The 57671-nt window shown below is 65.1% G+C and carries 51 protein-coding genes and 3 pseudogenes (1 of these 54 running past the window's edge); 20 read left to right on the plus strand and 34 right to left on the minus strand.

Translation table 11 applies throughout. The features are described 5' to 3' along the window. Positions 1 to 776 (plus strand): annotated as a pseudogene (gene kgd, locus DMC64_RS38755) (multifunctional oxoglutarate decarboxylase/oxoglutarate dehydrogenase thiamine pyrophosphate-binding subunit/dihydrolipoyllysine-residue succinyltransferase subunit); the annotation flags it as partial. Positions 777 to 814: 38 nt separating this feature from the next. On the opposite strand, the gene DMC64_RS38760 reads toward kgd, so the two are convergent. From DMC64_RS38760 to DMC64_RS38795, 8 genes are read right to left on the minus strand one after another with little or no spacing between them, the layout of a single operon-like run. Further along, entirely contained in the window at positions 815 to 1588 is a 774-nt protein-coding gene (locus tag DMC64_RS38760; protein WP_125737567.1) for an SDR family NAD(P)-dependent oxidoreductase, read from the minus strand. 30 nt (positions 1589 to 1618) lie between these two features. Beyond that, positions 1619 to 2377 (minus strand): SDR family NAD(P)-dependent oxidoreductase, encoded by a 759-nt coding sequence (locus tag DMC64_RS38765; protein ID WP_125737568.1) that lies wholly within the window; start codon positions 2375 to 2377, stop codon positions 1619 to 1621. A 21-nt stretch (positions 2378 to 2398) separates the two neighbouring features. Then, on the minus strand, positions 2399 to 3433 hold the full coding sequence (locus DMC64_RS38770; protein WP_125737569.1) for an amidohydrolase family protein: 1035 nt from the start codon (positions 3431 to 3433) through the stop codon (positions 2399 to 2401). Beyond that, positions 3430 to 4503, minus strand: coding sequence for an amidohydrolase family protein (locus DMC64_RS38775; protein WP_125737570.1), 1074 nt, complete (start codon positions 4501 to 4503; stop codon positions 3430 to 3432). The genes DMC64_RS38770 and DMC64_RS38775 overlap by 4 nt, the downstream gene beginning before the upstream one ends. After that, positions 4500 to 4946: a Rieske (2Fe-2S) protein gene (locus tag DMC64_RS38780; protein ID WP_125737571.1), complete on the minus strand. Its 447-nt coding sequence runs from the start codon at positions 4944 to 4946 to the stop codon at positions 4500 to 4502. The genes DMC64_RS38775 and DMC64_RS38780 overlap by 4 nt, the downstream gene beginning before the upstream one ends. Next, positions 4946 to 6736 (minus strand): biotin carboxylase N-terminal domain-containing protein, encoded by a 1791-nt coding sequence (locus DMC64_RS38785; protein ID WP_125737572.1) that lies wholly within the window; start codon positions 6734 to 6736, stop codon positions 4946 to 4948. Before DMC64_RS38785 ends, DMC64_RS38780 begins: the two co-directional genes overlap by 1 nt. 26 nt (positions 6737 to 6762) lie before the next feature. Continuing rightward, a complete protein-coding gene (locus tag DMC64_RS38790) occupies positions 6763 to 6960 on the minus strand; it encodes an acyl-CoA carboxylase subunit epsilon (RefSeq protein WP_125737573.1) in 198 nt (65 codons plus the stop codon). Next, positions 6957 to 8543, minus strand: coding sequence for an acyl-CoA carboxylase subunit beta (locus tag DMC64_RS38795; RefSeq protein ID WP_370325744.1), 1587 nt, complete (start codon positions 8541 to 8543; stop codon positions 6957 to 6959). The genes DMC64_RS38790 and DMC64_RS38795 overlap by 4 nt, the downstream gene beginning before the upstream one ends. A gap of 174 nt (positions 8544 to 8717) precedes the next feature. Between DMC64_RS38795 and DMC64_RS38800 the strand changes: the two genes are divergently transcribed. After that, positions 8718 to 9230 (plus strand): flavin reductase family protein, encoded by a 513-nt coding sequence (locus DMC64_RS38800; protein ID WP_125737575.1) that lies wholly within the window; start codon positions 8718 to 8720, stop codon positions 9228 to 9230. A 1-nt stretch (position 9231) separates the two neighbouring features. On the opposite strand, the gene DMC64_RS38805 is transcribed toward DMC64_RS38800, so the two are convergent. Genes DMC64_RS38805 through DMC64_RS38815 form a run of 3 tightly spaced genes read right to left on the minus strand, consistent with a single transcriptional unit; the run spans position 9232 to position 12877 of the window. Then, the gene (locus DMC64_RS38805) at positions 9232 to 10140 is read right to left on the minus strand and encodes an MBL fold metallo-hydrolase (RefSeq protein WP_125737576.1); all 909 of its coding nucleotides are present in this window, start codon (positions 10138 to 10140) and stop codon (positions 9232 to 9234) included. 10 nt (positions 10141 to 10150) lie between these two features. Continuing rightward, positions 10151 to 12064 (minus strand): NAD(P)/FAD-dependent oxidoreductase, encoded by a 1914-nt coding sequence (locus tag DMC64_RS38810; protein WP_199755234.1) that lies wholly within the window; start codon positions 12062 to 12064, stop codon positions 10151 to 10153. Between the two features lie 27 nt (positions 12065 to 12091). Beyond that, entirely contained in the window at positions 12092 to 12877 is a 786-nt protein-coding gene (locus tag DMC64_RS38815) for an SDR family NAD(P)-dependent oxidoreductase (RefSeq protein WP_125737577.1), read from the minus strand. Between the two features lie 176 nt (positions 12878 to 13053). Here DMC64_RS38815 and DMC64_RS38820 point away from each other — a divergent pair, with 176 nt between their 5' ends. After that, a complete protein-coding gene (locus DMC64_RS38820) occupies positions 13054 to 13512 on the plus strand; it encodes a nuclear transport factor 2 family protein (RefSeq protein WP_125737578.1) in 459 nt (152 codons plus the stop codon). 45 nt (positions 13513 to 13557) lie between these two features. On the opposite strand, the gene DMC64_RS38825 is transcribed toward DMC64_RS38820, so the two are convergent. Together DMC64_RS38825 and DMC64_RS38830 are read right to left on the minus strand one after the other, a co-directional pair. Next, positions 13558 to 14367, minus strand: a complete 810-nt coding sequence (locus DMC64_RS38825; RefSeq protein WP_125737579.1) for an SDR family NAD(P)-dependent oxidoreductase — start codon at positions 14365 to 14367, stop codon at positions 13558 to 13560. Beyond that, on the minus strand, positions 14345 to 15646 hold the full coding sequence (locus DMC64_RS38830; RefSeq protein ID WP_125737580.1) for a glycosyltransferase: 1302 nt from the start codon (positions 15644 to 15646) through the stop codon (positions 14345 to 14347). The genes DMC64_RS38825 and DMC64_RS38830 overlap by 23 nt, the downstream gene beginning before the upstream one ends. Positions 15647 to 15825: 179 nt before the next feature. On the opposite strand from DMC64_RS38830, the gene DMC64_RS38835 reads away from it, so the two are divergent. From DMC64_RS38835 to DMC64_RS38850, 4 genes are read left to right on the plus strand one after another with little or no spacing between them, the layout of a single operon-like run. Further along, positions 15826 to 17091: a beta-ketoacyl synthase gene (locus DMC64_RS38835; RefSeq protein ID WP_125737581.1), complete on the plus strand. Its 1266-nt coding sequence runs from the start codon at positions 15826 to 15828 to the stop codon at positions 17089 to 17091. Continuing rightward, the gene (locus DMC64_RS38840) at positions 17088 to 18311 is read left to right on the plus strand and encodes a ketosynthase chain-length factor (RefSeq protein ID WP_125737582.1); all 1224 of its coding nucleotides are present in this window, start codon (positions 17088 to 17090) and stop codon (positions 18309 to 18311) included. Before DMC64_RS38835 ends, DMC64_RS38840 begins: the two co-directional genes overlap by 4 nt. A gap of 28 nt (positions 18312 to 18339) precedes the next feature. Further along, a complete protein-coding gene (locus DMC64_RS38845; RefSeq protein ID WP_125737583.1) occupies positions 18340 to 18585 on the plus strand; it encodes an acyl carrier protein in 246 nt (81 codons plus the stop codon). Positions 18586 to 18612: 27 nt separating this feature from the next. Beyond that, complete coding sequence (locus DMC64_RS38850) at positions 18613 to 19557, plus strand: aromatase/cyclase (RefSeq protein WP_125737584.1); 945 nt, start codon at positions 18613 to 18615, stop codon at positions 19555 to 19557. A 49-nt stretch (positions 19558 to 19606) separates the two neighbouring features. On the opposite strand, the gene DMC64_RS38855 is transcribed toward DMC64_RS38850, so the two are convergent. From DMC64_RS38855 to DMC64_RS38885, 7 genes are all read right to left on the minus strand, one after another. Continuing rightward, entirely contained in the window at positions 19607 to 20032 is a 426-nt protein-coding gene (locus DMC64_RS38855) for a lipocalin-like domain-containing protein (RefSeq protein WP_125737585.1), read from the minus strand. 3 nt (positions 20033 to 20035) lie between these two features. Beyond that, positions 20036 to 20371 (minus strand): antibiotic biosynthesis monooxygenase, encoded by a 336-nt coding sequence (locus tag DMC64_RS38860; protein WP_158634314.1) that lies wholly within the window; start codon positions 20369 to 20371, stop codon positions 20036 to 20038. A 28-nt stretch (positions 20372 to 20399) separates the two neighbouring features. Further along, positions 20400 to 21158 carry an AfsR/SARP family transcriptional regulator gene (locus DMC64_RS38865; RefSeq protein ID WP_158634315.1) on the minus strand — a complete coding sequence of 253 codons (759 nt, stop codon included), beginning with the start codon at positions 21156 to 21158 and terminating at the stop codon, positions 20400 to 20402. Positions 21159 to 21508: 350 nt separating this feature from the next. Continuing rightward, positions 21509 to 22639, minus strand: coding sequence for an acyl-CoA dehydrogenase family protein (locus tag DMC64_RS38870; protein WP_158634316.1), 1131 nt, complete (start codon positions 22637 to 22639; stop codon positions 21509 to 21511). A gap of 29 nt (positions 22640 to 22668) precedes the next feature. Beyond that, the gene (locus DMC64_RS38875; protein ID WP_125737589.1) at positions 22669 to 23691 is read right to left on the minus strand and encodes an LLM class flavin-dependent oxidoreductase; all 1023 of its coding nucleotides are present in this window, start codon (positions 23689 to 23691) and stop codon (positions 22669 to 22671) included. A gap of 22 nt (positions 23692 to 23713) precedes the next feature. Next, positions 23714 to 24439 (minus strand): SDR family NAD(P)-dependent oxidoreductase, encoded by a 726-nt coding sequence (locus DMC64_RS38880; RefSeq protein ID WP_125737590.1) that lies wholly within the window; start codon positions 24437 to 24439, stop codon positions 23714 to 23716. A gap of 118 nt (positions 24440 to 24557) precedes the next feature. Then, positions 24558 to 25517, minus strand: coding sequence for an alpha/beta hydrolase (locus DMC64_RS38885; RefSeq protein WP_125737591.1), 960 nt, complete (start codon positions 25515 to 25517; stop codon positions 24558 to 24560). A gap of 191 nt (positions 25518 to 25708) precedes the next feature. On the opposite strand from DMC64_RS38885, the gene DMC64_RS38890 reads away from it, so the two are divergent. Further along, positions 25709 to 26935 (plus strand): multidrug effflux MFS transporter, encoded by a 1227-nt coding sequence (locus DMC64_RS38890; RefSeq protein WP_125737592.1) that lies wholly within the window; start codon positions 25709 to 25711, stop codon positions 26933 to 26935. Positions 26936 to 26978: 43 nt separating this feature from the next. Here DMC64_RS38890 and DMC64_RS43440 read toward each other — a convergent pair whose 3' ends face one another. Both DMC64_RS43440 and DMC64_RS38895 read right to left on the minus strand, forming a co-directional pair. Further along, the gene (locus tag DMC64_RS43440) at positions 26979 to 27149 is read right to left on the minus strand and encodes a hypothetical protein (protein ID WP_233629978.1); all 171 of its coding nucleotides are present in this window, start codon (positions 27147 to 27149) and stop codon (positions 26979 to 26981) included. Further along, positions 27149 to 28285, minus strand: coding sequence for an MFS transporter (locus DMC64_RS38895; protein ID WP_233629979.1), 1137 nt, complete (start codon positions 28283 to 28285; stop codon positions 27149 to 27151). The genes DMC64_RS43440 and DMC64_RS38895 overlap by 1 nt, the downstream gene beginning before the upstream one ends. Positions 28286 to 28408: 123 nt before the next feature. On the opposite strand from DMC64_RS38895, the gene DMC64_RS38900 reads away from it, so the two are divergent. Continuing rightward, positions 28409 to 29023, plus strand: a complete 615-nt coding sequence (locus DMC64_RS38900; protein WP_125737593.1) for a TetR/AcrR family transcriptional regulator — start codon at positions 28409 to 28411, stop codon at positions 29021 to 29023. Here DMC64_RS38900 and DMC64_RS38905 read toward each other — a convergent pair. Further along, complete coding sequence (locus tag DMC64_RS38905; protein ID WP_233629980.1) at positions 29017 to 30450, minus strand: SulP family inorganic anion transporter; 1434 nt, start codon at positions 30448 to 30450, stop codon at positions 29017 to 29019. The two genes, DMC64_RS38900 and DMC64_RS38905, sit on opposite strands and share 7 nt — an antisense overlap. Positions 30451 to 30904: 454 nt before the next feature. Here DMC64_RS38905 and DMC64_RS43730 point away from each other — a divergent pair. The 6 genes and pseudogenes from DMC64_RS43730 (at position 30905) to DMC64_RS38930 (ending at position 39254) form a co-directional block, all read left to right on the plus strand. Then, positions 30905 to 31579: pseudogene (locus tag DMC64_RS43730) on the plus strand (DUF3644 domain-containing protein). After that, positions 31510 to 32052 carry a hypothetical protein gene (locus DMC64_RS43110; protein ID WP_199755237.1) on the plus strand — a complete coding sequence of 181 codons (543 nt, stop codon included), beginning with the start codon at positions 31510 to 31512 and terminating at the stop codon, positions 32050 to 32052. The pseudogene DMC64_RS43730 and the gene DMC64_RS43110 overlap by 70 nt, the downstream one beginning before the upstream one ends. An 850-nt stretch (positions 32053 to 32902) precedes the next feature. Beyond that, positions 32903 to 34282 (plus strand): hypothetical protein, encoded by a 1380-nt coding sequence (locus tag DMC64_RS38915; protein ID WP_125737595.1) that lies wholly within the window; start codon positions 32903 to 32905, stop codon positions 34280 to 34282. Positions 34283 to 35630: 1348 nt separating this feature from the next. Next, positions 35631 to 36074: a hypothetical protein gene (locus DMC64_RS38920; RefSeq protein ID WP_125737596.1), complete on the plus strand. Its 444-nt coding sequence runs from the start codon at positions 35631 to 35633 to the stop codon at positions 36072 to 36074. Continuing rightward, entirely contained in the window at positions 36064 to 37077 is a 1014-nt protein-coding gene (locus DMC64_RS38925) for a site-specific integrase (RefSeq protein WP_125737597.1), read from the plus strand. Before DMC64_RS38920 ends, DMC64_RS38925 begins: the two co-directional genes overlap by 11 nt. Before the next feature lie 293 nt (positions 37078 to 37370). Continuing rightward, positions 37371 to 39254: a zinc-ribbon domain-containing protein gene (locus tag DMC64_RS38930; RefSeq protein WP_199755238.1), complete on the plus strand. Its 1884-nt coding sequence runs from the start codon at positions 37371 to 37373 to the stop codon at positions 39252 to 39254. Positions 39255 to 40085: 831 nt separating this feature from the next. Here DMC64_RS38930 and DMC64_RS43445 read toward each other — a convergent pair. The 4 genes and pseudogenes from DMC64_RS43445 to DMC64_RS38945 form a co-directional block, all read right to left on the minus strand. Then, the gene (locus DMC64_RS43445; protein WP_233629994.1) at positions 40086 to 40619 is read right to left on the minus strand and encodes a hypothetical protein; all 534 of its coding nucleotides are present in this window, start codon (positions 40617 to 40619) and stop codon (positions 40086 to 40088) included. A 165-nt stretch (positions 40620 to 40784) separates the two neighbouring features. Continuing rightward, positions 40785 to 41291: pseudogene (locus DMC64_RS43735) on the minus strand (hypothetical protein); the annotation flags it as partial. Then, positions 41284 to 41658 (minus strand): hypothetical protein, encoded by a 375-nt coding sequence (locus DMC64_RS38940; protein WP_125737598.1) that lies wholly within the window; start codon positions 41656 to 41658, stop codon positions 41284 to 41286. The gene DMC64_RS38940 and the pseudogene DMC64_RS43735, both read right to left, overlap by 8 nt. Positions 41659 to 42530: 872 nt before the next feature. Further along, on the minus strand, positions 42531 to 42806 hold the full coding sequence (locus tag DMC64_RS38945; protein ID WP_125737599.1) for a DUF397 domain-containing protein: 276 nt from the start codon (positions 42804 to 42806) through the stop codon (positions 42531 to 42533). A gap of 419 nt (positions 42807 to 43225) precedes the next feature. On the opposite strand from DMC64_RS38945, the gene DMC64_RS38950 reads away from it, so the two are divergent. Genes DMC64_RS38950 through DMC64_RS38955 form a run of 3 tightly spaced genes read left to right on the plus strand, consistent with a single transcriptional unit; the run spans position 43226 to position 47731 of the window. Continuing rightward, a complete protein-coding gene (locus DMC64_RS38950) occupies positions 43226 to 43840 on the plus strand; it encodes a hypothetical protein (protein ID WP_199755240.1) in 615 nt (204 codons plus the stop codon). Positions 43841 to 43851: 11 nt separating this feature from the next. Then, positions 43852 to 44088: a hypothetical protein gene (locus DMC64_RS43120; protein ID WP_199755241.1), complete on the plus strand. Its 237-nt coding sequence runs from the start codon at positions 43852 to 43854 to the stop codon at positions 44086 to 44088. Further along, the gene (locus DMC64_RS38955; protein ID WP_125737600.1) at positions 44078 to 47731 is read left to right on the plus strand and encodes a caspase family protein; all 3654 of its coding nucleotides are present in this window, start codon (positions 44078 to 44080) and stop codon (positions 47729 to 47731) included. The genes DMC64_RS43120 and DMC64_RS38955 overlap by 11 nt, the downstream gene beginning before the upstream one ends. 187 nt (positions 47732 to 47918) lie before the next feature. Here DMC64_RS38955 and DMC64_RS38960 read toward each other — a convergent pair whose 3' ends face one another. After that, positions 47919 to 49100, minus strand: a complete 1182-nt coding sequence (locus tag DMC64_RS38960; RefSeq protein WP_199755242.1) for a hypothetical protein — start codon at positions 49098 to 49100, stop codon at positions 47919 to 47921. 127 nt (positions 49101 to 49227) lie between these two features. Further along, positions 49228 to 49953, minus strand: coding sequence for a hypothetical protein (locus tag DMC64_RS38965; RefSeq protein WP_125737601.1), 726 nt, complete (start codon positions 49951 to 49953; stop codon positions 49228 to 49230). A 259-nt stretch (positions 49954 to 50212) separates the two neighbouring features. Here DMC64_RS38965 and DMC64_RS38970 point away from each other — a divergent pair, with 259 nt between their 5' ends. Beyond that, positions 50213 to 50839, plus strand: a complete 627-nt coding sequence (locus tag DMC64_RS38970; RefSeq protein WP_125737602.1) for a DUF4145 domain-containing protein — start codon at positions 50213 to 50215, stop codon at positions 50837 to 50839. A gap of 456 nt (positions 50840 to 51295) precedes the next feature. On the opposite strand, the gene DMC64_RS38975 is transcribed toward DMC64_RS38970, so the two are convergent. From DMC64_RS38975 to DMC64_RS38985, 3 genes are all read right to left on the minus strand, one after another. Then, complete coding sequence (locus DMC64_RS38975) at positions 51296 to 51505, minus strand: hypothetical protein (protein WP_125737603.1); 210 nt, start codon at positions 51503 to 51505, stop codon at positions 51296 to 51298. 273 nt (positions 51506 to 51778) lie between these two features. After that, complete coding sequence (locus DMC64_RS38980) at positions 51779 to 52846, minus strand: helix-turn-helix domain-containing protein (protein ID WP_158634318.1); 1068 nt, start codon at positions 52844 to 52846, stop codon at positions 51779 to 51781. Positions 52847 to 53040: 194 nt separating this feature from the next. Continuing rightward, positions 53041 to 53430 (minus strand): hypothetical protein, encoded by a 390-nt coding sequence (locus DMC64_RS38985; protein WP_125737605.1) that lies wholly within the window; start codon positions 53428 to 53430, stop codon positions 53041 to 53043. A gap of 291 nt (positions 53431 to 53721) precedes the next feature. Between DMC64_RS38985 and DMC64_RS38990 the strand changes: the two genes are divergently transcribed. Continuing rightward, entirely contained in the window at positions 53722 to 54936 is a 1215-nt protein-coding gene (locus DMC64_RS38990; protein ID WP_158634319.1) for an SEFIR domain-containing protein, read from the plus strand. 28 nt (positions 54937 to 54964) lie between these two features. Here DMC64_RS38990 and DMC64_RS38995 read toward each other — a convergent pair whose 3' ends face one another. Both DMC64_RS38995 and DMC64_RS39000 read right to left on the minus strand, forming a co-directional pair. Continuing rightward, on the minus strand, positions 54965 to 57457 hold the full coding sequence (locus DMC64_RS38995; protein WP_125737607.1) for an RNaseH domain-containing protein: 2493 nt from the start codon (positions 57455 to 57457) through the stop codon (positions 54965 to 54967). Further along, positions 57451 to 57671, minus strand: partial view of a hypothetical protein gene (locus DMC64_RS39000; RefSeq protein ID WP_199755243.1) — the end only. It continues 3055 nt past the right edge of the window; only the last 221 of its 3276 coding nucleotides appear in the window; the start codon falls outside the window, past its right edge; the stop codon is at positions 57451 to 57453. Before DMC64_RS39000 ends, DMC64_RS38995 begins: the two co-directional genes overlap by 7 nt.

The following is a 57671-nucleotide window of genomic DNA, read 5'->3' on the forward strand; positions in this document are numbered from 1 at the left end:
ACTCCGAAGCACTCGTCATGTGGGAAGCGCAGTTCGGTGACTTCGTCAACGGCGCGCAGACCGTCATCGACGAGTACATCTCCTCCGGCGAGGCCAAGTGGGGCCAGCTCTCCGACGTCGTGCTGCTCCTGCCGCACGGCCACGAAGGCCAGGGCCCCGACCACACCTCCGGCCGCATCGAGCGCTTCCTCTCGCTGTGCGCCGAGGGCTCGATGACCGTCGCGGTCCCGTCGACCCCGGCGAACTACTTCCACCTGCTCCGCCGCCACGCCCTCGACGGGGTGAACCGGCCGCTGATCGTCTTCACGCCGAAGCGACTGCTGAGGGACAAGAAGGTCAAGTCCGCACTGGACGAGTTCACCGGCACCTCGAAGTTCATGTCGGTCATCGACGACCCCGACATCGACCCCGCGAACATCCGCAAGGTAGTGCTCAGTTCCGGGAAGATGTACTGGGAGCTGGTGGCCGAGCGTGCCAAACGCGAGCAGAACGACGTCGCACTGGTCCGAATCGAGCAGTACTACCCCTTGCCGGTCAGGAAGCTTCGGGCTGCCTTGGAACGGTACTCACGGTCCGCCGAAGTCGTTTGGGTGCAGGAGGAGCCCGAGAATCAGGGTGCTTGGCCGTTCTTCGGCCTCCATCTCCCGCGGCGTTTCCCCGATCTGCTCAAGAGGGTGGACGTGGTGGCCCGCCGACCTATGGCGGCCCCCTCGGCCGGTTCCAACGCGGTCCACGACATCGAGCAGAAAGCGCTCATAATCCAGGCACTCGGCTGAGGGACAGGGGCGCTTCCGCGAGGAAGCGCCCCTGCTCCTCAGGAACCTCCGTCGACGTGGACGTTTTCCCCGCAGATGTTCCCGTTCGCCGCGGACACGAGGAACGTGATCGTCTTCGCGAGTTCGTCCGGTGTGCTGAACCGGCCGGTGCAGATCCGGGCCTGGAGCCGTTCGAGACGTTCGGGGGTCAGCCAAGCGGTGAGTTCCTCGTTCATCACCCCTCCCGGGGTGACGACGTTCGTGAGGACACCACGCCTGCCGAATTCGACGCCGAGGCTGCGGGCCGCACCGGTCAGGGCGGCCTTCGCGGAAGCGGCGGCGACCTCGAACGGGAAGTCACCCGCCCAGCCACGCTCCGCGCCCAGGGAGGACACGAACACGATCCTCCCCCAGGATCGCTCCACCATGGACGGAATCACCCGCTGCACGGTGAGCAGGACGGCTTCCAGGTCGGTGGTGAGCCGACGCTGTATCTCCTCGCGCGGGACGGCTTCGAAAGCGGTCTTCGACATCGGCGCGGGCGCGGACATCGCGTTGGCCACGAAGATGTCGATGGCTCCCCACTGAGCCAGGACCGCCGCGATACCGCGGTCGATCGTTTCGGGTTGCCCCAGGTCGTACTCGACGGCGATCGCCTCGCCTCCCTCGGCCCGGATCTGCTCGGCCAGAGCGGCGCCCTTCTCTTCGTTGGTCCGGTAGGTCAAAGCCACCTTCGCGCCGTTACGCGCGAGTTCACGGCAGGTGGAGGCACCGATGCCGACACCCGAACCGCCGGTCACGAAAGCGACCTTGCCACTGATACCCAGTTCCATCGGGACTCCTTGCTTCGGGGTTTGTTCGGGTTACCAGGTGACTCCGCCGCTCAGATCGACCTCTTGGCCGGTCACGACCCGGTTCTGGGCCGAGGCGAGCATCACCACCATCCGGGCGACATCAGCGGCGTCGACGAGATCACCGAACGGTGACAGCGCGGCGAATTCCTCGCGGTACTCCGGATACCAGGGTTCGCGCACGTTGCGCGCCGTGCGGGTGAGACCGAGCACGACGACATTGGACAGGATTTCGCCCATCGCTCCGGCGCTGAACGCGAGCGACCTGCTGAAACCGTGCAGCGCCGCCTTCGCGGTCGTGTAGAACTCGAATCCGCGTTTTCCTTGGGCGACCAGGCTGCTGGAGACGTGGACGAATCGCCCCCACTTCGCCTCGCCCATGTGTTCCAGGACCGCACCACTGAGCTCGACAGCGCTTTCGATGTTGTCCCGCAAGGATTCCCGCCAAGGGAATCGTTCTAGCTTGCCGATGTCGGCGTCCGGTGGCGACATCGGCGACAGCGCGTTGTTGATCAGCACTTGAACCGGGCCACCCCAGTTCAGTACGTCTCCGACGAGGCGGACGCCCGCTCCCGGCTCGTTCATCGCGTAGCGGAAGGACCGCACCGCACCGTCGGTCTCCTCTTCGACCGTTCGAGCCGAACGGTCGTCCGCGTGGTAGGTGAAGGCCACCTGCGCGCCTTCGGCGGCGAAAGCACGCACCAGCTCGCGTCCGATCCCGCCACTTCCTCCGGTGATCAAGACCGTCCGGTCTCGCAGGCCAAGGTCCACTGGTCGGCTTCCTTTCCGCGGTCAGCGCCGGGCGAGGCGCGGATAGTGTTCGAGCGCGTTCTCCCGGAGGACGCGCCCCCGGTCTCCGTCCGCGAGCAGGTCCAGCATGCGCCGGGAACGACTGCCCGGGACGTGGGGGAAGTCGCTGCTGTACATCACATAGTTCGAGACGGCGGCAAGATCGGCGACCTCGCGGATCTCCTCGTCTCCGGGTGGAAGATGACCCGGTTCGAGGGTGAACCGGATCCGCTCCGTCACCACGTCCGATGGCGGCCGATCGAGCCACGGGACCTCGCGCCATAAGCTCTTCCAGTCCTTGTCCAGTCGCCACAGCAAGGGATGCAGCCAGGAGAATCCGCACTCGGCCATGGTCACCCGTAGCGTCGGTGTCCGGGCGAACACACCACCGGCCAGCAGGCTCACCAGCTGGTTCTGAGTAGCCAGATGCTGGTCGCCTAATAGTTGCTCCACATAACCGGCTGTGTATCCGGTCCCCGCGGCGCTCAACCCGGTCCTGCCGCCGGCGTGGAAGCACACGACCAGGCCGGCTTCGGCCGCGACATCGAACAGGCGGTGATAGCGCCGGTCTCCCCACCGGTTCTCGATCCGGACCGGAAGGATCACCTGTACGAAACGATCGTCCTCCGCGACCCGGGTCAGTTCCGCGACCGCGGCGTCGACGTCCAGAAGCGGAAGGACGATCCCGCCGAGGAGCCGGTCGTCCCGGTCGAGGAACCGGTCGCGCTGCCAGTCGTTGACCGCGCGAGCGCACGCGGTCTCGAAATCCGGGTTGCGTGAGAGGTCGAACAACACTGTGCAGGACAGCAGGGCGGCCGCGACCGCGCCCCCGGTCCAGTGCGTGGAAAGCTCGCCAAGAGTGGCCGGCACTCTTGGCGGCGGTTCTCCGTCGTCGGGTGCGGGCCGTTCGGCTCGATGTTCCGGCCGGAGCCGGACCGAGCCCTCATCGACGTACTGGCGCCAGTAGCCCGAAAGGCGCTCCCGGATCTCCGAGATGTCACGAGGTGCGACGTGGACGTCGGTGTCGATGGGGTTCACGCCGGCACCGCCTTCTCGCGAGAGCGGTACAGCCCTGCGGCGTTCCGATGGAAGATCTTCTCCCTCAGAGCCTTGGGGAGGCCTCGGAGAGAGTGTTCAGGTGAGTCGAAGTCCCAGTGCGGATAGTCGGAGGCGAACAGGATCCGATCGGCCATCCCGGTGTGCCGGACTGCCGTCACCAGGTCCGCCGTGCGCGTCGGCTCTTCGATCGGTTGGGTGGTGAGCCAGAAGTGCTCGCGGAAGTATTCGGAGGGCGCCCTGGACAGGATCGGAAGATCGCGGTGCCAGGTCCGGTGTAGCTCGTCCATGGACCACATCAGTGGCCCCGCCCAGCTGACGCCGCCCTCGACGAGGACGACCTTCAGATCCGGGAAGCGATCGAACACCCCGCCGAGGATCAGGCTGATGACGACCGCCTGCATCGCCCCGCTGAACTCGACGTGTTCTTCGAGGTAGTAATTCGGCGGACCCGTCAGCGGATAGGTCGCCACGCCGCCACTGTGGACACTCACCGGCAGGCCCGCCGCGCAGGCTGCTTCGTAGATCGGCCAGTAGCGCGATGATCCGAGCTGCAGCTCCGTGCTCGCGGGCGCCAGAACCTGCTGGAAGGCGGGATCGCCCGACCTCGCCTCGATCTCACCCACCGCCAACGACGGTGTTTCGAACGGCACGCAGACTGAGCCGACGAACCGGGAATCCCTGGCGAGGAACTTCTCCTCCTGCCAGTCGTTGAGGATCTCGCTCAATGCCGCGGCGAGCTCGGGATACTCGGCGCCGAAGGCGTGGGCGTGCAGCGGAATGAGCACGGCCGAGGTGATCCCGTACCGATCCAGGAGCTGCTCGATCATCAGGTCGACGTCGTTTCCCGGAAAGGAGCCTTCCGGCCAGGAGTCGGCGCGGTAGCCGCCGTTGCGCATCCGCGGGTAGATCGCTCCGGGAACGGGTGGTCGCATCCCGTATCGTTCGAGCCTGATCCGCCAGGTCTCCGGCAGCCTCGCCGCCACCTCGTGCGGCAGGATGAACGGATGCACGTCGGCGTCCACGATTCCGTCAGGCGATGCCTTTTTCACGAGGTTCCCTCCTGCTCGCGGTCGTTCGCATCGGCCCGCCGTGAGGTATCGACGACGACGTCGCCGTCCTCGACGGTCACGACGTAGGAGTCAGCCGTGTAGGGGCCCGGGCGGCGACCGGTTTCGGTGTGCACGCGGTAGGTACGGGCGGGCGCGTGCCCCGCGCCGAAGTACGACTGTCCGGTCCGGATGTCGTATTCCCAACCGTGCCACGGGCAGGCGATGTACAGCGTCGACTCGTCGACGCTCGCCGGCTTATCATGGGCTCGCAGTCCCGCGAGGACGTGCCCTTCGCACAGCGGAGCTCCCTGGTGCGGGCAATAGTTCCGGATGGCGAAGAATCGTCCGTCTACTCTGAACACTCCGATCGACTTGCCGTCGACCTCGACGATCTTGCCGTCCCGCTCGCGGAACTCCGAGACCTTACCGACAACGTGCAGCATCAGCCATCCCCCGTTCCGGCCGGACCGTCGAAGATCTCGCACAGCGTGGTGCCCGCCTGCACGGTCTGGCCGACCTGGGCGTTCAAACCCCTGACGGTGCCGTCACGGTGCGCGTGCAGTGGTTGTTCCATCTTCATCGCCTCGAGGACGAGGACGAGATCTCCCTCCGCGACCATTTGCCCTTCCGCCACGGCGACCTTCACCACGGTTCCTTGCATGGGAGAAGCCACCGCCATGCCGCCTCCGGCGGCTACCGCCCGGCTCGCCGGCACGGCGCGGCGCGGCGATCGTCGTGTGCCGGCAGGTCCGCCGACGGCGATCGCGACCGCGGGCAGCGACACTTCGATCCGTTGCCCCGCGACCTCGACCACGACCGTTTCCCGCATCTCGGCCGGTGCGGGTTCCTCCTGCCGGGCCGGGTCGGGCGGGATCCGGTTGTCGAACTCTGTCTCGATCCACCTGGTGTGCACCGTGAACGGGCCTTCGGTGTCGCGGACCTCAGGGGCGAAGGCGATGTCTCGGACAACACTGCGGTGGAACGGCAATGTGGTCGGAAGGCCTTCCACTACGAATTCGTCGAGCGCGCGTGCGGCGCGGCGGAGGGCCTGTTCCCGATCGGCTCCGGTGACGATCAGTTTGGCCAGCAGGGAATCCCAGGCAGGCCCGACCACCGTGCCCGCCTCCACTCCCGCGTCGACACGGATTCCAGGCCCGTCGGCGGGCACCCAGCGCTCGACCGTTCCAGGCGCGGGAAGGAATCCGCGGCCCGCGTCTTCACAGGTGATCCGAAACTCGAAACTGTGCCCTCTTGCGGGCGGGTCGTCGAAGGAAAGCCGCTTCCCCTCGGCGATCCGGAACATTTCGAGCACCAGATCGATACCTGTCACCTCTTCGCTGACGGGGTGTTCGACCTGAAGTCGAGTGTTGACCTCCAGGAAGGACACTGTTCCGTCCGCGCCGATGAGGAATTCACAGGTACCCGCCCCGACGTAGCCGGCCTCACGCAGGATGCGTTTCGATGCGGTGTACAGGAGTTCTGTCTGTTCGGTGGTGAGATACGGCGCGGGGGCCTCCTCGACCAGTTTCTGGTGCCGCCGCTGGAGCGAACAGTCCCTGGTGGACACGACGACGACGTTGCCGTGAGTGTCGGCGAGGCATTGGGTCTCCACGTGACGGGGCCGGTCCAGGTACCGCTCCACGAAGCATTCGCCACGCCCGAAGGCACCGACTGCCTCACGGACCGCGGACTCGTACAGCTCCGGGATCTCCTCGATCGTCCACGCGACCTTCAGTCCCCGACCTCCACCTCCGTACGCAGCCTTGATCGCGATCGGAAGCCCGTGTGCCGCGGCGAAGGCGACGACCTCGTCCGGGCCTCCGGCCGGTTCGTCGGTCCCGGCCGCCATGGGCGCACCGGCGAGCCGGGCGATCCGCCGGGCGGACACCTTGTCACCGAGGGCGCGGATGGCCGAGGGAGGCGGGCCGATCCAGATCAGGCCCGCGTCCAGGACCGCCTGCGCGAAGTCGGCGTTCTCGGAAAGAAAACCGTATCCCGGGTGGACGGCGTCCGCACCGGCCGTCACCGCGGCGTCGATCACCTTCCGGATGCTCAGGTAACTCTCCGCCGGAGTGTCACCCCCCAACGCGTAAGCGGTGTCCGCGGCGCGGACATGTGGCGAGTCCCGATCCGGCTCGGCGTAGACGGCGACGCTCTCCAACGCCGCGTCACGGCACGCACGGGCGACACGGACGGCGATCTCACCGCGGTTGGCGATGAGGACCTTGCGCATGCCCTCTCCTTTTCGTCGATACGCCTTCATCCGGTCGTCCGCCAACCAGGCAGGGGCCACGAGGACCAAGAACCAGGGCCGCCTCCGTCGAAGGGGCCGACCCGGCGCTCGCCCATCACGGCGACCGTCTGCCGCCGGGTGGCCAGGACCGCGACGACCGCTGCCAGCTCGCCCGGCTGGGGCCTGCCACGGACGATCTCGAAGGTCGTGGCTTCGCGGCTCATTGCGGCTGGTTCCCGTGTTTGCGACTGGGCAGGTGTACCTGTTTCCGCCGCAGCATGGCCAGTGCGTCGATGAGGCGTGGTCTCGTTTCGGCCGGATCGATGACGTCGTCGACCAATCCGCGTTCGGCGGCGTAGAAGGGGTGCATCAACTGGTCGCGGTACTCCTCGATCAATTCCTTCCTCACCGTGTCCGGATCGTCGGCCGCCGCGATCTGCCGCCGGAACACCACGTTCACCGCGCCTTCCGCGCCCATGACGGCGATCTCGTTGCCCGGCCAAGCCAGGGAAAGGTCCGCGCCGATCGAACGCGAATCCATCACGATGTAGGCACCGCCGTAGGCCTTCCTCAGGATCACCTGGATCCGCGGCACTGTCGCGTTGCAGTAGGCGTAGAGCAGCTTCGCGCCGTGGCGGATGATGCCACCGTGTTCCTGGCCTACGCCAGGCAGGAACCCCGGTACGTCCACCAGACTGATCAGCGGGATGTTGAAGGCGTCGCACATCGCCACGAACCGGGCGGCCTTCTCGGACGCCTCGATGTCGAGCACACCGGCCAGCGTGCTCGGCTGATTGGCCACGATGCCGGCCACCTCACCGCCGAGCCGGGTCAGCGCGCAGACGACGTTGACCGCCCAGCGTTCGTGTACCTCGAAGAACTCTCCGTGGTCGACGATCTCGGCGATCACGTCGCGGACGTCGTAGGCCCGGTTGCCGTCGGACGGCACGATGTCGAGCAGGCGGTCCGAACGCCGGGCATGCGGGTCGTCGGCGGGTGCCGACGGTGGTAGTTCTCGGTTGTTCGAAGGCAAAAGGGATAACAGGTAGCGGACTTCCTCGAGCGCGCTGTGCTCGTCGTCGTACACGAAACCGGCGACTCCGGTGATCCCGGCGTGGGTGTCCGCACCGCCGAGGGCGTCGTGGGTGATGACCTCGCCGGTCACCGCCTGCACGACATCGGGCCCGGTGATGAACATCTGCGAAGTACCGCGGACCATGAAGACGAAGTCGGTCAACGCCGGCGAGTACGAGGCGCCACCGGCGCAGGGGCCGAGAATGACGCTGATCTGTGGCAGCACGCCCGAGTTGCGCACGTTCCGGCGGAAGATCCCTCCGTAACCCGCCAGCGCGGTGACACCCTCCTGGATCCGGGCACCACTCCCGTCGCAGAGACCGACGATCGGAGCACCCGCTGATTCGGCGAGATCCATCAGCTTGTGGATCTTGTCCGCGTGCGCGGCGCCGAGCGCGCCCCCGAAGATCCGGAAGTCGTGCGCGTAGGCGAAGACGGTACGCCCGTGCACCTTGCCCCAGCCGGTGAGGACACCGTCGGTGTGCGGCCGTCGGTCCTCCAGCCCGAAGCCGGTCGCCTGATGCCGGCGCAACGACTCGATCTCCGTGAAGGTTCCTTCGTCGAACAGCAGCTCCATCCGATCGCGGGCCAACAGCTTTCCCTTGCCCAGCTGGGCTTCGGTCGCCGCCGGCGCACCCTCCCTGACCTGACGGCGCAAGCGGTGCAACTGTGCGCTGCGGTCCTTCAGGGAGGGGGCCGCGGCGGTTCCCACCGGCGGCCTGTTGTCCACCATGCTCATTTCGCGTCTCCCAGCTTCCGGAGTCGACCGACCTGACCGAGCCTGGCCCGCGTCGCCAAAGCGTCGCTTGAGCCGCTCAATATCTTCCGGTTTGGCTTGTCTCCGGTATTTCTCAACCGGGCGCCCACAGGCTGAAGGTCCAGGCGTGCCAACGGCGGATGAGGAAACATGACGATCTGCTCGGAATCGTTCCGCGATTTCTTCGGTGCCTTCCCGACCGCGGTGTCCATCGTGACCACTTTGGACGCCCGGGGCGAACCTCGCGGCCTGACCTGCAACTCGGTCGCGGCCGTGTCGCTCGACCCTCCACTGCTCTCGATCTGCGTGGCGAACCGGTCGAAGACGCTGGAGGCCTTCACCTCCACGGGCTCCTTCGTGGTCAACGTCCTCGCCGAAGGCGGCGAGGAACTGTCCACGGCCTTCGCCGGGAACTCGCGAGACAAGTTCGCCGGCGTGGAGTGGGTACCGTCGGCAATCACGGGCGGCGTTCCGGTACTCGCCACGGGAACACTCGCATACGCCGAATGTTCGGTGGTGCAGAGTGTCAGGGCTGGAGACCATCGGATCCTGATCGGGCGGATCGACGGCTCGGCCGTCTTTCCCTCTCGCCCCCTCCTGTATCAGCGCAGCACCTACTCGGTGTGGCGTCCTGCCCCGCCGGTTTCAGCGGGGCAGGACTGACTCAGGCGTGACAGACGGGGAGACCACCGTGATGGCGGACCATTTCCGCGAACAACGCGCCCACATCGAGCGGGATGCCGGGTTCGGCCCCGTCGTACTCGATGTAGGCGCGATGAAGGTTCGGCACCAGCCTCTCGGCGTCGAGCAGGTCCTGGAACTCCCCGAGATCGGCCTCGGCCGCCAGTTCAAGCGGTGACAGACCGGCCGCGATCCCTTCTCTCGCGAGTCGCTGCAACCAGCCGAAGTAGCGCTCGGTTTCGTCCAGGAGTTCCGGGCCTCCGATGCGGCCATGACCCGGAACGATCACCTTCGGCTCCAGCGCCCGTAGCCTCGACACTGCGGCGAGGGAGCCCGCGACCGAACCCATCAGGCAGAACGGGGTCGCGCCGGACAACACGACGTCACCGGTGAACAGGACACGCTCGGCGGGCAGCCACACGACCGTGTCGTCGGTGGTGTGGGCGGGGCCCATGTGCAGCAACTCCGCCACAACGTCACCCACGTGAACCACCATCTTGTTCGTATACGTGAGCTCGGGCAGGACGAGGTCGACGCCGCCCCAGCTGACATCGGGCCAGAGGCCGGTCAGATGCAATCCCGCGGCCGCCATCTCCTCGCGGGTGCGCTCGTGCGCGACCACCACCGCCTCGGGGAAGAGGAAGTTGCCGAAGGTGTGATCGCCGTGGAAATGCGTATTGACGATCACTCCCGGCATGACCGACGAGACCTTGGACACCGCCGACCGCAACGCACGGGCGCGGGCTTCGGTCGCGACGGTGTCGACCAGAGCGGTCCGCGCGCCCGAGGTGATGATGCCGGCGTTGTTGAGGCACCAGCCGCCATCGGGTTGGACGTAGCCGAAGACCCCGTCGCCGATCTCTTCGCAACGGGCCGTGACGGACACTGTCATTTCGTCCTCTTCAAGAGTAGGTGCAGGCGTCCGGATCGAAGCGCCTTGTCCGGTTCCAGTACTCGAAGGCCGAGAACGGCCAGTTCTGCACGGACCTGCCGTGCTCGTTCTTGAACCACGAGGAGACCGACGACCAGCCCCACGCCCGGAGTGGCTGTGTCGCGTCCACCCAGGCCTGATACTCCGCGCAGACGTCGGAGCGGACACTCAGGCTCCGCCGCCCGGACGCGAGCAGATACCGGATGGCGCCGAGTAGATAGGTCATCGCGCATTCGGAGAAGTAGAGGACGCTGCCTCCTTGTCCGACCAGATTCGTATTGGGGCCGTAGATGCTGAACAGATTCGGGAAACCGGGTACGAGCATGCCGAGATAGGCCGCCGGCGCGTCGCCCCAGTGCTCGTGCAGGTCCCTGTTCCCCGGGCCGGTGACCTTCATGGGGGTCAGGAACTCAGATGCGCGGAAGCCGGTGGCGAAGATGAGGACGTCCGCGTCGTACTCCGTCCCGTCCGCCGTACGGATACCGCGCGTCGTGACTTCACCGATCGGGTCGGTGACCAAGGTGACGTCGTCACGTTTGAGGGTCTGCAACCAGGTCCCGTCGTCCCTCAGCACTCGCTTGGCCCCGATCGGATACCTCGGGATGACCTTTTCGCGCAGGTCCGGCGCATCGGCCAGCTGCGCCTCCATCGCGGCCGTCAACACTGCTCGGACGTCGTCGTTGGCGGCGGAAACCGCGCGTTCGGTCGGCGGATAGCCGGGATCCACCACCCACGGCGCGCCCTGCAGCCCAGGGGCGAACAAGCCGAATCGGTACCAGGCCGCGTAATACGGGACGTGCTCCTGCAACCAGCGTTCCTCGTCCGGTAACTGGTCCCGATAGTGCGGTGTGGCGCGCAACCACGGCGGAGTGCGCTGGAAGACCACGAGCTCCTCACACTCGGGGGCGATCTCCGGGACGAACTGAAAGGCGCTCGCGCCGGTCCCGATCACAGCCACCCGCCGACCGGACAGGTCGACCGTGTGATCCCACGCGGCCGAGTGGAAGGCGGGCCCGTCGAACCGGTCCGCTCCGGGGATGTCGGGCATCTTGGGGCGGTTGAGCTGACCGACGGCGGTGATCACCACGTTCGCCGTGCTCAGCTCCTCGCCGTTGTCCGTGTGGGTTCGGATCCGCCATTCGCCCTTCTTTCCGTCCCACTCGAGTGAGCGCACCTCCGAGCCGAACCGGATGTGCTCGTGAAGCCCGTTCTCCTTGGCGAAGGCTCGTAGGTAGGAGAGAAACTCATCCTGTGTGCAGAATTGCTCCGGCCAGTCCGACCTCGTGGCGAAGGTGTAGCTGTACAGATGGCTTGGCACATCGACCCGGCAGCCTGGGTAGCTGTTCTCCAGCCAGGTGCCGCCGAGCTCGTCGTTCTTCTCGTGGATCACGAAGGGAATGCCCGCCTGCGCCAGCCGATGGCCCGCGAGCAGGCCACTGGGACCGGCGCCTACGACGACCACGCGGAACTCGCGACCCGGCGCGAGTTCCGCGAGTGTCCAGTCCGGCGCCTTCGGGTCCGCGCCGGACGGCACGATCTCCTCCGCCAAGAGGGGAAGCTGGCCGACGGTGTCCCAGCCCATGGCCCAGGTCGTGATCCGGCGCAGCGTCTCCGGGGACGGTGGCACGGGTGGCGGCAGTGAACCGTCCCGCAGGGCCCTCAGGAGCCGGAACCCCAGTTCCCTGGCCTTGTCCTGTTCTGCCGCGCTCAGACCGCCGGCAGGGTCCGGGAGCCACCGGCTCGGGTTGTAGTCCTCCGGCAAGACGTCGACGTCGCCGGTGAGGTGCGCCACGGTCATCAGCAACGTCGGCAAATCCGCTCGGCTCAGAATCCGCCTGAGCTCCGCGTCGCCGGCCCGGACCGGTGATAGGGGTGGATTGATCACGATGCGGCCGCTCCTCCGATCGAGCACTCAGTAGTTGCCCAGCCCGCCGCAGACGTTGAGCGCTTGAGCCGTCACCGCCGCCGCCCTGTCGCCGATCAGGTATTCGACCATCGCTGCCACCTCGTCGGGATCGACGTAACGGCCGATCGGTACGCGCGCGGTGATCCGATCGAACGTCTCCTGGGTGGAGACACCCCAGATCTCCGAATAGTGCTCGCGGACGCGTTCGGCCATCGGGGTCTCCACGAAGCCGGGGCAGACGGCGTTGACCGTGACTCCCGACTTGGCCAATTCCAGCCCCAGGGCTTTGGTCAGCCCGACGACACCGTGTTTGGACGCGCTGTACGGCGCGGCGTGGACGACACCCTGCTTGCCTCCGGTGGAGGCGATGTTGACGATCCGGCCCGAGCCGCGCCCGAGCATTCCGCCGGTGGTCAGCACCTGCTTGGTCATCAGGAAAGTACCGTTGAGATTCGTGTCGATGACGTCGAGCCACAACGCGTCGTCCAGTTCCGCGGTCGCGCCGCCTCCGCTGCGCCCGGCGTTGTTGACAAGGATGTCCACCGGGCCGAACTGCTCCACCGCCGCGGCGACGAACTCCTTGACCTCATCAGGACGCCGTACGTCGCACGACTTCCCTTCGACTGTGAAGTCTTTCTCCTGCAGCGACTTCACCGTCTGTGCCAGTCGTTCACCGTCCCTGCCGCAGAGATACACCCGGTGCCCGAGTTCAGCGAGCCTGGTGGCGATCGTCAGCCCGATACCACTGGTCGCTCCGGTCACCAAAGCCGTCCGCTGCTCGCCTTGCGTCATTTCTCCTCCATCGGTGACGGGTGCGGGTACGGTCCGAGCCTGACCGGCCGCTCTTGAAGCACACCCGAATCGTTCTGAACCCGGCGGTTTCCTCGTTCTTTCTGGCGTCGTTCAAGAACCCCGTAACAGAGTGGACGGAGAGACCGAGCCGGAGCAGTGAATCGGAGGAAGACCAGATGACCGAACCCAACCAGTCCGGCCAGTTGTACGCCGAGGTGCAGCATTTCTACGCTCGGCAGACACATCTGCTGGACGGCCGGGAATTCGAGGGCTATGCCGCGACATTCACCGAGGACGGCGAGTTCCTCCATTCACCCGGCAGGCCCGCCGCCAAAACCCGGCAAGGCATCGTCCGGGAACTCCGCGACTTCCACCGGAAGTTCGACGAGGACCCGGTCGTACGCCGGCATTGGTTCAACATGATCGTGCTCGATCCCGCGCCGGACGGCGTGCTCAACGCGACGTTCTACGCTTTGGTGGCCACGACCCGGCCGGGTGGGCGGATCGACGTCTCACCCAGCTGCGTGGTGCATGACGTGCTGGTCCGCGAGAACGGCGAGCTGCGTACCAAGTCCCGTCGCGTGGTACAGGATCGTCTGTTGTTCGAGGAGTCCGCGGTCGGCGCAGCGAGCTGACCCGATCCACAGGGGACGTCCGAACCGGACGTCCCCTGTGGACGCTCAGAGGGTCTTGATCAATCCCCCGTCGAGTACGACGTCACTTCCGGTCATGAAGGACGCCTCCGGCGAGGCCAGGAACACAGCGACCCGCGCGATCTCCTCAGGAGTGCCGAACCTGCCGAGGGATATCCCGCCCATGCCGTCGGCGACGGCCGTCATAGCTTCCTCTCGGCCGATTCCCAGCTGGGCACCGATCTGATCACCGATTCCGCCTTCCCGGGTCCAGACGGACGTCCGGACAGGTCCTGGTGACAAGGTGTTCACGCGAACCCCTCGTCCGGCGAACTCGATGGACAACGCCTTCGCGAGGTTGCGTACCGCTGCTTTGGCGGCCGAGTAGTCCACCAGTTGAGGGTCCGGCCGTAAGGCGTTGACGGACGAGATGTTCACGATGGAACCGCCTCCGCCGGTCAGCATCGACGGAAGTGCGGCGCGGACGACGCGGATCAGGCTCATCAGGTTCAGCTCCAGTCCGGCGATCCATTCCTCGTCGGATACGTCCAGGAACCCGCCGAAGCGTGGTGTTCCGCCGGGCGGCCCGCCGACGTTGTTCATCACGATGTCGATCGTTCCGAACCGGGACAGCGCCGCGTCGACCAGTTCGCTCGCGCCGTCCGGCCGAGAGAGGTCGACGTCGACCGTGTGGAGTTCGTTCTGTGCGGACCGGAGGTCGGCGAGATCCCTTGTGGCGTTGCGGCTTCCTGCCAGGACGAACGCGCCGGCGTTCAGGAGTTCGCGGGTGATCGCGCGGCCGATTCCGCGGCCCGCACCGGTCACCAGTGCCGTCTTACCCTTCACGGTCGACGTCATCTTTATCGTCCTTTCCCTGACCCCAGCGTTCGATCACGTCGGCGGCCGCCTCCACTCCTCGGTCCGCCCGGACATGGTGTGCGAGCAGCTCCGCGCGTTCGGCGATCCGCCGGTCCGTCAGCGCGGACAGGATCGAGGTCGTCAAGCCACGTTCGGTCAGCTTCGGCGCGCGCAGCGGTGTCGCCGTGACTCCCAGCTCCCGGAGCCTCGCCGCCCAGAACGGCTGGTCGACGCCGCTGGGCACGACGACTTGAGGCACGCCTGCGCGCACGACCTCGCCCGTCGTCCCGAGCCCACCGTGGTGCACGACCGTCGAGGCGAGCGGGAACAACCAGCGGTAGTCCGTCTCGCCGATCTGGAAGACGTCGGGTGCGTGTTGTCGTGAACAGCCACCGACCAGCACCACCCGCCGTCCACAAGCCCGTGCGGCCCCGATCACCATTCGTGCTCGGCGGTCCTCGGAATCCGTGGCCCAGAACGTCCCCATCGTGCAGACGACCGGGGACGACCCCGCGGCCACGAACCGAGCGAGTTCCCTCGGCGGGCTGTGGAACCGGTCCAGATACCAGTAGCCGGTCACATGCGCGGACGGCGGCCAGTCGGCCGGAGGCCGGTACACCGCCGGACTGAAGGGGTACAGGACCGGACGCTCGACGCCCAGTGCGCGCAGCGGAGAACGGAATCCCAGCGGCCGCAAACCCCGACGTCGCCGAATCACATTGACGGCACTTCGTGCCCGAAGCCACTCGACACTCGCCCGGGCACCATGAGTCAGACGGTTATAGGCAGGCCCCAGCGGGACTGGCCAGGCACCGAGGGCGGGCTCCGCGGCCGTCGTACTGCCGGGCCACCACGACACGCCGCACCATGGCGTCGGCGGTTCCTCCGTGAGGGCGACCGGTCTGGTCAGGATCGCGTTGACCACCAGGTCCGCGCCTTCGGCGACCTCTCGAAGCCGTTGCCATACCTCGGTCTCGCCGTCTCGGGCGAGTTCCGGAAGCACTCTCAGTGCCGCGGACAATCGAATGGCACTGGTGCTCTTCCTCAGCGACCGCACCAACTCGGCGTCGTCCATCGACGGTCTGGCGCCGCCGGGGAGGAATTCGCTCGGCGATCCGGGAACCGCGGCGAACTCGACTCGGGCTTCTGTGGCCAGTGCGCGGAATTCCGCCGGCGCGGCCAGTGCCACCTCGTGGCCACGCTTGCGTAGCTCCTCCCCCAGCGCGGCGAATGGCTGCACGTCGCCGCGCGAACCCAAGGTGGTGAGCGCGATCCTCATGTCGACCGAAGATCCCGGGGGCGCCCAGAGGGTTGGTGGAGGATCACCCGACGGCCACTTCCCGGTAGTGGGTATTCCTGCCCGCTTCAACCACCCCTCTGGCTGTCGAGTTCATCGTTTTCCCAGACCGGCCATCCGACCAAGCCGGGTGCGCCTTCATCCTTGAGGAAACGAGCAGCATGAATCGACGTGCAGTCATCACCGGGATCGGTGTCCGTTCCCCGGGCGGCGTGGGCCAGGAGAAATTCTGGGACCTGCTGTCCGCAGGCCGCACCGCCACCCGCACGATCTCCTTCTTCGACCCGGCGGCGTTCCGCTCACAGGTCGCGGGCGAAGTCGACTTCGACGCCGAGGCGGAAGGCTTCACTCCGCGCGAGATCAGGAAGATGGACCGGGCGACCCAGTTCGCGGTCGCCTGTGCCAAGGAGGCACTGGCCGACAGCGGCTCACCATCCGATGTGGCACCGCATCGGCTAGGGGTCTGTCTCGGCAGCGCCGTCGCTTCGGCGACCAGCCTCGAAAACGAGTACCTGGTCCTGTCCGACTCGGGCGCCGCGTGGGAAGTCGATCCCGGCTACCTGTCCCCGCACATGTTCGACTACCTCAGCCCGGGCGTGATGCCCGCCGAAGTCGCCTGGGCCGTCGGCGCGGAAGGCCCCGTGACGATGGTGTCCGATGGATGCACCTCGGGACTCGACTCGGTGGGTTACGCGGCGCAGCTGATCCGCGAAGGCACTGTCGACCTCGCGCTCGCCGGTGCCACCGACACCCCGATCACGCCGATCGTCGTCGCCTGCTTCGACGCCATCAAGGCGACGACCCCACGTAATGACACCCCCGAACAGGCTTCGCGCCCCTTCGATGGCACCCGTAACGGGTTCGTCCTGGCAGAGGGAGCGGCGATGTTCGTCATCGAAGAGTACGAAGCCGCGAAGGCCCGAGGGGCCCAGATCTACGCCGAAATCGGCGGGTACGCGACCAGGTGCAACGCCTACCACATGACGGGGCTCAAGAAGGACGGCCGTGAGATGGCGGAGGCGATCCGCGTCGCGCTCGACGAGGCCAAGACCAACCCCGGTGAAATCGACTACGTGAACGCGCACGGCTCCGGCACCAAGCAGAACGACCGGCATGAGACCGCGGCCTTCAAGCGGAGCCTGGGTGAGCACGCGCGAAACGTGCCGATCAGCTCGATCAAATCCATGGTCGGGCACTCACTGGGCGCCATCGGCTCCATCGAGATCGCCGCTTGCCTGCTCGCCATGCGGCACTCGCTCGTCCCTCCGACGGCGAACCTCCACGAGACCGACCCCGAATGCGACCTGGACTACGTGCCTGTTCAAGCGAGGGAGAAGAAGCTCGGCGCGGTGCTGACCGTCGGCAGCGGATTCGGCGGCTTCCAGAGCGCGATGGTGCTGCGCAAACCGGAAGGAGTACGCGAATGAGCACGCGAACAGCGGTCACGGGGATGTCCGCGGCCACCGCACTCGGTCTCGGCACCGAGGAATACTGGAAGGCGGTTCTCGCCGGCCAGAACGGGCTCCGTGAACTCAGTCGATTCGACACGGCCGGACATCCGGCGAAGCTGGCGGGCGAGATCACCGAGTTCCGGGGCGCCGACCATCTTCCGGGGCGGCTGTTGCCACAGACCGACATCTCGACCCAGATCGCGCTCGCCGTCGCGGATTGGGCCATCGAGGACGCCGCGCTCGACCCGGAGAAGGTCCGTGACTACGACATGGGCGTGGTGACCTCGAACGCCCTGGGCGGATTCGAGTTCACCCATCGGGAGTTCAACAAGCTGTGGAGCCAAGGACCGCAGTCGGTGAGCGTTTACGAGTCGTTCGCCTGGTTCTACGCGGTGAACACCGGCCAGATCTCGATCAGGCACAAAATGCGCGGCCCTGGTGCCGCGCTCGTGGGCGAGCAGGCGGGCGGGCTGGACGCGATCGGGCACGCTCGCCGGACCATCCGGCGTGGCACCCCGCTCGTCCTCACCGGTGGAGTGGACTCCGCGTTGGACCCGTGGGGATGGGCGTCCCAGCAAGCGGGCGGACAGGTCAGCGTCGAGTCCGACCCTCGCTACGCCTACTTGCCGTTCGACGAACGAGCCGCGGGCTACGTGCCTGGTGAGGGTGGCGCGATCCTAGTGCTCGAGGAACTCACCGCGGCCATGCGTCGCGGCGCGCCCCGCCTGCACGGCGAAATCGCCGGGTACGCCGCCACCTTCGACCCGAAGCCGGGCAGCGGCAGGCCGCCGGGCCTCAAGCAGGCCGCCGAGCTGGCGATCGCCGACGCAGGCTTGACTCCGGACGCCATCGACCTGGTCTTCGCCGACGCGGCAGGGCTGCCGGAACTGGATCGAGCGGAGGCCGGCGCCCTCAACGAGCTTTTCGGGAGGCGCAAGGTTCCGGTCGCCGCGCCCAAGGCCGCTTTCGGCCGCCTCTACTCGGGCGGTGGCCCGGTCGACGTCCTCACCGCCCTCCTGTCGATCAGGGACGACGTCGTCCCTCCGGTCGCGATCCCTGAGCCCTCTCGGCATTTCCACGGTCTCGACCTCGTGGTGGGAGAGCCACGGAGCGCCGATGTCGACACCGTCCTCATCCAGGCACGCGGACGCTGGGGTTTCAACTCCGCGCTCGTGATCCGTGCCCTGCGTGCTTGATCCGATAGACCGAACGAAGGAGACGATCATGACTCTCGAAGATCTCAAACGCATCTTGATCGACTGTGCCGGTGACGACCCGGGAGGGCTCGACGGCGAAATCCTGGACACCCCGTTCGAAGACCTCGGTTACGACTCGCTGGCCTTGATGGAGAGTGCGGCCCGCATCAAACGCGACTTCGGGGTCGATCTTCCCGAGGACGACGTCGCCGAAGTCGAGACGCCGCGAGACCTGCTCGAACTCGTCGGCAGCGTGGGCGCTGCCGCGCGGTGACGTCCGTCGGCTGAGGAGGAGAATCTCATGACAAGCGGAACACTTCAGGAAACCGAACACACCCGGACCGTCGCGGCACCGGCCTCGGTGCTGTACGACCTGATCGCCGACGTCACTCGGTGGCCGGCGATCTTCGGTCCGAGCCTGCACGTCGAGCACATCGAGCGCGACGAGCGGGAAGAGCGCTTCCGGCTGTGGGCACTGGTGAACGGAGCGGTGGCGGACTGGACATCCAAAAGGAGCCTGGAACCCGAGAGCTTGCTCGTCCGATTCGACCAGGAACGCAGCCATCCGCCGGTGGCGTCGATGGGCGGCGAATGGGAATTTCGCGAGAAGAGCGCCGGTCTCACGGAGGTGGTACTGCGGCATCACTTCAGCCTGCTTGACGACAAACCCGCTACCGCCAGGTCCCTGCGCAACGCGGTCGACCGGAACAGCACCGAGGAACTGGAGGCGCTCGCCCGGATCGCCGAATGCGGTCATCCCGTGGACGAAGTGCTCTTCTCGTTCACCGACACCGTCGATCTGCCTTGCGAGCCCGATACCGCCTACGACTTCATCAACGAAGCCGACCTCTGGCCGCAGCGACTCCCCCATGTCCGGCGGGTGCGGCTCGACGAGGACACCCCGGGTATCCAGCAGCTCGAGATGGAGACGCTGACCGCGGACGGTTCGACCCACACCACCCGGTCGATCCGTATCTGCCAGGACAATGCTTGGATCGCCTACAAACAGCTCAAACCTCCACATCTCCTGCTCGGACACAGCGGCTTGTGGACCTTCCACGACGGCAAGGAGGGCAGCCGGGCGACCGCCCGGCACACCGTGGTCATCGATCCCGGGGCGGCCGCGGAGATGTTCGGCAAGGACAGGGCGCTGGCGGACGCGCGTGAGTACCTCCGCTACGCACTCGGCCGCAACAGCCGGACCACGATGCTGCACGCCGCTCGAACGGATCTGAAAGTGAAATGAAGAACGGGGATGAGGTGCCGACGGGCACCTCATCCCCGGCTCATGCCGTTCAGGAAACGCCGAACCGCCTCCAGCTGAGCACGCGCTCCCTCGGCCTCCCGGCGATCATCGCGGTGCCTCGCAGCACCAGCTCCCCGCTCCCGAACGTGACCCGGCGTTCCTGCAGGGTTCCCACCATGTGCTGATGGGAACTCACCCGGATGTCATGGAAAACGCTGCGTCCTTCCGTATGCCAGGAGCCGGCGTAGCCCATGAACAGCTCGGTCTGTACGGACCGGCCCGGCACCCCCGTCCGCATCATCGACACGGACATGAAGCCATCCTCACGGTAGAGCAGCAGTCCGGACGGCTCCGGACCGAGCGGGCCTTCACATACCTCACCCTCAGAGCCCAGATCGTGATAGGAGCGAAGCTCCCAGGTACCGACCAGGCTCTCCGCGGAGATCGAATCGTCGACCGGTCGCTCCACGGCCACGAACTAGCTCCCCGGCTCGAACGCCGAGCAGCGGAAGGCAGTGGGCGCCGCGAGCGCGTGCTCGGCGATCGCCTTGTCGAGCCCGGCCTTTCGCGGGTCGGCGAGGAACTTCGACTCGTAATGGTCGGTGTCCTTCCAGCGAGCGTGGTTCACGATCCGGGTTCCGTCGTTCGACAGGTGCAGTCGCGAAGAAAGGAACCCGGGGCAGGTGCGGATCCACGAATCGATCTGCGCCTGAACGGCGTTCGCGAGCTTGTGCTGCTCTTCCCTGCCGGGGATCTGAAGGATGATGAAGACGGCGAGTTCCTTGTCGCCCGCGCCGTCGGATCCAGTGGTCATGTCAGCACCTTCTTCCTGTTTCATGGGATCAGCCCGCGGTGCGGTACTGGTAGTCCTCGTTGAGGATCGAGTTGTGCAGGTGCCGCAGTCCGAGCGCCGGCTCGACACCGAGTTGCTCGACCATCGCCCGGTGCAGCTTCCGGTAGATCTCTAGTGCTCGCACCCGATAGCCGGAGTTCGCCAGAGCCCGCATGTACTTGTAGCTCAGCCCTTCGTGCAACGGGTGCATGGCGACCATTTTGGACAGCTCGCCGAGGACCTTGTGGTCGCGACCCAACGCGAGCTCCGCTTCGATGCGTGTTTCCGTGACCGACATACGGGACTGCTCCAGTCCTTCGATCTCGGCCTGGACGTATTGCCCGGCGCGCACGTCGACCAGAGCCGAGCCACGCCACAGCCCGAGCGCGGCGTCACACTCATGGACCGCCGCCACGTAGTCCTTCTCGTCCATGTGCCGGTAGATCCGGCGCTCCATGGCGCGATACGCGGTGATGTCGAGCCCCAGGTCCTCGAATCCGAGCAGATACCCGCGAGCACGATGGACGAGGTGGGTGCTCGAGACCACATCGGACGACTCCCCGGTGAGGTGCACGAGAAACTGCCTGAGGTGAGCGATGTAGGTCTGCAGTGTCGCCATGGCACTGCGCGGAGCGGATTCAGGCCAGAGCTCACCAATGATCATGTCCGTCGACGTGATGTTCGGGCGGTTGAGCAGAAGCAGCGACAGCAGCTGCTTTTCCTTGTTGGACGAGGGAGCGTCCTCTCTCTGCCCGTTTCCTATGGTCAATGGTCCGAGCAAACGTGCGTGCATATTGGGCCCCCTAGCGAACTTTCCGTGTGCCCCAGGTCGTCCACCTTGCCGCAAGAGGACATACCATTGCGCTCGAACTTGCCTTACGAAATACCGTTATGCAAGAATACTTCCCAAGCGCAGCACAACGCCTCCCTGGCGAAATGCAAGTCAGGGTTGCGCGTGTATTTCGGGCTTCCTTTACCGTTTGGTTATTCTCAATGTGCCACCCTCCTTGATCTTGCTCAATCCGCCATCAGGGTGAGGCGGCGGGAAATTAACCACCGCCGCTGACTGTCGAACACGGCGACTGTGCCACGTCGAAATAGCCTGTTCACCGCCGCGAATCATCGAGTTTCCGAGAAGACTTTTCCGCCGAACAATCCAGCGGCATTGGTGAAACTCAGCGCGAAATGACTGGACGCGCTGTGGATATCACGCCAGAATCGCTGCAGTTCGTGACCTTCATGGTGCGCCGACGTGCCGGATGCCGAGAAGATCAGATCCGCCGCGTCTCGGATCAGGGTCGTGGCGAATGACCAGTCCAGCATATTCCGTTCGATGTCGTCCGTAGACGTTCCTCCGCCGTCCGCTCGCCGGGCGACGTTCTCGAGCAGGAGAGCAGCGGCTCCGATTCCCGCGGTACTGCGTGCGAGATCGTGCCGTACGTTATCCCGATCGGCGGGACGCCTCCCATCCGGGCCGGCCTTCTTGACGGTCATCCACGTCGTCCAGCGGTCGACCATTCCCTTCGCCGCACCGAGCAACGGGCCCGCGAACGACAGGCCGTTCACCGCCTTAAGCGGCACCCGATGACAATCCGGTTCGCCCGCCGGAAGTCCAGCCTCGAGAGAAGCACGTTCGAACGCGTGGCCACGCGGTACGAATACGCCATCAAGCACGACCGTATTGCTCCCGGTCGCGCGCATGCCGAGATTGAACCAGGTGTCTTCGATGAAGAGACTCTTCTTCGGGACAATGAAGCACCAAGGCTTCTTTTCGGCCCCATCGGAAGGGAACGATGACAGCAGAGTCCAATCCGCCAGGTCCGCGCCACTGACGAACGTCCAACGTCCCGAAATTCGCCAGCCGCCGCCGTCGAGGCGCATTTCGCCGCCGGGAACGAGCCCGCTGGCGATGTACACATCCGGCCCGCCGCTCCACAATGCCTCCTTTCCCTCCTCGGGAAGGTGTGCCACCATCCTGCCGCCATGCGCCAGAAGTGACGCCATCCAAGCGGTCGACGGGCAAGCGCGGCCCAGGATGTCCACTGCCTTCAGCAAGTCCAGGAAGCCCCCTTGCCTGCCCCCGAACGCGGCGGGAACGAAATGCCGGAGGAAACCTCCTTCCGCGAGGGCCTCGACGACTTTCGGTTCGAGATGACGTCGTGCGTCCGCGACAGCGGCGTGTTCGTCGGCGAGTTTCGCGATCTCCTCGGCCTTCGTCGAAAGCAGGCCATCGGGGACGGTGGTGAGCACGATCGATTCCTCCTTGGGTGGTCGGACGATCACGCCGCGATCCCGGCCGCCTTGACGGCGTGAACCTGTGTGATCTTCTCGATGGTGTCCGCTTTGGCGGCGGTGATCATGATGCCCAGCGTCGTGGCGCCCGCCTCGGCATAGGCGGTCATCTTCCGCCGGACTCGCGCCGGCGGCCCGAGCAGTGCGGTGTTGTCGATGAACTCGAGCGGCACCACCGCCGCGGCGCCTTGTCGATCTCCGGCTCGCATCCGTTCGTGGATTTCGACGGCCTGCTCTCCGAACCCGTCCCGGGTGAGGGTCTTGCAGAAGAAGTTCTCGTCGACGCTCCCGACCGCCAAAAGCTTCGCGTAGTGGTCCCGGAGGCGGTCGGCGGCGGCTTCGACGTCCTCGTCGATGTACGTGGTGACGCAAGGCAGGACATCGAAGCCGGCCATGGTCGCATTTGCGGCGGACCGTCCCTCGGCCAGCTCGGCCACGGCCGCGCGGACCTCTTGCGGGGAACAGAAGGCTCCGATCCAGCCATCGGCTATCTCACCGGTCAGGCGAAGATTCTTCGGTCCTACGGCACCAAGATGAATGGGCATCGCGCCCGGCAACGGCCGAGTGGCCAGCGCCAGTGGAACGCCGCCGTGTTTCCCAGCCGGCAGCCGGAAGTGTTCTCCGTGGACCTGAACGGCTTCCCCAGCCAAGGCCCTCCGCAAGATCCTGACGTACTCCCGCGTCCTGCCAAGCGGGGCATCGAAGGGAACGCCGTACCACCCCTCCGAGACATGGGGATTCGATACACCTAGACCGAGGCTGAACCGGCCCCCGGAAAGCACCGCGAGGGAGGCCGCCGCGAGGGCCGTCGTAGCGGGTGGCCGTGCGGGGATCTGCATCACGCCGGACATCAGCCGGATCCGTCGAGTACTCGCCGCGACGTAGGAGAGAACCGTCAGCGCGTCGGTGGCGAAGTTGTCCGAGGCGAGAGCGATTGAGAAGCCCGCCTCTTCGGCGGCCCGCGCGATTTCCACCGCGCCGTCGATGCCGAGATTGATCGCCAGTTCCATGATCCTCCGTTCGCGGGTACTTCTACAACAGGTGTGCGCCGCCGTCCGCGCCGAGCACTTCTCCAGTGCTGTAGGGAGCCCCCGCGAGCCACAGGACCGCATCCGCGATCTCCTCGGAAGTCCCGATCCTCCGCAGCGGGGTGTGTGCGCGGACCTCTTCCCGGATATCGGCGAAGTCCGCCGTCCACTTCGTATCGATAAGTCCAGGGGCGACGGCGTTCACTCGGACTTCCGGACCCACCGCCTTGGCGAGCAGCCTCGTCAGGTGTTCGACGGCGGCCTTGCTCACCGCGTAAGGAATGCTGCTGCCCGCGGGCCGGCTTCCCGCGATCGAGGAGATGTTCACGATGCTGCCGTTCACCGTGCGCAAGGGCGACAGCGCCGCCTGGATGACGTTCCATGTGCCGAGGAGGTTGACGTCGAGGATCTCTCGCCAGACCTTGCCGTCCACCGCGTCGATGTCCTGATGGGGAATCCGCCGGGTGGTCCCGGCGTTGTTCACCAGCACGTCCAATCGCCCGTGGTGCGCGACAGTCTCGTCCACGAGCCGCCTTGCCTCGTCCGCGTCCGAGACGTCGGCACGTACATAGTGGGCGTCCGGCAAGGACGCCGCGAGGTCACGGCCTTCGGCGACCGATCGACTGGAGTTGATCACGACACGCATCCCCCGCGATGCCGCGAGCTTCGCGATCTCCGCCCCGATCCCCGACGATGAGCCCGTGACAAGGATGACCCGTTCGTCACGCATCCTCGTTCTCCCGTCTGCTACCTGTTGGCTTCGGCGAATCCGACGATCGCAGCCACTTCTTGAACGAGGCTTGAGCCGGTCCTACGATGGGATGTTTCTTGCCGCGGCGGCGGAAGGTTCAGCGCGACGACCCGGGCAGCAACGCTCGACGAACTGCCGAGTGCGCATCGTTACGCATCCGACGCGCCACATCGGCGCGGGGAATCCTTGTACAGCCATGGAAAGTCCCCGGGTAGAGGTGGATTTCGGTGCTCACACCCGCCTCGACTAGACGGCGCCCGTAGTCGAGCCCCTCATCCCTGAGCGGATCGAATTCGCATACGGCGACGTAGGCCGGCGGCAGGCCAGTGAGGTCGTCAATGCGTGCCGGTGCCGCGTACCGCGCCCAGCCCACCCCGCCGTTTTCTTTGCCCTCGGCGAGGTAATACTGCCAACTAAGCAGGGCTTGCGCGCGCGTCCACAGTGGCGTGTCGACGAATGTCCGCATCGAGGGTGTTTCGAGCCGATCGTCCAGAGCGGGCATGTTGAGCAACTGAAAACCGACCGGCGGCCCGTTCCCATCCCGTGCGGCCAAGGCCACCCCGGCGGCCAAACCTGCGCCGGCGCTGTCGCCGCCCACCCCGATCCGGCGAGGATCCGCGTCGACTCCCGTGTCTCCGGCCACCACCCGCGACAGCACACAGAGACAGTCCTTCAGCGCCGCGGGAAAGGGATTTTCCGGAGCGAGCCGGTACCGCACGGAGACGACGACCACGCCGGTCTCGGCGGTGATCTCCGCTGCCGTCGCGTGGACCGTGTCCAGGCCACCGAGAACGAACCCACCGCCATGCAGGTAGAGCAGCACCGCGGATCGACCGCCGGTTCCGGCCGGATGATAGATCCGGACCGGAACGTCCGGTTCCTCGCCGAAACCGGGGACCGTCCGTTCGGAAACGTCTACGCCGCAAGGAAGAAAGCCATTCGATACGTCGACTTCAGCCGACCTGAGCTTCGCTCTGGTGCCGTCCAGGTCGGCCAGATCCACATCGGGCAGCATCGCCAATGCTCTCGTAAGCTCAGGGTCGTAGGTGTAGCTCAAACCCACCTCCCAGTTTGCCCCCAACAGCCCCAGTACCTCTCCCCCACCCTGAGTGCCATAGTACGCGAAAGCGTGCCAATTCGACTCTGCCACTAGGGAAACGTCGAGGGACTACGAAGTGTTAGCGTTGCTCTCATGGCTACGCTGACCTCGCATACCCCGCCGCGCACAGGCCGCTGGACGAGTGCGCGGTGACACGCACCACACACGATTCGCCCACTTCGGGTGTCACGCACCGTTCACGTGACGGCTTGATCATCATTGTTCTCGCCACTCTCACGGCGGTCGCTCCTTTGGCGACGGACATGTATGTTCCCGGCCTCCCCGATCTGAGCAGATCGCTCGGGGCGAGCGTGTCGTCGGCACAGCTGTCGCTCACGATGTTCCTGATCGGCGTCGTGGCCGGACAGCTTCTACTCGGACCACTCAGTGATGCGGTCGGGAGACGCGGAGTACTTCTTTGGGGCAGCACGGCGTTCGCCGTCTGCTCCGCGTTATGCGCCGTCTCGCCAACCATCGAGGTACTGAACGCGGCTCGGCTCTGCCAGGGCATCACGGGAGCCGCGGGCATCGTCGTCGCCCGGGCGGTGATCACCGACCTCTTTCAGGGGGACACCGCGGCCAAGAGGTTCTCCGCTCTGGCCGCCATCGGCTCGGCTGCGCCGATCCTTGCCCCCATGCTCGGCGGCGCGATACTGAGCGTCTCATCCTGGCGCGCGGTGTTCGGGGTGCTCGCCGCGGTCGGCCTCCTGCTCGTCGGAGGTGTCCTTCTGTGGGTCCCGGAGTCACTACCGCGCTTGCGACGAAGCAAAGGTGGGCCGGTCGCCACGGTGAGGATGGTCGGCGTCCTACTCCGGCGCCGGCGGCTCATGGGGCAGGTTTTCAGTCTGTGTTTCGGCTGCGCGGGCGTCTTCACCTATCTCGCCGGGTCCTCGTTCGTCTTCCACGAGGTTCATGGCGCGTCCACTGGCCTGACCAGCTTGATCTACGGCGTCAACGCTGTCGGCAGCATGGCCGGAAGCTTCCTCTTCGGACGACTGGTCCGTCGCTTCACCGTGGAAATCCTGCTCCTCACGGGAATCTCGGGCGGGTTGGTCGCCATCCTGTTTCTGGTCGGCGCGACACTCCTGGGCGTGAACTCCCTGGCGCTGACCTGGTCGTGTCTGTTCGCGTTCATCATGGCTTTCGGGCTCTACTTCCCTGCCGTCATGACGTCGGCACAAGAACTCGGACGCGATGCGCCCGGAGCGACGTCCGCGTTGCTCGGAGGCGGGCAGTTCTTGCTCGGCGGGATCACCTCCCCCTTGGTCGGCGCCTTCGGCACCGGAAGTGCTCTCCCGATGGCGGTGATCATCGCGATCTGCCTCGCCTTCGGCACGGTGGCGGCGGTCTTTGCGAGAGCGCCGAAGCCCGTGTGAAACCACGGAAGCTCACGTACCCCGGCCTGGTTTGCACTCCCGCTCATTCAGCCACCCGGCCATCGCGACGTGCAGGGAGCAGGAAAGCGAGCACGGCGACCATCAGCATCAGCGCGGCAATGATCAAGAATGCCTTCCGGTGATTCACCGGTCCCGCGACGGACACCAAGATCGCGAGGCCGAGCGCTCCACCAACCTGCTTCGTGGTGTTCATCAATCCGGAGACGGCGCCGCCGTCCGCGACATCGACCCCGGAGGTGACCGCCGTGGTGAGCGGGGTGTTGAGGATGCCTCCTCCGATCGAAAAACGACAGCGGGCGTGAAGATGCCTCTTAGATAGTCGCTGCCCACTCCGAGGCGGCTCTGCAACAGAAAGCCCAGCGCGGCCAGCACGGCACCGGTAGCCACCAAAGTCCGGCTGTCCAGGTAGCGCATCAGCCAAGGCGTCAGCCAAGCCGCGACGGCGATCGTGACCAAGGTGTGCGGGAGGAAACCGAGCCCCGTCTTCACCGGTCCGTACTGCAGGACGTCCCGCATCGCGAGCGCGAGAAAGAACCACATCGGGTTCAAACACGCCCCGGCGAGCAGCATCATCACGTTGCCGACGCTGATCGCCCGCGACCGGAACAACCGCAGCGGGAACAACGGACGCACCGCGGCTTTCGCTTCGATCGCCACGAAACCTACGAGCACCGTGACAGCCATCCCCAACGGCACGAGGGCCGCCGGCGCCGACCAGCCGACGGAACGGGCCTGGTCGACGCCGTAGGCCAGAGCGATCAAGCCGGTCGTCGCCAAGACCGCGCCGAGGAAGTCCAATCGTGGTGGAGTCGCCGGCCGCCCATGACCCGCCAAAGAGCGCACGGCCAAGGCCACGGCGGCCATGCCGATCGGAACGTTGATCAGCAGGATCGAACGCCAGGACCAGAACTCCGTCAAAAGGCCGCCCAAGAGGTTCCCCGCGGTTCCACCGGCGACTCCTACCGCCGTCCACAGCGCCAGCGCCCGGCTGCGCGCGATCCCCTCGGGAAAGGTGCTGGTGAGGACAGTGAGCGTGGCGGGTGCCAGCACCGCCGCGCCGATCCCTTGTACAGCTCTCGCCGCGACGAGCAATCCAGCACTGTCTGCGAGCCCGCCGACAAGACTCGCTCCAGTGAACAACGCGAGGCCAGCGAGGAAGACACGCTTCCGGCCGTACAGGTCTGCCAAGCGCCCGCCGAGCAGGAGAAGGCCGGCGAACGGAAGCGCATAAGCGTTGACCACCCATTGCAAGGCGTCGCCGTGGAAGCCGAGCGCCAGCTGTATCGCGGGCAATGCGACATTCACGACGGAAATGTCGAGGACGACCATGAACTGGGCGCTACAGGCCAAAGCGAGGACGATCTTGTCGCGGTCGGAACGCGTCATGACGTTATGGTACATACGTATCATATACACGCGTATCATCACGCGGCACGGAGAAGGGAGAGACGAGTGCCCAAGACGGTCGACCACGAGCAGCGCCGCGCACAGATCGCCGACGCGCTGGTACGGGTCGCGGCCCGCGATGGCCTGCACGCCGTGACGATGCGGGCGGTCGCCTCGGAGTCCGGAGTGTCACTGCGTCTTGTTCAGTACTACTTCGAGACCAAGGAACAGTTACTTCTCGGCGCGTTGCGGCACTTGGAGCGGCAAAGTCACGAGCGCTGGCAGCGACGTTTGGCCGCGCTATCCGATCCAGCGCCGCCGCGAGCGTTCGTCGAGGCGTTCCTCGCCGAAGCGTTGCCCACCGACGACGAGAGCAGAGCCTTCCATCTGGTCGGCTCCGCCTACGCGGCACTCGCGATGACCGATCCGGGCCTGGCAGCCGAACCCTTCGCGACTTCGGTCGACGGGCTACACCGCCGGCTCGTGGACGCCCTGCAGCGCGCTCAAGCCGACGGCCAGCTGGCCATCGACACGGAGGTCGATCTCGCCGCCGCACATCTGGTGGCGCTCAGCCACGGCGCCGGTACGAGTGTCCTCATCGGACAGCTCACCGTTCACGCCGCCGAGAGGATGCTGGGCGCCCACCTGGACAACCTGTTCCAGAGCTCAAGCGGTCAATGACCGCCGACGAGTTCACCGGAGAGTGTCCCGTGCATGCGGGCGCTGTGCTTGTTCAGGCCGACGATCTCGACGGTCTTGCCTCGTGATTCGTACTTGGTGGTGATCGCGTCGAGGGCGGCGACGGTGGAGGCGTCCCAGATGTGGGCGCCGGTGAGGTCGATGACGACCTTGTCCGGGTCGTTGGCGTAGTCGAACTGGTAGACCAAGTCGTTGCTGGAGGCGAAGAACAGCTCGCCGGTGACCGCGTACACGACCTGGGTACCGTCCGGATCGAGGACGGCGGTGACGTCGACCAGGTGCGCGACCCTGCGGGCGAAGATCACCATCGCGACGATCGAGCCGACCACGACGCCGATGGCGAGGTTGTCGGTGGCCACCACGACGCCCACGGTGACGACCATGACGATGGTCTCGCCCGCGGGCATCCGCTTCAGGGTGGCCGGGGCGATGCTGTGCCAGTCGAAGGTGCCGAACGCGACCAGGACCATGACGGCCACCAGGGCGGCCATCGGGATCTGCGAGACGAGCGGGCCGAAGACGATGCACAGGATCATCAGGAAAGTCCCGGCCAGGAACGTCGAGAGCCGGGTCCTCGCTCCCGAGGTCTTCACGTTGATCATGGTCTGGCCGATCATGGCGCAGCCGCCCATGCCGCCGAAGATCCCGGTGACGACGTTCGCGATTCCTTGGCCGACGGCCTCGCGAGTCTTGTTGGAATGGGTGTCGGTGATGTCGTCGACCAGCTTCGCAGTCATCAACGATTCCATCAGCCCGACGAGCGCGAACGCGAGCGCATAAGGCGCGAGCAGGCCGAGAGTGGCGAAGGTGAACGGCACGTCCGGCACGCCCGGCACCGGCAGCGAGGACGGTAGCGCACCCTTGTCTCCAACAGTCGGGATCGCGATGCCCGCAGCGATCGTCAGCGCCGTCAAGGCCACAATGGACACCAGTGGCGCTGGGACCACCTTGGTGAGTTTGGGAAACAGCACCATCACCACAAGTCCGGCCGCGAACAGTGGATACACCGGCCATGGTACGTCGATCAGCTCAGGCACCTGCGCCAGGAAGATCAGGATCGCCAGCGCGTTGACGAAACCGACCATGACGCTGCGCGGGACGAACCTCATCAGCTTGGCCACGCCCAACGAGCCGAGCACGATCTGGAACAGCCCGCCCAGGATGACCGTGGCGACCAGGTAGCCGAGACCGTGTTCCCGAGCCAGCGGCGCGACGACGAGTGCGATGGCACCGGTCGCGGCGGAGATCATCGCCGGGCGACCGCCGACGATCGAGATCACCACCGCCATGGTGAACGAGGCGAACAGCCCGACGCTCGGGTCGACGCCCGCGATGATGGAGAACGAGATCGCCTCGGGAATCAGCGCGAGCGCGACCACCAGGCCGGCAAGGATCTCCGTACGAGCCACCTTCGGCGACAACCACAAGGGCCTCGAAACACGCAGACGCGACGGCGTCCGAGACGCAAGATTCGGCACAGGCAGACGACCTGACTTTCTCGGGCGCCCCCGCAGGGCGCTAAGTGAGCTCACGCCTCCATGGCGTGTTGAGGACTTGGTGAGAGCGGATGGCGCTTGTCAGCCTGTCCTGGCATCGCCCGCCCGAGAGGGCTAACCCGGAGCAGTCACAGCGGCCAGTCCTGCACGCAAGGAACACTCCTGGGCTCAAAGTTCGAAGGCGAAGGCCATCAGCAACCCTCACCTTACGTTAGGGTAGAGATCCTTCGCTCACGTAGTCGCCTCGCTTGGATGAGGGCTAGTCTCGCCCCGCCTTTGGCATCTGCCACGAGCAGGGCAGGCCAGTAACAGTCGGTGACATAATCCCGACCTTCATCTCATGCCACCGTGACCACGATTTATGCACATGGTCGGCGCTTCTCGCGATGAAGCGCAGCTTGCCGTGCGCTTGTACAACGACTCTTCGGAGGTTCGTTCCTTCGAGGGCTTCGTAGTCCACATGCACCTTGCCTGGCATTACCTCCTGCACGCCGAACTCACTCGGGACAGCATTGACTTCCGGTACTGGCGCGCTCGGGGACGAGCACGGCGGCTGGAACGGGTCGACGGTGAACCGAAGCGCTAGGATCTAGCCACTTGCGTGCGGCATCGCTGGCCCGACAAGGCCGACGCGGTGCGGGCCAATCTCGAGTTCTTCGTTGCGCTGCGCAACAAGATCGAGCACCGGTACGCCCGCGAGCAGCAAGCACTCGCCGTCGCCGTGAGCGGCCAGAGCCAGGCGCTCCTGCTCAACTACGAGCAGGAACTCACTGGCCAATTCGGAACCGGATCGTCCCTCGCCACCCGTCTGCGGTTCCCGGCCTTCGTCGGAAGCTTCACGACGAGGGCGAACGCACCCTGCGACGGCTGCGCTCACAGCTACCCGTACCGCTGCGGACCTTCATCGCCGACTACGACGCCGGCCTCGACGCATCCGTCGCCCGGGACCCTCGGTACGACTTCCGGCTGCGAGTGCTCCAGGAACTCGCGCCCAAGGACCCGGACGCGCTCGCGGTCCAGTTCACCCGCTATGACGACCTGACCGACGAACAGCGGGCCGCCGTCGAGGCGATCGGCAGAAAAGGCTACGTAGTCGTCCGCGAACAGAAACGCCCGGTCGTCGGACACGGGTTGCTCCGGCCGACACAGGCCGCGCTAGCAGTTCAAGACCGGATCCCGTTCGTGTTCAACACCAACCACTTCACAACCGCCTCGAAAAAGATCGGTGTGCGGCCGAAGGTGGGAGATCCGCATCCCGAGAGGACCGAAGAAAGGTACTGCCTCTACGACGAGCCACACCGCGACTACGGCTACACCGAGGCCTACGTCGCCAAGCTTGCCCGCGAGTGCGCCACCGAAGCAGGCTTCCGCGCCTTACTGAGGACCGCCCCGAGAGACAAAGTGACCGGAGGCTGGGTGGGATCGCCACCACTCCACGCGACACCTCCCTGGAGACGATCAGCCCCGTCTGCAGCACAAGAACCTCCGGACATGGACACGATGCGCTCAGCCTGACATCTCCGAAGACAAAGATCGCGCTGCGCCGTCACAGACGGGCGATTCAGACATCGCAGGGGTTGCGCGGACCGAACCAGGCGAGACCATGGCATGGTGGGGCGACGCGTCCCCGGGACCGCACGAGCCGTCCGGCCTCGGGAGCAGTTGATCGCGGCACTGGCACCCGACAGCATCCAGCGCCACTTCCAACCTGCCCGGCTACCGGCGTTGCCCGAGCCGAGCTTGCCGGTGGAATCAGGCCCCGTTGCTGATCGGCGCCGTACGCATTGACCGGACCGGCCGCGTCAACGAGCGCCTCCTCTTACGTGCGCTCGGCTGGCACCCAGGCCGCCGGCTCTCACTGGACACGCTGCGCGGGCTGATCGTGATCGCACCCGACACGTCCGGCCAGCACGTGGGGTTCTCTCGCGATCAAACGACAGGCTCCGTCGACGGTCTGGCCGTGGTCGGTCACCACCTTCGTCCCCCAGGCAGCGGTCGAACCTCGGCCGACGGCGGACGGCGACCTGTTGGAACGCGGGTTCGTAGCTGGTTCACCTGCTCGTGGCTGCTCGACGGGCACGTCGGCGACAAGACCCTGATGACGATGAACGTGGCCATGCCCACCACGAGAACCACGCAGAACGCGATGACGATCACCAGTTTTCGTTTCCGGACCCGAGATGGAGGCTCCGTCCGGCACGGCGGTTGGGCAGGGTTCAAACTCTGGTCGTCGACTACACCCCAAGATCATCGACATACCTCACTCCTTGAGCGGAACCACGCCCGTGATCGAGAACGTATCGTTGTGTGTCGGTGTTGATCACGCGTAGTGCGACCAGGTCGACGTAGAGGGCGCATAAGGAAAATGATGTTGAAGCCCGCGGAGCAAGTGCTGAGGGATCTAGCGCAACGCTCGAACGTCTCCCTCCATTCGGATCCCGTTTTAGTTGGCGCTGTGGCCGCCGCAGCAGCTGACGACGACGAAAGGCGCGCAAAGAAGCGAGATGAGGAGAGCAGCGCCAAAGACGATGCCGAAGTCCTAAGGCGGAAGCCCGAACTCCATCCGTTACGTGCGTGGGGAGACAAATCCTCGCCGCTGACACCGTGGGACGTGCTGCATGTACTCGGCAGAGCCATCGCATTGGCCAGACGAGGCGCCGCGCGCGGACTCGCCGAGCACTGGGGCGCACTGAAGTACAGCCAAGCGCTGACCGGCGACACAGGTTCCTTCCTGAAGCTATCCGCTGAGGGCAAGGAGACGGCGGACTACTACAAGGCCGTCCAGTCGAGCGAACTCGGAGTCGGCTTCGCACTGGTACTGGCCAGGCGGATCCTGGCGCAACGATATCCGGATCGCGTCGTCTCCGTCGTGCCCGCGGACACGGCGCTGCGCGCAGGCTGGGCCTTGACCAGCAGAGACAAGGGACAACGACAGAACTACCGGTACCGCCCGCAGTTCTTCGCCGAGCTGTGGAAGCCGGGAGCGCCTTCGTTAGTACTGCCGATCGCTTGTAAGGGCAACCACAGCAACGCCGCACACTCCCACGTCCAACTCGCGTCTGCATCGGCTCATGTGGAGGCGGTGCACGTCGGACCATGGAACGAGACCCCCTGCCTGATCTTCAGCACTGAGCTGCCCCTAGATGGCCACGTCACCGTGCACGCCCTCTGCGCCGAGGGAAGTGGCGGCTGGCTGGCCAATCCCAGCGCTGAGGGTAGCGACCTGGATGCCGAGCTCAGCGACGTCAACCATTTCCCCCAAATCCACCTGCCTTCCAACGGTGACGAAGCCCGTATCTCTATCCCCGGCTTCCATGTCACACCGGATCACTACGAATGGTTCGGGCGCGTGCTCGCACGAACGGCCGCCGCCGGACTGACAGCCTTCGCCGGCAATGGCGAAGCGACCGCCCAGTACCTGACCGAGCGCCAGGGACGGAAGCACTTCATCGGCTTCACGCACGCGGCCACCGGTAGCGTGCAGGACGCGAACCACACCCTCCTCGGCAAACGCTTCGTCGGCACCGACCACGTCTTCCGACTGAACGGCACCCGCGTGGAAGCCTTCTCTGGCGTAGAGATCGCACTATTCGATCTCCTGGCTCACGGACGAGTGACGCAGTACCGCCACAAGATCTACGAGCACCGCTCCGCCTGGCCCAGCGATTCCTGGGACAGCTCATGGGGCGGCCCCGTATCAATTCACCCGGATGGAACCGTACTCGCCATACGCCTGCTCCCCTGACGTGACAATCCGTTGCAGGGACGCGAGGCCGACCGCATCAACGTCTTGGCCGATCCCGACCTCCGCGTCCTCGGAGGTGATTACTGGACCTCGTTCAGTTCCTGTCCGCCTGGTCGCGGCGTAATGCCAGGCTTTCCGGATTCCCCTTGCTGCAGACGACTTCTGGAAATGTGCACGACGAACTCACGAGCAGACGTAACGTGAATCATCGTCTACGCGTCGTCTCACCAACATCGTGCTCCCCTTTGATCAACCATTCCGATCATCGGAGACGCCCTGGTTGCGCTAACCGCTCCGTCCGACGTTCATCAAGCAACCGTCGAGCATTCGCCTGGCTGCACGGCAGGCAACTGGCGTCTCCATGCGGCCTGATCCGGCTCCACCAAGCACTCCATCTGGTGGGCGAGCCCAGCGACAAGCCCGATTCGCCGATGACTTCAGCCGACGATCAGGTCTCTGATAAACGCGGCGATCGCTACGAACATGCTCGCCCCAGCGATGGACATCATCGCCCAGTCGTAACCCGGCCTGTCCGCCCTCGAAGACATGGCTGCCGCGCCGCGGACAGCCGAGCTTGGTTGCCGCTCTGGCAAGGCACCACGATTAAAGGTGTCACGCGGCCACATCAAGGTCGGAAGCCCAAGAAAACCCCTACCGCGGACAAGAACAGGAAGCCCGCGCTTGTAACCGACGTGGAAGTCGCACGTGCCGACGATACCCCGAACAAGCCAGAGACACGGCCGATGCTTGACCGTCTCGACCCTGCAACGAGTCAGCCGAACTACGGTCAAGTAGAGCAGCAAGGCTGCGAGTGCGAAAAGCAAAGGCTGCCACAGCCGTTCCGAATAAAAATAGTATGCCAGGACCGCGAGAACCACTCCCCAAGCCCTGAACGGAGTCTTGCGACGACGTCCTCTTGCCACGGATACCTCCCCACATCGATCGTGGCGGTCTCCCATGTGAGGAAACGACCGCCGCTCGAGTGACGGGATGGCACCAGCCCTCCTCTTAATACGACACATGACGTGTCTATGAGCTAATCCTGAGACTGGTGTTATCACCTGTGAAGCATGCGGGTGACAGAAGCTCGATGTGTATCCAGCCAAATTTGAGGCTTGATGACACATGCACAGCGACCATCGACACATGGACCATGTGACACGACTGCCGCCGACGAGTGCAACAAGTCAAGGCTTCTTCCAGCTCAAGGTTCGAATAGCCTCGCCCAATCCTCACGAACGGGTGATCCTGGCGTCGCGGGGTTTGTGTCGATCATTCCGGGGACCACCATGACATGGTGGGACAACGCGTCCCCGGGGCCGCACGTGCAGTCCCGCCTCGGGAGCAGTTGATCGCGGCACTGGTGCCCGACAGCACCCAGCGCCGCCCCCAACCTGCCCGATTGCCGACCCTGCCCGAGCCGCGTCTGCCGGTGGAATCAGGCCCTGACCTGCTGATCGGCGCCGTCCGCATCGACCGGACCGGCCGCGTCAACGAACGCCTCCTGTTCCGCGCACTCGGCTGGCACCCCGGCCGGCGACTCTCACTGGACACGCTGCACGGGCTGATCGTGATCGCACCCGAACCCTCCGGCCCGCACGCCATCGATGCCAGCGGAGCTCTCACCCTTCCCGCCGCCGCACGCCACCTGTGCGGGATCAAACCCGACCGACCCCTCGTCCTCGCCGCCTCCATCCGCGAACAACTGCTCATCGTCCACCCCGGCACGACCGTCGCCCACCTCCTGACCGAGCACTACCGCGACATAACCGGACTGGATCATGACGCCTGACCCCGCCCAGATCCGCGCCGCCCGCCAGACACTCGCCGAACTAGGCGTCACCCTCGCCGACCTCCAGGACAACCCAGCCGAGACACCCGGCATCCCCACCCTCGCCGACTACCTCCCCCAGGTCATCGCCGCCGCAGGCCCCGGCGCCACCCGCACCTACGGCAACTACTGGACACGCATGGCCACAGCCTGGGGCAACCGGCGCCTCGACCAAATCACCGCCACCGACATCGAGGCGATGCAGCACGACGCCGCCACCCACGCCCGAACCCGCCGCAACACCCGCAACGGGCGCCACGCCAGCGAACACGTCATCGCCGCCGCCCGCGCAATCTTCAACCGCGCCATCGCCGACGACCTCATCCCCGCCGCGGCAAGCCCCGCCCACCGCGTCGCCAAACCCCGCCGACTCCCCAGCCCACGCCGCGCACTCACCGCCACCGAACTCGACCACATCAACACCGCCGCCCGTTGCAGTGGCAACGACCCCGTCCTCGACGCACTCCTGCTCCGCCTCCACACCGAAACCGCCTGCCGCCGCGGCGGAGCACTCGCCCTCCGCCTCACAGACCTCGACACCACCCAATGCCTCGTCCGCCTCGCAGAGAAAGGCGGCACACTCCGCTGGCAACCCATCAGCCCACTGCTCGCCAGCCGCCTCGCCGACCACGCCACCGCCCGCGGCGCACTCGAACCAGGCGAGCGCCTGCTGCGCTACCGCGACGGCCGGGCACTCACCACCCGACGCTACGACCACCTCTGGAAACGCCTCGGCCAGCAACTCCCCTGGATCGCCAACCAAGGCATCTCCACCCACTGGCTCCGCCACACCACCCTCACCTGGGTCGAACGCCACTACGGCTACGGCATCGCCCGCGCCTACGCAGGCCACACCGACAACACCGGCCCCGCCACCACCACCTACATCAAAGCCGACCTCCAAACCGTCGCCACCGCACTCGCCGCAATGACCGGACAACCCCACCCACTAGCCCAGCCATAGCAATCATTCGTCGTGGCTTCGTAGACGAGTTCGGCTTATAACAGACAATCGCTGGTGGCCTCTTGACTCTGCCTGGGCAACCTTGTCTCCGTAGGACTGCCTGGACGAACTTCACGCTCAGTGCTCAGGCCGCCCCGCGTCAACATCAACATGCGGCAGGCGTTCACCTCAGCTACCCCTGGAATTTCCCGATTCCGGCATGCCTTGCGACATCGGTCCTGACGTCACGATTTGCTCACGTCGGTCACAAAGATGACCTTGGGGACGATGAACGGTCGACGACAGGAGGTGCGATGACCCGCGCTGCCATGCAGGAGTGCTCAACCAGCACGTGTTCGAACTCGGCCGCGTTCTCGACGCGAACAAAGCCGGCGTGGTGCCGCGACTGCATCGGCGAGTTCATCTACAATGCTGGGCTTCGTGCCGACGAACCATTCCCCGGGCTTCGAGCGTGGTGGCTCACGACATGCTTGACCTGCGGTGTGCAGGCGCACTACCGCCTCGAGCACATCCTCGACAAGAACCGATCCGGCGAGAAGACCTGCCGCGCTTGCTTTCTTCGGCGCTGGGGTACACGCAACGACACAAGCCTACTCAGCACCTTTGAACGAGCGATCAGCGATCTTCTGCAACACACGCCAGAGCAGATCCTCGAAGCAGTCCCGACCGACACAGTCCGCGACTCCCTGAGTTCCAGACAGTGGCCGATGGAACGGCTCATGGCTCATCTCGACGCCCACAACTTCGACCTCGTAAGAGTCTTCGACGAAGTCATCACCTCCAGCACTGTAATGGTGACGAAATGCCGGGCCTGCCAGAAGCTCGCCGTCGACCGCGTCTCCGACACTGGGTGGGGATGCACGTGCTCGCGCAACACCCGAGCCTCGGTCCCCAGTACTCCCGCCGCCGCGAAGACCTTCCTTACCGACTCGGAGTCACCAGCCCTCGAGTGGTGGGATCACGATCGGAACGATGAAACGACGCTCAAGACAGTGACTGTCCGGGCAACTCGTTTGTGTCACTGGATTTGTCCGCAGTGTTCCCTTCGTTTCACGGCGAAGGTCAGGGAGATGGCCCTGGCACCCTCTTGCCCAGATTGCAGGAGCCGGGAGCAGAGCGAATGGCGAGAAACACTGGCGCGCTGGGATGTCACCCCTGTCTCCGAGGTCCCAGAGCTGCTGGCAATGTGGGCAGATGAAGGGTCTCCCCGCGAGGTGATGGTCGGGGACTCGAGGCTTCGACGGTTCCGCTGTGACAGCGGGCACTATCCGCGGATCGCGCCAGGGCGCCTTCTCGACTCGGGCTGTCCACACTGCCGTGGCAAGAAGACCGCCGCAAACAAGAAGTGGCTCGCTGACACCCTTCCCGAGATCGCCGGTCAGTGGCATCCGACCCGAAACGGCAAGCTGACTCCACAGAATGTGGTCTGGGACTCGAAACGGACAGTGTGGTGGCTTGCAAAATGCTGCGGACACGAATGGCAAGAATCAGTTCGCGATCGCGACAAGTACCAGCGGCTCCGCTGTCCGACATGCCGCACCATCCTCGGCTCGCTCGCCTGGCAGAGTCCGGACCTCGCTGCCACCTGGAGCCCGGTGAATCCAGTCAGCGCCTGGCACATACGCCCACACGCCACGCTCACCTTTACACCTGAGTGGGTTTGTCCCATCAACCCAGCGCACGTGTGGCAGATGTCGCTGAGCTCGCGCTCGAGCGGCGGCGACTGCCCGGAATGCCGCGAGGCAGGCAAGTCGCGCGTCGAACTAGCCCACTATCAAGCGGCTATCGACACATTCGGCCAGGCCCGGTCCGGCGCGATCTTGCGCACTACCGGCCCCGCAGCCCGGTCCTGGACGGCCGACATCAGCGTCGAAGTCGCGGGACGCACAGTGGTGATCGAGTATGACGGGGCGTACTGGCACGCCGACAAATCAGAGGTTGACGAGCGCAAGAGCCGCGACTTCCTCGACGCCGGCTACCCGGTCGTCCGCCTACGCGAGGACGGACTCCCACCCTTGCCCGTGAACCATCCGGAGTACCGGGAGTTCGGGGTCCTTTCGACCGCGCCGCGGCCAGCAGAGGTCATGCAAAAGATCCAAGCATGGCTGGCCCCCATGGCGCGGTACCCGGGTCCGGCTCCAGCACATGCAGCCGCCGTCCCCACCGCGCATGAATAACGTTCGGATGGCGCCGCCATCGGCCAACCGGTACCCATACGGCGGGCGGCCGCCCAGAAAACGACCCTGTCGCCGTGCCTGGGTACTCATCGCCGCCAACACCCGATAACGAGCCCGCGCCCACCTCGCGCTGTGCGTGCGCACCCAGCAACGTCATCAACGCCAGGTGAACCGGCCTGTCCAACTCCACCGGACCACCAACCTCGGGCAACCACACCTGCACACCCACGGCATTCAGCCGAGCGACCACGTCCCGGAACTGATCACCATAGAACGCCCGCTCATACTCTCCCACCACCACAGCATCAAGCTCACGATCTCTACCCTCGGCAGCGGCCAGTAGCGCCGACGTAGCCGGACGCTCCCACCACGACCATCGCCGCGACTGGCTTTCATCGAAGAACTCAACAACAACCTCACCAACGCCGTCGACCAACTCCTCCGACACCGAGCGCTGCCAGGCAAGCGATGTCTGAGCATCCCTGTGATTATGTCGGCGAGTTTTGAACGCACTTGTTCGTGGATTCTGACCGCACATGTTGATCACCTGCCATGATCAATGTCGATCAGTTTCGACCGCACTATGGTGCTCTTCGTGATCAAGCGTGGCCGCTGATCGACACGCCGCCAGGTCGTCCGTCCTCCGCTTCGCTCTGGGTGCTCCACCTGTGTCGCACGCCATTGCAGGACCACCACGTTGCGAGTCGTGGGACCACCGACAGCAGTGCAGAAAAGGAACAGGTTATCGCAGGCGATTCGCGAACGCTGCGTTCCCGAACGACCGATATGCGACATGAGAGGATATTGGCAACAAGACCCACGCGATAGGTTCTAACGTCCATAGGAGAGTTGGAGCCACACGAACCCTGTGAACTCCTTCGTCGTGATCTCGACGCGAGTGAAGTCTGTCGCGTCGAGGTAACCGGGGCGGATGACCTCGTCGCGAATGGTATCGGTGAGTAGGAGTGCAAGGACCGCATCCTCATTGTCCATGATCGCGGCGCGAAGAACCGTGCTATCAACCATACGGTGGAGATTCACGACCAGTTCGTCAGTGAAGCCGAGTGAGCCAGCGCCGACGAGGCCGCTGCCGATGGCCATCCGCAGCCGCATGCGGTCGCGGTAGCGGCGGTTGTCCTGGGCAAGGCGTTCGGCTAGCGCCGAAATCAGACGTGGAACCACGCGTGACGACGTCACTCCCACCGGTAGAAACACCACTTTCGAATCGCCAGCGTCGGCGCCATCCATGTCCGCGTCGGAGAAGCCCAGGTCAGCGATCACCCGGTTTACTAGGGTGTCAATCCGGCGGTACAGATCCTCTTGCTCCTCGCCGCTGCGTCGCCCGAAACCGACGATGTCCAGCACAAAGCCCAGCCTCGGCTTATGCTCACCGACTGGCGCTGGCTTGGCCGTATCAGCCGCATTGGTCCGCCCCTCAGACGACGATGTGGAGCCAAGCTCGGAGATAGCCTCAGTAGGTGCCTCAGGATCAAACCTTGAAGGACGTGTGCCGAGCACACGAGCCAAGTTCGGAACGCGGCGTAGGAGGCCCTTCTGCTCCAGCGAGCGCATCACATATGCCACCGACGAGGTTGAAGTGAGCCCGACTGCCTCCCCAATCTCGCGTACGCTCGGTGGGTACCCAAGACGTTCCACAGAGCTTCGGATCACTTCAAGAACCTTACGTTCTCGCACAGTCAGTTCTGGGGCCGGCGAAGTCAGTAGCGGCGCCTGTTCTGGTTGACGTACCGCGGGGACACGGGTGCCAGCGACACTCTGCGTACGTCGCACCGCTTGACCAAGCCATCGACCATCCGGTGCCTGCGGTTCCGTACTTCCCTCGGTGGCCAGCGCGCTGGTGGACTCCGAGGCAGATCCCGCCGACGAAGCAGGAGCTGCCCCTTCCTCGTCGTCGGCAGACATCCGGGCCAACTCCGCGACTATGGGCAACGTTGGCCGTCCGTTCCGCTGGTCCAGAACAACTCGAAGGCGGGCGGCTGCGATCTGTTCGGCCGTGGGACGTAGCGACTCACGCATGCTGGGTACTCCCGTCGTCCACCTGCACGTCGGTGTGTGCTCCCTGCTCAATCTCCCTGAGCAATGGGTTCAACACCCGGTCTGCGAGCACCCCCATTAGCTTCAACTCGTCCGGACCAGCGAGGTCCGATTCCGCCAGCGCCGACATGAGATGGAGACCCGCGGCACGCTTCCGCGGCGACTCGTCAACCACATACGCCAAGATTTCGTAGAATCGCTTGGACCACTCCTCGCGACGTCCCTGCGCCTCGCGTTGCTCGGTGGCTCGATCTCCCACCCTTCCGTTCATCCTCACACCCAGAAGTGCACCAGTCGCTGTGAGCACCCCCACCAGAAATGTCGCGCCGACCTGCAGCCACGGACTCATGCACACCTCCCAACCACCAGCAGACGCACATTGATCGTACGCACGTCGCGGTTTGAGCCGACAATAAGGAGGCTGCTCAGCCTGCGCTGCTGCGCTTGTCCCAGATACCGTCTCGTGACTGCCTCAGACTGAACGCGGCGAGCAGGTTCGGGCACGAAGGTCAGGCCGCTCGTCGGCGCTACCCGACATTCGCTTGCCGTCGCCATGATCGCCCCGCAAGGTGGATCTGGAACATGTTCTCTGCGTGGATCACCTGATGTTGGTGGTCCATCCGCCGGAAGCGCGGTGGTCCCGCGACAGCTGTCGAACGACACAACCCTGACCTACCTTCACACGAGCAAGGATGGCAAGGGTAGCTGGAATGCCCGCCTCACGAGCCGGGGAGCGGCGCGGTCGAATCTCGCGAACACAAGCCTCCCCACCGAACCGGGTGCGGTCGGTTGTCACGGAGAAACGCGGTCGCATCTGACGGACAAAACCAATCCTGAAACTCACTCGTCGACATTCACGCATAGAAAGCAAACCTCACACCCCTACCGGACCACCAGAACTTAACAGCGAACCACGCCGACGAGCAGCCACACCCGCACAAACTCCGCCCCGCTCAACGTGTGCATCCCGCCCCCTTCCACCTGCCCAAACCGAGACCACACCGCGTCCTGCCCCATGACGAAAGCCAGCAGTGCACCGCCCAAACAGACCGACGACAGCGACTCAGCCCCAGGGATGCCCTTGCGGAGCGGTTAGGACCAGACAACGCCACCCGGCCTCCCGGATGGGTGCCCTGCTCTCCGAGCACGCTCGCGACCTAGTTCGCAGCGGCGTTCAACCAAGGCATGGGTGAACCGGACGTCACTGAGAACGGCTGACGCTCAAGCCTTCGCGATTTCTTCGGTCAGGTCGAACTCACCGTCGATGACGCCCGCGACGAACTCGCGCCACACCGAGGGGGTGAAGACCAGGACGCTGTCCGGATCCGTCGACACCCGCATGGCGGTGTAGGTGACGCCGTCGGTGTGCCCGATGAAGGCGTACTCGATGCAGTCGTCGACGGTCGCGCCCTTCGGCTCAGCCCGGATCCATTCCGCCTTTGTGAAGTCAAGATGCTGCCGGATATCGGCCCTGTCGTCGACCGACTGCTCACTCATTACCGCAGCATAGAACTCGCATGCATCGACGGGCGAGGGCGGCGACGACGGTTGGGGACCTTGGCGTACAGAACCCGCCGAGATGACTGTCCAGGCAGCGAACGAGTTGAAGAGAACATAGACGAACAACAACCCTGCCGAGGCCGCCGAGCCGGCTTCACCCTCACCTAGCCCAATGACAAGCGAGCACATACAGCCAGAATGATCGCTTCACAGGAACCGATTGCCACGGCGGCCACGTTCCAAGACCTTGGCCGGTTACAACTAGGCTCTTTATTGCTCGGCGTTGCGTCCCACGCCCCTCCAAGCCGCTGAGCCATTCGAGTGATCGACAGGCACTGGTGGAACGGGCGCAGCGTACCCGGCGATCACCAGCCGTAGCGCACCTAGACTCGTGTGCTCTCTCGGAGGGAGGCGGTGTGGGGCAGATCGTTTGCGTGCACGGCATCGGGCAGCAGGTTGCCGGGGAGCAGACGCTGCTGCGTGACTGGACGCCAGCTATCTTGGACGGGTTAACTCGCGCTGGCCATGCGGGCGCCGCCACCGCGGACGACGTGGTGATGGGCTTCTACGGGGATCTGTTCCGCCCGGTAGGGGAACGGTTAGCCGTCGGCGACCCGATGTTCACCGTCGACGACGTCGCTCTCGGTCTGGAAGAGGACCTGCTCCTGGCGTGGTGGCGGGAGGCGGCGCGGGTGGATCCGAAGGTGGCACCACCGGACGCGGACACGCTGCTGCGGGCGCCAGGATCGGTTCAGGCGGCGCTGCGACAGTTGTCTCGGTCCCGGTTTTTCGGCGGTCTGGCGCTGCGGGCGATGGTATCCGACCTCAAGCAGGTCCGCCTCTACCTGCAGGACCAGCAGCTGCGCGAGGCAGCTCGGGCGGCAGTGGGCAAGCTGATCACGGAGGAGACCCGGGTGGTGTTGGCTCACTCCCTCGGATCGGTGGTGGCGTATGAGCTCCTGGCGGCGATGCCGGGCCATTCAGTGCGGGCGCTGGTGACATTGGGATCGCCGCTGGCATCGAGAAGCTGATCTTCGATCGATTGGATCCGGCCCCCATCAGCGGGCTCGGCGCCTGGCCCGGTTCTGAGGACCTGGCGTGGACGAACGTGGTCGACTGCGGTGACGTCGTCGCGCTCGAGAAAGACCTCCGCCCGCGATTCGGGCCACGAGTGATCAACATGGTTGTGCACAACGGTGTCCACGCCCATGCCGTCGGCGCATACCTGACAGACGAGCTCACCGGGGCGGCGATCGCGGGAGGCTTGTATGCCTATTGATCCAGAGGAGCCGCGCCGGTATTTGCTTGCAGCAGCGGTCGCGCACTACCCGAAGGCACCCCAGTGGGACCGGACCGAACTCGTCGAGGCCCGTGAGCAGATCATCCGCCTGTTCACCGATGACCTCGGTTACAAGCACATCAGCTCCCTCGGACTCGACCCGCACAAGGACCAGCTGACCGCAATGCTGCGGGATTTCTGCTTGGACGCGGCGCGGCGACCCGACGACATCGTCGCCGTCTACATCGGTGGACACGGCGAAGTCCTCGACGAGACCCACGAGCATCTGCTCCTGACCTCCGAGACCAACCCGAACGACGTCGCCGGCGCACTACCGACTGCTGACCTGGCACGCGCCATGTTGCTCAGGACTCGGGTCCGACGGGTGCTGCTGATGCTGGACACCTGCTACTCGGGCCACGGCGTCGCCGAACTCACCGCCGCCGCGATCACTACGATGACCCGCACCTGGGGTGACGACCACGGGGCGGGCCTGGCCGTCATCACTTCCGCGCAGCCGACCGAGCAGGCCGGAGCCGGCGCATTCCCACGGCTGCTGCGCGAAGCGGTCCGCGCCTTGCCTACCGCTGGATACAACCCCGCGACCCTGCCACTGGACTCGCTCGTGAAGTTGATGAACACCAGCGTAGCCAAACCCGGTTACCAGACGATCGGGCACAGCATCACCGGCCTCACCGGCGAGGTACCACCATTCCTACCCAACCCACGCCACGACCCGCGCATGACCGAGATCGATCTCGCCCTCCAGCACGCCAGCGAATTCGAGGTCCAAGCCGAACGACGTGACACCGAACTCCGTACTCGGTTGTTGGTCCGCGCCATGGGCGGCACCAGCAATGGCACCGGCGGCTGGTGGTTCACCGGTCGCCACACTGCACTGCTGGACATCACCGTTTGGCTACACCACCCTGACGCTGCCCGGCCACTGCAGGTGGTCACTGGCAATCCGGGATCGGGCAAGACTGCTGTTCTCGGTCTCATCGCCGCCCTCACCCATCCTGACCGGCGCGCCACTGTTCCCCTGGGCGGCCTCGGCCTTCCGGCCGCGGCTGTACCCGACATGGACGCGGTGGACGTGGCGATCTACGCTCAAGGCCTCACCAGCGAAGAGATGCTCTCTGGTATCGCCGCCGCCGTACAGTCCAATGCCAGCACCCCCGGCCAGCTTTTGGAAGAACTCGATGACCGCAGCACACCGTTGACCGTGCTCATCGACGCTCTCGACGAAGCTACTGATCCCGACCATCTCGTCCGCCGCCTGCTACGGCCCCTGGCAGATCACGCAGCCGGACGACTGCGACTGCTCGTCGGCACCCGAGACTTTCTACTCGAGCGCCTGGGCTTTAGCCGTGAGGACACGGTCGATCTAGATGCCGATCGCTACGCTGACCTCGCAGCGCTCACCACGTACGTCGGCCGTGGTTTGCTGGATACCAGCGCGCACAGCCCTTACCGCAATGCGCCACCGTCGCTGCTCCGCGCTGTCGCAGACGCCGTTGCTGAAGCAGCGCACCCTTCATTCCTGGTCGCCCGAATCACCAGCGCCACCCTCGCCGCCCACGTACGGGTCGCCGACCCAAATGATCCGGCCTGGCGCCGAACCCTTCCCAGGCTGCCTGGCGAGGCGATGCGTCACGACCTCGAAGTCCGACTCGGCGACAACGCTGCCCGCGTCAGCGACTTGCTCCGCCCCCTCGCTTACGCCGAAGGCCAGGGCCTGCCTTGGGAAGACATCTGGGCCGCCGTGGCCTGCCGCGCCTCCGGTACTTCCTATACCGACGAGGACTTGCTGTGGCTACGCAAGCACGCAGGCTCCTATGTCGTCGAAGCCATCGAAGATGGCCGTTCCACCTACCGGCTCTACCATCATGCCTTGGCCGACCACCTCCGTGAGCATGCTGACGAGACTGCGATGCACGAAGCCATCACCGAGGTGCTACTGAGTCGGGTGCCGCGCATATTTGGGGGCTGCCGCGACTGGCCCCGCGCCCACCCGTATGCGTTGCGACACCTCGCCACCCACGCTGCTCTCGCAGGTCAAATCGACAACCTGGTGGCCGACGCTGAGTACCTTGTGTACGCCGAGCCCGCTGCGCTCCTTCTGGCCCTGCATCGCACAAACACGGAACCGGGTGTCCTCGCCGCCGCGGTCTACCGCTGCTCGATCGATAGCCACCGACATTTACCGCCCCGTCGTCGGCGCCAAGTCCTTGCTACCGATGCTGCGCGCTTCCGTGTTTCACGCCTCCACCAGGAGCTGTCAGCATCACTGGAGTGGCGACCACGCTGGACCACTGGACGGCACGCTGCTCACATCGTTCACGCAATCTTCACCGGCCACACCAACTCGATAATGGCGGCAGCTTGCACCACGCTCGGGGGACGCGCAGTCGCTGTCACGGTCAGCGAGGACAACACCGCTCGGGTCTGGGACCTCGCCACTAGCGAAGAAATCACCACCTTCACCGGCCACACCGACTCACTGCGAGCGGTAGCCTGCACCACGCTCGGGGGACGCGCAGTCGCTGTCACGGTCAGCGAGGACAACACCGCTCGGGTCTGGGACCTCGCCACTAGCGAAGAAATCACCACCTTCACCGGCCACACCGACTCACTGCGAGCGGTGGCCTGCACCACGCTCGATGACCGGCCGGTCGCCGTCACCACTGGCCGCGACAAGACTGCTCGGGTCTGGGACCTCGCCACTGCCGAAGAAATCACCACCTTCACCGGCCACACCAGCTCCGTGCGGGCGGTATCTTGCTCCACCATTGAAGGCCACCCGATAGCCGTCACGGCGGGCATCGACGAGACGTCACGGGTTTGGCGTCTCTTTGCCAGCGTGGGTGATTCACCCGCAGCGCTAGGTCACTCCGCCAGAATCGCCGCCGGGGCGAGCACGACCGTCGGGGGCCGCTCGGTCGCCGTCACCGCCAGCAACGACAAGACCGCTCGGGTCTGGGACCTCGCCACTGCCGAAGAAATCACCACCTTCACCGGCCACACCAACTCGCTGCGGGCGGTGGCCTGCACCACGCTCGCCGGCCGGCCGGTCGCCGTCACCGCCAGCAACGACAAGACCGCTCGGGTCTGGGACCTCGCCACTGCCGAAGAAATCACCACCTTCACCGGCCACACCAGCTCCGTGCGGGCGGTGGCCTGTGCCACGATCGAGGGCCGCGCAATCGCCGTCACCGCCGGCACACCTGTCGCGCGGGCCTGGGACCTCGCCACTGGCGAGGAAATCACTACCTTCACCGGCCACACCAAATCCGTCGAGGCAGTAGCCTGTGCCACGATCGAGGGCCGCGCAGTCGCTGTCACCGCCAGCAACGACAACACTGCACGCGTCTGGGACCTCGCCACTGGTGAAGAAATCACCACCTTCACCGGCCACACCAAATCCGTCGAGGCAGTAGCCTGTGCCACGATCGAGGGCCGCGCAGTCGCTGTCACCGCCAGCAACGACAACACTGCACGCGTCTGGGACCTCGCCACCGGTGAAGAACTAAACGCCTTCGACTTCCGCGATATCGGAGCTGTCGCGCTTAGCACCGGCGGCGCGCTCATGATTACGACAGGATGGGACGTACTTGTATTTAACCGCACTGCGAGGCGCTGACTCGCCCTCGCCAGCAGAGCCGTTTCCATGACAGCAACGTCGCTCACTCAAAATTTTGAGACAACAGCGCATTGCCTCATAAATCGTCACGTACCGAAGATACTCCCTTCGTCTAGCGAATTGAGCACGAAACCTCCGCAAACGAGAGTCATTTCGACCCAACGATGGCTCTATGGAAAGCTTAGGCTCATGCCTTCGAAGGCCCCTGGTGACCGATGTGCACAGAAGGTCGGCCACTAACCTCAGTGCGGCTTCTCGTCGTGGCGCGAACGAATGCAGCGCCAACCGGCCAATCTTGAGCCAGTCCCAGCGCGATGTAAGGCGCGACGGCTGCCGGTTCACGTTCGATCAGGGCCCCGTCAACCCGGGCGGTCGACCATGTCGGCAAGACTGGCGCAGGGAGCGCCCCTTGACGAGGGCTCATCCACAGGATGGGATTCTTCTTAGTCCAGGTCCATGGCGCAGGGTTGTCCACGGTGAGAACTCCGCTGACGATCGAATGCTCGTCGTCTCGTCCTGGCTTCCAGTAACCATCTGCTTGTCGTTCGAACGTCGGTATGCCTGCGCGATCGGCACGTTCGATCGTGCTGCCGTACAGAGATGCCTCAATGTCGTCGTCCTCGACGAACGCCCCCGCACAACCAACGGCAACGACGTAAGGGATTCCAAACCTGCCGTACTTCCCGCCTTTCCTCTTGACCGCGTCGAGCACCGGCGAAGTGTCGACTCGGAAGAAGCTCATCGCTGGGTAGATGCTGATGATCCGCCCGCTGCGTGAGCGCTTGGCGCGCGGGATGGCGCCGAAAGTGACCGACCATCCCGCTTCACGCCAGGTGTACCGCGGCGCTCGTTGGCGCTCGCCTCCTGCGGCGACTTTGCCGTAGTCCAGTTCGGACAAGAACTGGCCCAGCTCGGACTTCAATCGCTTCTGCGGCGGAAGAGCCGGCCCGACGCTGTCGATCGCCATGGACAAGACGAAGTCAGGACTCTGGATATTCTTCTCGATCGCGTCACGTAACTGAGCAGCTAGTTTGCCGTGCCGCGGGTCACCGATACGTTCAGCCGTCCAGATCGCCTCGACGACGAACTGCTCGTCTCCTCGGGAGACAAGGAAGTCCGGTTTCCGTCCTCGAGTGCCGACTTGCTGCTCGATCTCCACCGAGTACCCAGATCCGAGCAGCATCTCGTGCAGATACAGCTCCCACAGCGCGGAGTAGACGTTCGAATCGGCGTTGCGGTCCAGTAGGCGACTACGCAACCCTGGCCGCGAGCTGGCTGGCAGGTGAGAGCACCATTCGTTGATCACGTGGCGAACCTGGTCCCAGTACGATCCTGCGACCCGATCAAGGAACCCGGCCTGTGTTTCCATGGCTCCTTGAGGTGATGAGTCAGTCCTGAGCCAGTCTGTGTAGACCGTCATGATCTCGTCCTCGATCTCTCATTCTGCGGGAACTTGTACCAGTGCCGCGCGGCCCCTGGCCGGGAACGCAGGCGCGTCAGTCGTCATCGCCAGCAGCGCGCCGACGTAAGTAGTCGACGTAGTCAGCTCGAAGGATGGCGCGACAGCGAGGGCGTTTGCCCGCGTTGATGTCGCGCACATACTGGCCGAGCCGCTGCGGGTTCTTGCCTGACCAGCCGTTGGCCAGCGACCAGCCTTCAATAGCCTCGGCGTCCATGGCAATGCCGGCGTCGCGAAGGGCGAGCAGGGTACCCACCACCTGGCCCTTCTCGAACCCCGCCGAGATCGTGTTGTTGTGGTTCACCGTGCGGGTGATGCCCTTTAGAGCCTCGAGTACGACGCCATCCAGCTCAGGAGTCAACTCCATCCATGGCGAGTCGTCGCCAAGGATGGTGGGCCGGACCGCCGTAACCCAGGACCTGATCGCGTCAGCGTTCCAGGTGACGACGCAGAGGGCTCGGACGTGATAGCCGCCAGCTTGGATCAGCTGACCAAGGTCGGCCATATCCGGCCAGGCCATCAAGACCGGGCCGATACCTCGGACATATCCACCGCCGCGTCCCGTCACGTGCTCGACGTTCCGATACCGGGCTACGAACTGTTCTAGCCGATCACAGTTGCGCAGATTCGACTTCAGGCGAGTCCAAACAGTGAGGATGTCGTCGTCTTGCAGGTGGTCGCAGGACCAGTCGATGGCCACGTCCAGGCCTTCGTCGTCGTAGCTGGCCACTGCCGTCGGGTGGTCCACTGAGCGGTCGAACATCTGCGGTCCTCGCTTTCGCCTGCCCCATGGTACGAACTGGCACCGACAGAACTGGTGGTCACGCACGGCCCCTCGCGCCACACTCTGGTGGCCGCGGTCCTCCACCAGCCGAGCGTCAAGCCCCGCGACATCGAGTCGGAAAGGGCTCGATCGGTCACAGTGACACAGTCAGAACTCATCCACGTCCCGGTTACCGCCTACCTGCGATGATTCGTGCTCCGTTGTAACGCCGCGGAGCGGACTTTGCGACTAACTGTGCATGTCGATCATTCCTGAGGCCATCCCGATGGTGTGTGCCCACTGCTCGAAGTCAGTCCTGGGCCAGACCGAAGGAAGCCACCAAGGCTACGACCCGGAGCACGGACCGCCGCTACTGAGCTTGTTGATCAGCTGCACCAGCTGCGGACAGTCGAGCTTGTTTCTATCCGAAGACTACGGTGGTGGCTGGGATGAACCAACTCGCGTCTGGCCGGCACCCGGACGACGGCTCGGGCTCTCGGTTCCGAGAGAACTCCGCGACGAACACGAACAGGCGCGGTTGTGCTTCGAAGCCAAGGCATATACCGCTGCCGGCGTGATGGTCCGCCGGACCCTCGAAGGTGTGTGCGCAGTTAAGGGAACCAAGAAGCGAAACTTGTTCGAGGGCCTTCGAGAGATGAAGGAATCCGGAGCGATCGATGAGCGTCTGTTCGACTGGGCACAAGCCTTGCGGATCTTGGGCAACCAAGGCGCACACTACACCGGAACGCAGATCTCACGAGAAGATGCCGAGGACGCGTTAGATCTCTGCGAGGCCCTATTGGACTACATGTTTGAGCTGACCGCGAAATTCACTGCGTTTCAACAACGACGCAAGACGCCCATGGCCACCGAAGACAAGCAGTGACAAGCCCTCCGACACTGCTGAGTGGCACAACGGTCTCGAGGTCATGTATCGTCCACACATGACCTCCCAGAAATTAGGAGATCTGCCAAGGATTTGTGACCGCGTCCCCCCTCGGACACCCGCATTATTCACACGCAAAGAGGTCGTCACGTAGACGGCCTCTTTTTCGTTGTCATACCGCAGGTCAAGCCTCAGATCCCGGTAGAGCCGTGCCAGCTTGCCCGGTTCACTATCAGCGAGCGCTGCCCCGATGTCGCCAAGCGAGTCGATCATCGCGTAGACCTCAGCGTCGGTGATTCCCGCAGGCACGCCCGCGGCAGCTAACGCTCCCTGCGCGGCCGCTCGATCCGCTCGAGCCTCGTTGATGCTCTCGACCAGCGCCACCGGGTCGACACCCGCAGCGATGGCGTCCCTGGAACCGCCTGAGCTTGGCCTCCGCCCCTTTCAACTGCTTACTCACGACCTCATCGCCCTCGGCTCGCAGGGCTGGCTGACGGTCTGCTCAAGGTTCTGCTGATCGAACAGGCCGCCGAACCGCCCGTTCACCACGTCCCGCAGCGGCTCTTCCCGGAGGTAGATCGTGGGCGGATGTGTGAGCAAGGCCAGTGTCAGAGTCCGGGCAGGGCATCGGTAGTACATGCCGTACTTGCGCGGACTGCCTTTCATCTTCCGCTCGCACGCGGCACACCGAATGAGGCCGCGGAACAGGTACACGTGTTTCACTGGGCGCCCCGCGTTCGGTCTTGCGAGCTGTCCGGAGGCCGCCGGCCGCTTTGGCTCGCCGGATCAACTGCGCCTCCGTGAAGTCCTCGACCGCGACGATCTCCGGGTGAGCGGGCTTACGTGACCGAACCACCGATCCGGACCCGCCGGGTGCAGGTCGGACGGAAGCGATTACGGCAGGTCCGGCGCAAACACGACATCATTTCTGGCCACCCACTACCTACCCCACCCCTGTGCCAGCAATGTTCGCACTTCCGCCGAGGTCAGCTGCACAGTGTGGTCGCCACGGCGCTGAAACAGCAGCGTGCCGCCGTTCTTGGTAACGACGAATGGCTTGGTGTGCTCCGGCTGCGCGGGAACACTCAGCACCACCAGAACCCCGCCGTTCACGGGAACGACATCGATCTCGAGGCCCCGAACGACCGGTTCGACGTGGTCGTCGACAATTTTCCAGTACCGCTCCGCGGTGTGCGCCCTGGCCAGCACCGGCGTGACCTCGGCGACAACATCGCGGCCGTCAACGGGCACAGTCTTGAGCCCGACTACCAGCAGCCCCGCGCGGTGGCCATTCGCGAGCCCGCACACCGCCTTCGTGAGCTTGTCGTTGCCGTCCGGGCCACCGATCTGTAGCTTGGCCTTGCACTCCAGCCAGTCCGACTCTGCGGTGCCGAGAATCTCTGCAAACCGTCCTTCAAGCACACGCCGCTTAAACTCACCACGGCGATCCGGCCCACTTTCGCCCCGGAACGTGCAGAGCACGGGCCTGAGGGCTTTCACTGCCGCGCACAACGCACCCACCGTGACCTTAAGATCAGTCACGCTCAGACCGACGCTCCAGTAGTCCTGGTCAACTTCTTCGTCGGCCGGGCAGTGTTCCAGCCACCGGACGACGGCACCCGCAGATACGAAGGTCTCCTCCGCGTGCTCCCGCGCGTGTTCCAGTCCACGCGGATTCCCGCCGTCGAGGGTAAAGCTGACGAGCACGGTCCCGTCCCGCTCGAACAAGAGCTCAATGTCTTCGTGGCGACGGCCGTTTTCGAAATGGACCACGAGAAACACGACCTCGCGACGAGAGCTACGCTCGAACTCCACCGCGAAATGCCTAGCCAGAGAGAAAAACGAGACGTCTTCGAGTTCCAGCAGACGCACATCGCCGCCGCTTACCGAGCCGTCGACGAAATCGCCGATCCCACCGGGGTCACTCAGGCCAAGCTGGTGAAACTTCACTCGTGCCCGGAGGTTCGAGTATCGGAGCAGCTCTCCCAGCGGAACGTCGACAGACATCGGAAAAGGATACGACCGCCATCCCCGGCTTCCTGTCTGCGACCTCACCTGCTCCGACTCCCACCATGTCCGACCGCGCACTGCCCGCAACTTGTCGTCCGTAGCTTCTGGGACAAGCCACCCACCATTTGGCATGCGAATGCCCGCTCGTCGAGACTGAGCTATGCGTCATCCGGGAACGTTGAGGCGGATGGTTAGTGAGCAACTCGCCTTTCGGACACACGCATTAACCCTACGGGTGGGCGGATGGTCACATCGACCGTCCGCTCTCTTGCGTTATAGACCATCTCCAAGCCGATCTCGCCATAGAGCTGCTGAAGTCTTCCCGGGCTCGCGTTCCCGACCTGACGTCCCAGCTCACCGAACGCATCGACCATCGCTTCGAGTTCGGCTCTGCCGATCAACTCCTCAGCCGAAGCACGCGCCAGATCCTCCTCAGCAGCGTCGCGCTCCTCCTTCGCCCGGTTCAACGGCTCGATCAGGGCTCCAGGATCCGCACCCGCTTCGATCGCCTCCTGAAGCCTCGCGAGGCGCGTCTGGTTGATGTAGCCGTTGACCGGCTCGATGACGACGGCCTCAGACATGCGGGGCGTCCCTTCCATCTTGCCCAGACAGTGCCCGCACCGCACCTGGCCGCACGCACAAGAGCTTGACCGTGCTGCTGTTCCGGGCCAATCGGGGAAGCTCATATTGCCGAAGCCCTCATGTTCGGCACGAAATGCCGCACGTCAGAACAGCCACGCAGATCATGCGAGAAACAGGACAAGAACGCGACAGTGTCACGACAAGCCGTGTCCCGTCACGACTTCGATCGAGGCGGAGATAAGTTGGGCGCCATCTATAGATTCAGCACATCGAGTAGACGAGGTTCGCGAGTGGATTCAACACCAGGTGTCACGATCGAGCTCACGGTCGTGGACCAGGACAGCAAAAGGTTCAGCTCGGCGCCCAGTCCGATCAGGATCGGGGCGGTCCAGGTGCATGGCTGGCAGGTCCACCCGATCGGCCTCGCTCCAGGCCAGTTCGACGGCGCCGATGCCTACCTCGTCAAGTTCAACTACGAGCTGGAGACTGCACCGAGCACGCCGGATATGAACTGGTTCGAGTTCGGCGTGGAGTTGCGTGAGGGGGTGGTGGTGGACGCGATCCCCCACCACACCCAGCCCGCGCAGACTTCTCTGTCGTACATCGTGAACGACCACCTCAACCTGGTGCCTGCCACGAACGGCGTGACACCGGCCGCGCACGTTCCCGCGACGGGCGAGACGATTCACGTGTTCGGCGTGGGCAGCAGCGGTATTCGGTGGCAGCACTGGGCCACATCGGACACCGGAGTGCGGCGGGGGTCGCGGGTGGCATGGCTCGTCACGCTCGTCGACCCGGGACTCGCATACCTGGATCTCACCGCGGTCGTGCGCTTCGACCAGAGGCCGACGCCCGATTGGAACGTTTTGCCAGTGCTCACACCGGCTGCCCTACGAATCGAGCTTCCCACGACAACGGACCCCCACGCCGCGGTGACAACCCAGCCCGCCCACGGCACGACCGCGGTGCCGCTTTCCTCTGCGCCTCGGGTGTTCATCTCCTACACACACGACAATGACGTCCACAAGAAGCTGGTCAGAGAGTTCGCGAACCTCCTGATCAGGTGTGGGCTCGACGTCCGGCTCGACCAGTTCGCGAGCCCCGCTCGCAAGGACTGGTTCCTCTGGGCGAACGAAAACATCGACGATGCGGACTTCGTCATCATCATCGCGTCACCCAAGTGCCTGGCGGTCGGTGAAGGCAAGATCGACCGCAATGAGCACGCCGGCATGCATTGCGAACTCGGCATCATGCGCGACCGCCTGCAGGGGAACCGGAAGCTCTGGGAGCAGAAGCTCCTGCCGGTCGTCTTGCCCGGTGAATCGATCAGCAACATTCCAGTGTTCCTCCAGCCGCAGGCGATGGACCGCTACGAGATCGACGAGCTGACGGAGGACGCGCTCGGCGACCTGCTGGCCACGATCCGCCACGGGATCGAGGACGACAGCAGGTCGCCGGTAGTTCTCACGGCGACCAGCCCCGGTCGGGCCTTCGCCGATTCCTGACCGCGAAGGTGAGGACGAGGACCGCGGGTCAGTCCTCGTCCTCACCAGACACCCGGTGATCGGGGTGGTCACGGTCGGCCCTGCCCGCAAGATGCAGCGGGCCGGGTAGCAAAGTCCGGCCGTCCCAGGCGATCGCCTGGTCGCAGAGTCTGGCGGTCAGCGCGGCGAGGCTGGCGGACGTCCACGAACCCTCGAGGACCACCACGATCTCCTTGGCGGTGTAGGAATGCCAGGGCTTGCGCAGCTCCGGTTTCGCATCATCCGGCAACGTCCATCTGGTGTACTTCGCCCCTGCGTCCCCTCCCTTCGAGGAAAGCAACGTCGACCTCCCGGCGAAAAGCCAGGACGGCACGGCGCTGTCGGCGAGCCGGTAGACCTTCCGATCAGGTGCGGCCGGCTTGTTCTTGTCGGCCGGCATGTTGGTGTCCTTCTGTCTCGTCACCGGCCTGCCGATCTCCGACACACCGGTGCTCACCCGCACCACGGCGACGTCCTTCCCATTCTCGCGCAGGGCATCTCCCGGCAATGGCCCCTTGCCGAGCCTCGTGTTCGGGAGACCCGGCCAGATCTTCCTGGCAGCGGGCCCGTCCACGAACACCACGACCGGGAGATGGCCGAGCTCGCCGGTGACGAGGTCACATAACCTCCGTTCGAGTTCCGCGCGGGTCCTCTCCACCTTCGCCTTCGACCGGCCGAACCACGAAGTTCCGATCGAACCGGAGTGGAAATCTGCGATCGCTTCTCCTGTGCGGCACCAGGACCTCTTCTTGTCGCTGTACATCAGCACACGCCACGCCTCCAGATCGCCGGGCACGACGTGCAAGGCACTCATTGTCACCACCAGAGGGCCAATGCCGCGATCCGCCTTTTGCGCCCGCACGTGCACACCGACAAGCAGCGCTGGACGGTCCACCGAGTGGAGCAGCTTGGGGTCCGTGATGGCCCCTGGCAGCCTTTCGTCGAGCACCCCCGCCGCTCGCAGGAGGTCGCGCAACGCCGCCCGCGCGGCGTGTTTGCGTTCCGATGACGAACGCGGCTCGGCCTCGTCGGGCAGGACCAGAGGATCGGTGGCGAGGAACTGGCTGGGAACCCCGCGGTGGCCCAACAGCCTGCGCAGGTGAGGCTTCGCGTCGCGGGTGAGCTCGACCGCCGGGTGATACTCGGTTTCAAGCCACGCGACGACGAGGTGGTCCTCCCCTTCGCTTCGGGGCACTCGGTCGAGCAGGGCCGCGCGGTTCACTGTGCCGTGTTCCAGGAGTCCTGGGCAATAGCATGCGGCCACGTCCAGTCGCTCGTTCACGGTCACTGGAGGTCCGTCGTGCCGAGGCTCGACGGCAACACCGGTGAGTTCCTCGAGCTCAACGAGCATCCGCTGCCGCGCACCTCCGGTCCGGTAGACGCAGGCGATCGTGACGCGCTTGTACCCGCTTGCCCCGATGGCCGCGACAGGCAGGCCGCCCTTCTGGTACTTCTCGACCCTCGTTGCGAGCCTGATCGACGTGTCGATCGGATACCGGAGCGGCTCCAGCCGGGGCAGCATCGCCGAGATGTGCTCCTGCAACCTCATCAACAGGCGTGGACCAGGACCACTGCCCAGCGTGTGGAAGCGGCTGCGCCAGAGCTGCGGCCGGATCGCGCCGGGCCGGTCGGGCAGTTCCTCCGGGATATCCAGTGGGTCGAGCTTGCACGCTTCGTAGATCGTCGCGGTCGCGGGGTGCAACCGCACCCTGCGGACGCCCGATTCCGCGTCCTCCCGGTACTGCATGGGCAGGTGGAGGATCGGCAACCTGCTGTCGGCCGGCTCGATCCACACGTTGTTCGACCAAAAGCCCTTTGACGAGATCCGAGACAGGTGAGCGTCGAAGCACAGCACGGGATCTGAGACACCGGCCCTAGTGACAAAACGGCCGCTCACCCGCAGCATGCTGAAAGCGGTCCCCTTGCGGTTGGCGATAAGGTCCTCGTCCTCCCACGCCAGCAACGCACCGCTGGTGTCCAGGCGAAGCCGGAGGGGCCCACGCCCGTCGATCTTGAGCGGCTGTTCCGCTAGGGCCTTCATGACGCGCCACATCCCCGTGCGGAAGACCCAGTTGGGCGCCTCGGGGACCTCTCCGTCGCGCAGCCTGATGAACTCCGAGAAAGATCGCGACGGTTCGGGTTCCGGCAGCAGGGGCGCGAGGGTCGTCACGTCCGAACCGCCCCGGACGTGACGTTCCCAGGCGTTCATCGCGACTCGCATCCGGTAATCCATCGCACCATCGTCGGTGAGCAGGAGCATGCGTTTTCCGCTCGAACGCTCGGTCTCATCGAGGTCGTACTCATCGAACAACGTCACCGGCCTCCCCGTGGCCGAGGTGAGGCCACGGGCCAGGCTCGAGTAGGCAGGACCCCACCCGCGTTCGGTGCGCGGCATCGTCGACCACGCTGCTTGGAAGTCCTTGGTGAGCGGATAGGCGGTCACCGCGCCGAAAACCTCGTTCAGGTACTTCGCGGGCACGCGGTAAGCAAGGCTGGTCAGCATGACTCGTCTCCAGTGTCCGGTCGGTCCGCGAACTCCAGAAAGGCCCGCAGGGTTCTGCCGTAGTACCGCTCCACCTCACCGAGCTCACCGCTCTCTTTCCACTCGTCACGCAGTGCGGTGATCAACGACGCGAAGCTCGTACCCGCCGAGCTGTCGGTGAAGGCGCCGTCCACGAGGTGCAGCACAGCGGGCGTACCACCTCGCCGTGCCCGGC

This window comes from Amycolatopsis sp. WAC 04197 (assembly GCF_003947475.1).
In the GTDB taxonomy this organism is placed as follows: Bacteria; Actinomycetota; Actinomycetes; order Mycobacteriales; family Pseudonocardiaceae; genus Amycolatopsis; species Amycolatopsis japonica.

Excerpts from the sequence above, each read along its gene's own strand:
- DMC64_RS38760 (WP_125737567.1), bottom strand. The coding sequence starts at position 1,588 with ATGGAACTGGGTATCAGTGGCAAGGTCGCTTTCGTGACCGGCGGTTCG.
- DMC64_RS38780 (WP_125737571.1), bottom strand. The coding sequence starts at position 4,946 with ATGCTGCACGTTGTCGGTAAGGTCTCGGAGTTCCGCGAGCGGGACGGC.
- DMC64_RS38785 (WP_125737572.1), bottom strand. The coding sequence starts at position 6,736 with ATGCGCAAGGTCCTCATCGCCAACCGCGGTGAGATCGCCGTCCGTGTC.
- DMC64_RS38790 (WP_125737573.1), bottom strand. The coding sequence starts at position 6,960 with ATGAGCCGCGAAGCCACGACCTTCGAGATCGTCCGTGGCAGGCCCCAG.
- DMC64_RS38795 (WP_370325744.1), bottom strand. The coding sequence starts at position 8,543 with ATGGTGGACAACAGGCCGCCGGTGGGAACCGCCGCGGCCCCCTCCCTG.
- DMC64_RS38800 (WP_125737575.1), top strand. The coding sequence starts at position 8,718 with ATGACGATCTGCTCGGAATCGTTCCGCGATTTCTTCGGTGCCTTCCCG.
- DMC64_RS38805 (WP_125737576.1), bottom strand. The coding sequence starts at position 10,140 with ATGACAGTGTCCGTCACGGCCCGTTGCGAAGAGATCGGCGACGGGGTC.
- DMC64_RS38815 (WP_125737577.1), bottom strand. The coding sequence starts at position 12,877 with ATGACGCAAGGCGAGCAGCGGACGGCTTTGGTGACCGGAGCGACCAGT.
- DMC64_RS38820 (WP_125737578.1), top strand. The coding sequence starts at position 13,054 with ATGACCGAACCCAACCAGTCCGGCCAGTTGTACGCCGAGGTGCAGCAT.
- DMC64_RS38825 (WP_125737579.1), bottom strand. The coding sequence starts at position 14,367 with ATGACGTCGACCGTGAAGGGTAAGACGGCACTGGTGACCGGTGCGGGC.
- DMC64_RS38830 (WP_125737580.1), bottom strand. The coding sequence starts at position 15,646 with ATGAGGATCGCGCTCACCACCTTGGGTTCGCGCGGCGACGTGCAGCCA.
- DMC64_RS38835 (WP_125737581.1), top strand. The coding sequence starts at position 15,826 with ATGAATCGACGTGCAGTCATCACCGGGATCGGTGTCCGTTCCCCGGGC.
- DMC64_RS38840 (WP_125737582.1), top strand. The coding sequence starts at position 17,088 with ATGAGCACGCGAACAGCGGTCACGGGGATGTCCGCGGCCACCGCACTC.
- DMC64_RS38845 (WP_125737583.1), top strand. The coding sequence starts at position 18,340 with ATGACTCTCGAAGATCTCAAACGCATCTTGATCGACTGTGCCGGTGAC.
- DMC64_RS38850 (WP_125737584.1), top strand. The coding sequence starts at position 18,613 with ATGACAAGCGGAACACTTCAGGAAACCGAACACACCCGGACCGTCGCG.
- DMC64_RS38860 (WP_158634314.1), bottom strand. The coding sequence starts at position 20,371 with ATGACCACTGGATCCGACGGCGCGGGCGACAAGGAACTCGCCGTCTTC.
- DMC64_RS38875 (WP_125737589.1), bottom strand. The coding sequence starts at position 23,691 with ATGGAACTGGCGATCAATCTCGGCATCGACGGCGCGGTGGAAATCGCG.
- DMC64_RS38880 (WP_125737590.1), bottom strand. The coding sequence starts at position 24,439 with ATGCGTGACGAACGGGTCATCCTTGTCACGGGCTCATCGTCGGGGATC.
- DMC64_RS43440 (WP_233629978.1), bottom strand. The coding sequence starts at position 27,149 with ATGAACACCACGAAGCAGGTTGGTGGAGCGCTCGGCCTCGCGATCTTG.
- DMC64_RS38895 (WP_233629979.1), bottom strand. The coding sequence starts at position 28,285 with ATGGTCGTCCTCGACATTTCCGTCGTGAATGTCGCATTGCCCGCGATA.
- DMC64_RS38915 (WP_125737595.1), top strand. The coding sequence starts at position 32,903 with ATGATGTTGAAGCCCGCGGAGCAAGTGCTGAGGGATCTAGCGCAACGC.
- DMC64_RS38925 (WP_125737597.1), top strand. The coding sequence starts at position 36,064 with ATGACGCCTGACCCCGCCCAGATCCGCGCCGCCCGCCAGACACTCGCC.
- DMC64_RS38930 (WP_199755238.1), top strand. The coding sequence starts at position 37,371 with ATGACCCGCGCTGCCATGCAGGAGTGCTCAACCAGCACGTGTTCGAAC.
- DMC64_RS38940 (WP_125737598.1), bottom strand. The coding sequence starts at position 41,658 with ATGAGTCCGTGGCTGCAGGTCGGCGCGACATTTCTGGTGGGGGTGCTC.
- DMC64_RS38945 (WP_125737599.1), bottom strand. The coding sequence starts at position 42,806 with ATGAGTGAGCAGTCGGTCGACGACAGGGCCGATATCCGGCAGCATCTT.
- DMC64_RS38955 (WP_125737600.1), top strand. The coding sequence starts at position 44,078 with ATGCCTATTGATCCAGAGGAGCCGCGCCGGTATTTGCTTGCAGCAGCG.
- DMC64_RS38960 (WP_199755242.1), bottom strand. The coding sequence starts at position 49,100 with ATGGAAACACAGGCCGGGTTCCTTGATCGGGTCGCAGGATCGTACTGG.
- DMC64_RS38965 (WP_125737601.1), bottom strand. The coding sequence starts at position 49,953 with ATGTTCGACCGCTCAGTGGACCACCCGACGGCAGTGGCCAGCTACGAC.
- DMC64_RS38970 (WP_125737602.1), top strand. The coding sequence starts at position 50,213 with ATGTCGATCATTCCTGAGGCCATCCCGATGGTGTGTGCCCACTGCTCG.
- DMC64_RS38975 (WP_125737603.1), bottom strand. The coding sequence starts at position 51,505 with ATGAAAGGCAGTCCGCGCAAGTACGGCATGTACTACCGATGCCCTGCC.
- DMC64_RS38980 (WP_158634318.1), bottom strand. The coding sequence starts at position 52,846 with ATGTCTGTCGACGTTCCGCTGGGAGAGCTGCTCCGATACTCGAACCTC.
- DMC64_RS38985 (WP_125737605.1), bottom strand. The coding sequence starts at position 53,430 with ATGTCTGAGGCCGTCGTCATCGAGCCGGTCAACGGCTACATCAACCAG.
- DMC64_RS38995 (WP_125737607.1), bottom strand. The coding sequence starts at position 57,457 with ATGCTGACCAGCCTTGCTTACCGCGTGCCCGCGAAGTACCTGAACGAG.